Here is a 53,204-nt window from a genome sequence, read left to right as displayed (position 1 = left end):
CGCTCGCCGCCGCAAAGGCCTACGCGGTCACCCAGGGCCAGGGTCTGTCCGACCTGGGCGGCGCCAAGGCCGCATCCGGCGCCGACTTCGGCGACATGGTCAAGTCGGCCATGACCGAGGTGATGCACAACACCAAGACCGCCGAGACCCAGATCGCACGGCAGGTGCAGGGCAAGGCCGAGCTGATCGACGTGGTGACGGCGATTTCGGCGGCCGAGGCCAGCCTGGAGACGGTGATGGCGGTGCGCGACCAGGTGATCCAAGCCTATCAGGAGATCATGCGGATGCCGATCTAGGCGTCCGCGCGCCGCGTCCATTTGGCTCGCCTCCATCCGGCGGCTCGCGCCTGCGACTCATGCGATGGCGGACCGCTGGAATTTAAGCCCAATGTTGCGAGTAAGAGGCGCGCTCGTCGCCGCGATCCTGTCGTTGTCGCTGATCGGCCCCGCCTCCCGGGCCGGCGAAGCCGTGAGCCGCGATCCGATGACGCTCGCCCAGGCGGTGGAGACGCGCGCTGCGGCCACCAGCTTCGCTCAGCTTGAAACCTTTGGCGAAGCGGCTTCGAAGCGCAGCGACCGCGAGGGGCTGAACCGGCTCTACCACGTGGCCTGGATCCTCTTGAACCAGGGCGAGTTCGAGAAGGCGCAGGCGTGGAACGGACGCCTCGAGGCCGCCGCCCGCGCACAGGGGGACCAGCGCTACCTGGAGATCGCCCGGCTCAACGCCCTGACCATCCGCTACGACAGCGGCGATACGGCGGCCGCCAGGGAAATGGCCCGCATCGCCGACACGGCGCAGGATTGGTTCGTCAAGGCGCACGCCACCCGGCTGACCGCCTTGGCCCTGATGGACGAAGACCGCATCGGCGACGGCCTAAGGCTTCTGAGCGAGGCGGACGCCGAGGTTCCGGAGAACGCGCCGTTCGCGGCCACGGCCAGGGCCGGGCTGTGGGAGATGGTCGGCATCGGCCTGATGAAGCTGAACGATATCGACGGGGCGACCACCGCCTTCGGCCGCTTCGAGATCGACCACGCCAATCCCGACTATCCGCGGCCCGACTTTGACAGCCTCTACAACCTGACGCGGCTGTCGGTGCAGGTGGGCGACCTGGCGCTGGCCCAAAGGCTCTATGAGGCGCACCACCGGCTGGCGCAGCGAGCGAACATCGAGAGCCTGTCGGTGTACGACGCCAACCTCTGCGCCATGGTGGCTCAGGCACGCCAGGCGCCGCGGGAGGTCCTGGCGTGCCTGGCGCCCTTCGGCCCGGACCTCGGCCCCGCCGAGTTCCTGGCGCCGCTGCTCCTGCCGGTGCGCGCGATCGCCTACGCCCAGACCGGCCAGGTCGCCGCCGCGCGCCGCGACATGGCCGAAATCCGCCGAAGGGTGGCGGCGGGCGCGTTCCGCGAGGAGGGCTACACCGAGTTGCCGCACGTCGAGGCCGAACTGCTGTTCGCCGAGGGCCGGTCGGCGGAGGCCTACGAGAAGCTGAAGGCCTATTTCCTGGCCGATCGGGTGCAGTCGGCGCGGCGCTTCAGCGCCGGCATCCGCCAGGTCACCGGCGACATGCAGGAGCAACTGGCCGAGCGGCGGCTGCAACTGGAGACGGCGCGGGCCAATACGGCGCTGCAGGCCGACGTGATCGCCGCCCAGCGCTGGGTGCTCGCGATCGCCCTGGTCTTCGCCCTGACCGCCGCGGGCCTGCTGCTGTGGCAATGGCGGCTGGCCGGCGAACTGCGGGCGGCGCGGCGCCGGGCCGAGGACGCCACCCGCTCAAAGAGCGAGTTCCTGGCCAACATGAGCCACGAGATCCGCACGCCGCTAAACGGCGTCGTGGCCATGGCCGACGCGCTGTCGCGGCGCAGCCTGGCCGCGCGCGACAAGGAGATGGTCGAGATCATCCGCTCCTCGGGCGTAACGCTGGAGCGGCTGCTGTCGGACATCCTGGATAGCGCCAAGATCGAGGCCGGCCAGGTCGCTATAGAGACCGTCCCATTCCAGCTCGGCCGCCTGGTCCGTGAGATCGAGGCGCTGTGGCGGATGAAGGCCGAGGCCAAGGGCGTGCGGCTGGAGGCGCGCCTCGCACCGGAACTGGACGGGTTCGTCTGCGGCGACGTGGTGCGCATCCGCCAGGTGGTGACCAACCTCGTCAGCAACGCCCTGAAGTTCACCGAGGCCGGGTCGGTGCGGCTGAGCGTGGAGCCGGCGGGGGCGGGGCGTGTGCGCTTCGTGGTCGAGGACACGGGCGTGGGCTTCGAGCCGGCCCAGAAGGATCGGATCTTCGGCCGCTTCCACCAGGCGGACGGCTCCATCACCCGGCGGTTCGGCGGCACGGGCCTGGGGCTGTCGATCTCCCGCGACCTGGCCGAGCTGATGGGGGGCGAGCTCGACTGCGATAGCGTCCCGGGGCGCGGCTCGCGGTTCTGGCTGGACATCCCGCTGCCGGCTGCGCAGGGGGAGGCGTCCACCCCTGCCGCGTCGGCCGCCGAGCCCCAGGCCTTGCGAATCCTGCTGGCCGACGACCACCCGGCGAACCGGCTGATCATCGAGGCGCTGCTGGCGGAGACCGACATCGAGCTGGTGAGCGTCGCCGACGGGCGCGAGGCGGTGGAGGCGTTCGCAAAAGGCGGCTTCGACCTGGTGCTGATGGACATGCAGATGCCGGTCATGGACGGTCTGAGCGCCACGGCGGCGATCCGGGCGATGGAAGCCGAGCGCGACCTTGGCCGCACGCCCATCGTCATGCTCACCGCCAACGCCATGGCCGAGCATGTGCAGGCCAGCCTCGAGGCCGGGGCGGACGGTCACCTGGCCAAGCCGATCACCACCGCCAGCCTGTTCGACGGGATCGCCCGGGCGCTCGACTCGCAGGCGGACGCGAAGGCCTCCTGACAGCATCGTGTAGTCGCGCGCCGCGAGCGGGGCCCCACGCCGGCCGGTTCGTGCTACCGCTCAAGCATGAGCACGCCCATGATCGAACTGTCCGGCGTCGAGAAGCGCTATGACGGACACACGGCCCTGGCGGGCGTCGACCTGTCGGTGGCGCGCGGCGCCTTCGTGGCCCTGGTCGGCGCTTCGGGCTCCGGCAAGACCACCCTGCTCAAGATCATCAACCGCCTGGTCGCGCCCGACGCGGGGCAGGTGAGGATCGCCGGCGAGGCCGCCGACGCCGGCCCGCCCCACCTGCTCCGCCGACGGATCGGCTATGTGTTCCAGGAAGTGGGGCTGTTCCCGCACTTCACCGTCGCCGAGAACATCGCCGTCACGCCACGCCTTCTCGGCTGGAGCGCCGAACGGATCGACACGCGGGTGCGGGACCTGCTGGACCTGGTGGCCCTGCCGCAGGAAATGGCGGGGCGCGCCCCCGACGCCCTCTCCGGCGGTCAGCGGCAGCGGGTGGGCGTGGCCCGGGCGCTGGCGGCCGAGCCGGCGATCATGCTGCTGGACGAGCCGTTCGGGGCTCTCGATCCCCTCACCCGCGACGCCCTGGGCGACGACTACCGCGCCCTGCATGAGCGGCTGTCGCTGACGACGGTCATGGTCACCCACGACATGGCCGAGGCGGTGCTGCTGGCCGACCGCATTGTGGTGATGCGGGCCGGGGCGGTCGTCGCCGACGGGGCGCCGGGCGAGCTGATGGCCGGGGCCGCCGATCCGGACGTGCGGGCCTTGCTGGAGACCCCGCGCCGACAGGCCGAGCGCCTGCGGGAGCGTCTGGCGGAGGCCCGCGCATGAGCGGCCAGGTGGAGGCCGCGCTCGCCCGGCTGCCGGAATACCTGGCCTGGCACGTGCTGCTGAGCGCCTCGGCGCTGGGCCTGGGCCTCGTGATCAGCCTGCCGCTGGCGGTCGCGGCCAGCCGCAGCGCCAGGGTGCGTTGGCCCGCGCTGGCGTTGGCCAGCCTGGTGCAGACGATCCCCTCGATCGCCCTCCTGGCCCTGTTCTTCCCTGTGCTGCTGGCGGTCTCGGCCCTCAGCCTAGCCCTGACCGGGCGCGGGTTCTCGGCGCTTGGCTTCCTGCCCTCGCTGCTGGCGCTGACCCTGTATTCGATGCTGCCCATCCTGCGGAACGGAACGGCGGGGATCCTAGGCGTCGATCCGGCCGTGCTGCAGGCGGCGGACGGGGTCGGCATGACCCCCCGCCAGCGCCTCGTGAAGGTGGAGCTTCCGCTGGCCGCGCCGGTGATTATGGCCGGGGTGCGAACCGCCGCGGTCTGGACCATCGGGGCGGCGACGCTCTCCACGCCGGTGGGCCAGACGAGTCTCGGCAACTACATCTTCGCCGGCCTACAGACCGAGAACTGGGTGTTCGTGCTGTTCGGCTGTGCGGCCTCCGCGGCCCTGGCGCTCAGCGCCGACCAGCTTCTGGGCCTGATCGAGGCGGCGGCCGCCCGGCGCGACCCGCGCCGCGCGGTGATCGGCGCGGCCGGCCTCGTCGCAGGGGTGGCCCTGGCGCTTCTGCCGCTGCTGCCGACCGGCCAGGGCGCAAGCTATGTCGTCGGCGCCAAGAACTTCTCGGAACAGTACATCCTGGCCGAGATGATCGCACACCGCCTGGAGCGGACCGGCGCGAGCGTGACGCGCAAGGAGGACCTTGGCTCGGCCGTGGCCTACCGCGCCCTGGCCTCGGGCGAACTCGACGTCTACGTGGACTACTCCGGCACGCTCTGGACGAACGTGCTGAACCGCACCGACAATCCCGGCCGCCAGCAGGTGCTGGAGCGCCTGGCCGAGGAGCTGAAGCGCCGCGACGGCGTGGTGGTGCTGGGCTCCCTGGGCTTCGAGAACGCCTACGCCCTGGCCATGCGCGCTGATCGGGCCCGGGCCCTGGGAATCAGGAGCCTGGCCGACCTCGCCCGCGCCGCGCCGGGCCTGACCATGGGATCGGACCTGGAGTTCCTGTCCCGCCCGGAGTGGCGGGCGGTGGACGCCGCCTATGGCTTCACCTTCAAGGCCGAGCGGTCCTACCAGCCGACCTTCATGTACCGCGCTCTCCAGGCCGGCGACGTGGACGTGATCTCGGCCTTCTCCAGTGACGGACGGATCGCCGCCGACGACCTGCTGGTGCTCGCCGATCCCAAGGGCGCGATCCCGCCCTATGACGCCGTGGTGCTGGTTTCGCCGAAGCGGGCGGACGACGCCCGGCTGCGGCGCGCGCTCGAACCCCTGATCGGCGGCGTGCCGGTGGAGGCGATGCGCGCGGCCAACCTCAGCGTGGACCGCGATCAGGACAAGCTGTCCCCGGCCGAGGCAGCCCGGCGGCTCGAGCGGGACCTGGGTCTTTAGTCGTTCAGCCGGCGTCGATCCGCGCAGCCCAGCGCGCGATGAAGCGTTCCGGGCTCAGGAGCGCCGCGTGGGCGGCGGCCCGCGCCAGGATCGCCTCGCGCGCGGCCGGATCCATGTCGGCCACGCTGCGCATGGCGTCGGCGATCGCCTCAACGTCCTCGGGATCGACCAGCAGCCCGGCGCCGCCGATCGCCTCTTCAAGGGCGCCGCCCCGGGAGACGATAGGCACCAGTCCCTGCTGGGCCGCCTCCAGGGCGGGCATGCCGAAGCCCTCGGCCAGGCTCGGCAGCACGAAGCCGGATGCGTTGCGGTAGAGCCAGCGCAGCTCCGCATCATCGACATATCCGAGGCCGACGACCCCGCCGGTTCCCTTCGGTGCGGAGTCGGTCAGCGGGCCGCACAGCACATAGGACCAGCCGCGCTCATGCAGGCCGCTGGCGGCGAAGGCGCGGATCGAGCGCTCCTGGTTCTTGCGGCCGTCGTAGGCGCCGACGGTCAGGAGGAAGGGGGGCCGTACGCCGCTCGGCGCGCGGGCGTCGCCCTCGCGCGACTGCACGCGCACATAGAGGGGGATGACCTCGAGAAACCGGAAGTCCTCGCCGAACAGCTCGACGAAGGCGTCCTTCGAGGCCTGGCTGACGAACACCATGCCCGGCCGGGCGGCGGCGATCCTGGCGTAGGCCGCCTCGTAGGAGACCACGGCGCCTGCGGCGTAGAACTGCGGATGGGTGAGGGGGCAGACGTCGTGGCACAGCACGATGTCCTCGCCGCGCAGTTCGGTGTGCATGACGTAGAGGGGGTCGAGGAACAGCATCGGCCCGTCGGACCGGTCAGGCCGTCGCGGCCAGGGCGGCAGGTTCAACCGCGGACGGCCGAGCTCCCAGAGGGCGGCGCGCGCCAGCACCTTGCGCGGCAACCCCTCCGGCGGCGCCTTCAGGAACAGGCGCCAGTAGCGCACGCCCGCGAAGCGGTCGCCGAGTTCGCGCACGATGTCTCGCGCAAGGTAGTAGGCGCCGGTCCGGTTGATCAGTCCGAGGGTGAAGTCGACCGTGAAGCGACGATCGCTCAAGCGGATGCTCCTGAAGCCTCTGCCGCCGGCGGCGCGGGCAGGACTTCGACCTCCCCGAATCCGCGGACGCGTTAACGAAGGTAGCCGTTCGTTAACCATGTTTGGGCACTGTCGGCGCGACACGCCCTGCCGAGTAACCTGTAACCGCGAGGCCCTTAATGAACGGCGCCGAAGTCCTGGACATCGGGCGGGACGCGATCTGGCTGACCGTGCAGTTGTCCGCGCCCGTGCTGATCGTGGGCCTGGTCGTCGGGGTGGTGATCGGCCTGCTTCAGGCGCTGACCCAGATTCAGGAAGCCACCTTGGTCTATGCGCCGAAGATCGTGGCGATCTTCATCTCGCTGCTGCTGTTCCTGCCGCTGATGGGCGCCCTGATGAGCGGGTTCATGACCCGCATCGCCGCCCGCATCGCGGCGATGTAGCGGCCCCGCCGGCCTTCGATGGAATCCTACGCCACCGCCGCCCAGGTCTACGCCGCCGGCCTGATCTTCGCCCGCATCGGGCCGATGATCATGCTGATCCCCGGCCTGGGTGAGAACCCGGTGCCGCCCCGGATCCGGCTGGCCTTCGCCCTGCTGATGGCCCTGACGCTCTATCCGGTGGTCGCCGCCGGCCTGCCGGGGGTGCCCGAGACGGTAGGGGGGCTGGCCGGCCAGATCCTGAAGGAGACGCTCATCGGCCTGATGATCGGCTCGATCCTGCGCCTCTTCGTCGGCTCGCTGGCGGTGAGCGGTGAAATCATCTCGCAGCAGACGACGCTGTCCTTTGCCCAGACCGCCAATCCCTCCCAGGCCCAGCCGTCCACCTCGATCGGCACGTTCCTGGGCATGCTGGGGATGGTGCTGATCTTCAGCACCGATCTGCACCACCTGTTCCTCTCGGCGATGGTGCGCTCCTACACCCTGTTTCCGGTGTCCAAGCCGCTGATGGTGGACGACGCCGGGCAGCTGGCCATCCAGACGGTGTCCCGTTCCTTCGCCCTGGGCCTTCAGCTGTCGGCGCCGGTGGTGGTGTTCGCCATCGTCTTCCACATCGCCACCGGCCTGGTCGGCCGGGTGATGCCGCAGTTCCAGGTCTTCTTCGTCGCCTCGCCGATGATGGTCCTGCTCGGCCTGTCGATCCTGGCTCTCAGCCTGGGGGTGATCGGCATGGTCTGGGTGAACCGCTACCGCGAGCTTCTCGGGGTGTTCGCCTGAGATGGCCGAAGAAAACGACGCCGCATCGAAAACAGAAGACCCGACACCGCGAAAACTAGAGCAGGCGCGGGAAAAGGGCGAGGTCGCCAAGACGCCGGACCTGGCGCCGCTGGCGGCCATGGCGGCGGCCGCCGCGGTCCTGGCCCTGGGCGGCGGCTACCTGCTGCGCAACCTGGCCATGGCGCTCCTGCCGTTCATCGCCCATCCCGAGGCGATTCCCCTGGGCGGCGCAGGCGGCCTGGGCGTGGCGCGGATGGCGATGCTGGCCGCTGCGCCGATCCTGGCCGCCGTGCTGCTGACCGCCGCGGCGGCCGGCGCGGCCGGCAACCTGATGCAGCACGGGCTGATGTTCACGCCCTCGAAGCTGGCGCCGTCGCTGAACAAGCTGTCGCCGCTGGCCGGCTTCAAGCGCCTGTTCGGCCTGGACGGCCTGATGCAGTTCGTGAAGTCGATCGTGAAGATCCTGATGGTCGGCGCCGTGGCCTGGCTGGTGATGCGGCCGCACTGGCGCGAGCTTCGCGAACTGGCCGCGCTGGACCCGGCGGCGATCCTGCCCCTTTCGGCGGCGATCCTGCGCAAGCTGGTGTTCGCGGTCGTCGCCCTGCTGCTGGTGATCGCCGGCTCCGACTACCTTTGGCAGCGCTACCGCTTCATGGAGCGGATGCGCATGTCCAAGGAGGAAGTCAAAGAGGAGTTCAAGCAGACCGACGGCGACCCCCACGTGAAGGCGCGCCTGCGCCAGATCCGGCACGAGCGGGCGCGCCGGCGGATGATGCAGGCGGTGCCCGGGGCGACCGTGGTCGTGATGAACCCGACGCACTACGCCGTGGCCCTCAAGTACGACGCCCAGGAGACGCCAGCGCCGATGTGCGTGGCCAAGGGGCTGGACGCCGTCGCCCTGCGCATCCGCCAGATCGCCGAGGAGGCCGGCGTGCCGGTGATCGAGGATCCGCCCCTGGCCCGCGCCCTCTACGCCGCCGTCGACATCGACGACGTCATCCCCCCCGCCCACTACGAGGCGGTCGCCAAGATCATCGGGTTCATCCTCAGCCGACGGAATTCGGCCGCGAAACCCTTGTGAGAGTATGCTTATGAGTGATTCGGCGGGGCGCGCCGCCCCGATGCTCCAGGAAGGCCGCAGGTCCGCCATGGCCGAGCCGCAAATCGCCCGTGGCGCTCCGCGCCGCTTCGACCCGCTCACCGCCGCGGCGGTGGTGTTCTTCCTGCTGGCCGTGGGCTTCGCCGCGGCGCCCGCGTTCAGCGCGGGTCCCGAGACCCTGGCCGGCACCATGCTGCTGATCGGCCTGGCCGGCGTGGCCTGCCTGGGCCTGTTCGTCCTGCGCAGCTCCGCCGAGCCGGCGACCGAGGTCGAGCCCGTCGCCGAGCGGATCGCGGACGCCCTGGAGGAGCCGGCGGCCGTGGCGGCCGCCGACGGACGCATCCATGCGGCGAACCTGGCCTGGCGCGACGCCCTGGGCGCCGCGCCGCGCCTGCCTAAGGGCGGGCCCTCTGCCGCCAGCCTGTTCGCCGCTCTGGCCGCCGCGCGACGGGGCCAGATCGGCCGCGCCGTGATCCGCGCCGGCGGGGTCGAGCGCGAGGTGCGCGTCTCCCCGATCGGTCCCCGGCGCTTCCTCGTCCGCCTCGTCGAGACGCCTGCGACGGCGGCGCCCGCGCCCGCCGCGGCCCTGGAGCTGCTGGACGCGGTCGCCACCGCCGGCGCTCCTCCGCCCAAGGTGCTGGACGCCTTCGCCGCAGCCTCGCCGTTCGGCGCGGCCATGCTGCAGGGCGCCGACCCCTTCGCCGCCACCATCGTCGAGGCCAATCCGGCGCTGAGCGCCATCGCCCCGGGCGGACGGCCGGGGGCCGTGTTCGGCGAACTCATCGAGCCGGCCTCGCGGACCGACGCGGCCCAGCGCCTGGCGTCGGGAACGGCCACGGCGCTCGAGGTGCGCCTGGCGCATGATCCGGCCAAGATCGCGCACCTCTACCTGTCCCGCGGCGACGGCGGCTGGGTGGCCTATCTGGTCGACGTCTCCGAGCAGAAGCAGATCGAGCTGCAGCTCGCGCAGAGCCAGAAGATGCAGGCCATCGGCCAGCTCGCCGGCGGCGTGGCGCACGACTTCAACAACCTGCTCACCGCCATCTTCATGCAGCTCGACGTGCTGGCCGCGCGCCACCCGGTGGGCGATCCCTCCTACGAGGGGCTGAACGAGATCCGCCAGACATCGGCGCGCGCCGCCGACCTTGTGCGCAAGCTGCTGGCCTTTTCGCGCAAGCAGACCGTCCAGCGCGAGACCCTGGACCTGGGCGAACTGATCAGCGAGTTCGAGGTGCTGCTGCGCCGGGTGCTCTACGAGGACGTCAAGCTGGAGACGGAGTATGGCCGCGCCCTGCCGCAGGTGCGCGCCGACCGGGGCCAGCTGGAGACGGCGGTGATGAACCTGGCCGTCAACGCCCGTGACGCCGTGCGCGCCCACGGCGGCGGGACGGTGCGCATCCGCACCGCGCGGGTGAGCCAGGAAGAGGCGGCGGCGCTCGGATATCCGGGCGCCCAGGGCGACCAGGCCCTGATCGAGGTGTCGGACGACGGACCCGGCATTCCGCCGCAGGTGATGGACAAGATCTTCGACCCGTTCTTCACCACCAAGCCGGTGGGCGAGGGCACGGGGCTGGGCCTGGCCACGGTCTACGGCATCGTCAAGCAGTCGGACGGCTGGATCGCGGTCGACTCCAGGCCTGACGAGGGCGCGGCCTTCCGCATCTTCCTGCCGGTCCATGTCCCCGCGGCGGGCGCGGCGGAGACGCCGGCTCCGGCCAAGGTGCGGCCCGCGCCGCGTGACCTCTCCGGCGCCGGGCGCATCCTGTTCGTCGAGGACGAGGACGCGGTGCGCGGCGTGGCCGCCAAGCTCCTGCGCGCGCGGGGCTACGAGGTGATCGAGGCCGGATCGGGCGAGGAGGCGCTGGAACTGGCCGAGCAGCACGCCGGCGAGATCGACCTGATGATCTCCGACGTGGTGATGCCGGGGATGCAGGGACCGGATCTGCTGAAGCACGCGCGCGTGTACCTGAACGGCGCCCCGGTGATGTTCATCTCGGGCTACGCCGAGAGCGAATTCTCCGACCTGCTGGAAGGGGAGACCAACATCTCCTTCCTGCCCAAGCCGATCGACATCAAGACCCTGGCCGAGCGGGTGAAGCAGCAGTTGCAGCAGGCGGCCTGACGGGGGCGCTGTAACACGGATGTCGCACCGGCGCGGGAAAAGCGGCAACCTGAGCGTGCGGGGGCTGGCGTTCCGGCGCCGTTGCGGCCATTAAGCCCGCCCGGGGCGCGGGAGCCCCGCTCCATGACCTATCGCAGTCTCATTCTCGCCGCCGACGCCGCGCACGCGGCCGGCGACGTGCGCGTGCTGGCGGGCGACCTGCTGAGCGTCGACGGGCGCAGGGTGCGGGTGGCCAACGCCCGCGCGCCGGCCTTGCCGCCGGACGCCCGCTGCTGGGGCGAAGCGGCGCTGGCGGTTCAGTCCGCCGCCCGCACGGAGGCCCTGATCGCCGAGGCGGGCGGGGTCAAGCTGACGCCGGAGGGCGAGGGCGCCGACGGCGTGGCGCTGGCCCGGGTCGCCCTGGGCGGCCGGCGCGACCTGGGCGAGGCGCTGATCTTCCAGGGCCTGGCCGCACGGCGCTCGCAGACCGATTGGGACTGGTGCGGCGCCCCGGATTTCGACCGCGCCGACGGCCCCGGTTTCGGGCGCGGGCCCCAGGCGAACGCCCAGTTCATGGCCTGGATCGCCGCCGAGCAGGACCGCCAGATGCGGCGCAGCCTGGCGCGGCTGATGTGGGAGTCCGGCTCCTCCCTGGAGTCCTTCGACGGCTCCTGAAGGCGCGCCGGCTATTGTTTCGACAGGACTCTGGGCCAGCTTGACAGCACCGGCCGCGGGTCAGATCGTCGCAGCAACCTCAGCAGCGGAGTCTGTCCCATGGCCTACAAGTTCGAGATCTACAAAGACAAGGCTGGCGAATTCCGCGTGCGCTTCCGCGCGGCCAACGGCGAGGTCATGTTCTCCACCGAGGGCTACAAGGCCAAATCCTCGGCCAAGAACGCCATCGAATCGATCCTGAAGAACGGCCCCGGCGCCGAGATCGACGATCAGACCGGGGCCTGACGGCTCAGCGCTCCACGCCCGCCACGGCGAGCAGCGCCAGCAGGCCGGCGGTCATGCCGCGCGTGCTTTCCGGCTGGGCCACGTCGATCCATTCGTCCAGGGCGTGGGCGCGCCCGCCGACTCCGCCGGAGCCGATGGTGACGGCGGGAATCCCCAGGCTCATCGGCAGGTTGGAGTCGGTCGAGGAGCTCTGGGTCTGCGGCTCGTAGCCCTGGGCGGAGATGGCCGCCAGGGTCGCGCGGACGATGGCCGCGTCCGCCGGCGTGGCGCCCGCGGGACGGTCGCCGATCAGGACGTACTCCGCCGAGACGGGGCCGAAGCGGGTGGAGCGGGCCGCGTTTTCGGCGGCGACGGCCTCGTCGACGGCCTGGCGGAACTGGGTCTCCAGCCGAGCCAGCGCCTCGGCGCTTTCCGAGCGCATGTCGAAATCGGTCCAGACCTCGTTCGGAATGGAGTTCACCGAGGTGCCGCCGCCGGCGACGCTGGCCGAGTAGGTGGTCCGGGGCGCGGCCGGCGCCTCGATGCGATAGAGGCCCTGCACGGCGCCGGCCATGGCCGTCATGGGGTTCACAAGCCCGAAGGCGCCGTAGCTGTGGCCTCCGGGGCCCTTGAAGGTGACGCGATAGCGCTTCGAGCCCACGCCGCCCGTCACCACGCGGGAGGCGTCCGAACCGTCCATGGAGAAGAAGGCGCCGATGCGGTCCTTGTACTTGCCCTGGGTGAAGAGGTAGCGGACGCCGCGCAGGTCTCCGGGGCCCTCCTCGCCCACGTTGCCGACGAACAGGATGTCGCTTCGGGTGCGGATCTTCGCGGCGTCCAGAGCGCGCACATAGGCGAGCAGGACGGCCAGGCTGCGGGTGTCGTCGCCCACGCCTGGCGCCATCAGCTTCGTGCCCTCGCGGCGCACGGTGACGTCCGTGCCTTCCGGGAAGACGGTGTCCAGGTGCGCGGCGATGACCACCAGCGGCCGCTTGACCGCGTCTCGCGCCGCGCCCTTGCGCAGGCCGAGCACGTTGCCCTCCGGGTCGATCTCCACATCCGAAAGGCCGTGGGCGCGGAACATCTCGGCGTAGGCCCTGGCGCGCTCGGTCTCCTTGAACGGCGGAGCGGGAATCTCGGTGAGGGTGACGATGTCGGCCACCGTGCGCTCGTGCTCGGCGGCGAGCGTCGCCGCGGCGGTCTTGAAGGCGGGGCTCGCGGCGATGGCGGCGACGGCCCGGGCCTGGGGATCGGCGGGGGCGGCGCGGGCCGGCGTGGCGGCGGACGTCAGGACGCCGGCGCTGAGGGCGGCGGCGAGGAAGAAGGTGGCGAGGCGCATCGTCGGACCCGGGCGGCGAAGGGGCTCATCACATACCAGCTTGGCCGCGCCCCGCCAGGAGGAAGGCGCCGCTGGCGGGGCATGACGGCGAGTTGATCGGACCGGGCGCCGCGGCCGCTTGCCAGGGCGGCGCCGTGGCTTAAGCAGGCGTCACAGTTGTTACACAGGGGGATCTCCATGCCGACACGCCGCCAACTGCTGCTGGGCGTCGCCGCAACGGCGCTGGCTGGGCCCGCGACGGCCCAGGCCCCGGGCGAGGAAGCGCGGCTGGAGGCCCTGCTCGACAGGATCTTCCAGGACAGCGTCGACGAGAGCCCCGAGCGGGCCACCTCGCTTGGCCTGGACAAGGGCGCCCGGGCGGCCCTGAAGGCGCGGCTGGACGACCGCAGCTCGGCCGACAAGGCCCGCCGCCTGGAGGAGACCCGCGCGCGCGTCGCGGCCCTGCGCGGCGTCGACAGGGCCCAGCTGTCGGACGCGGCCAAGGTCGACCTGGACGTGGTGCTCTATCAGCAGGAGACGGCGCTGAACGCGGGCGAGCGGTACAGCTATGGCGCCGTGGGCGGCCGCTTCTCGCCCTATGTCGTCAGCCAGCAGAACGGGGCCTACCAGGACATCCCGGACTTCCTGGACAACCAGCACCGGGTCGAGACCACGGCCGACGCCGAGGCCTGGCTGTCGCGGTTGTCAGCCTTCGCCGTCGCCATGGACCAGGACCTGGCGCGGATGGGCGAGGACATGGGCGCCGGGGTGACGCCGCCGGACTTCATCTGCGACCTCAGCCTGGGACAGATGCGGGCCCTGCGCGGCCAGCCGGCGGAGGCGACCGTGCTCGTCACCTCCCTCGCGGCGAAGGCCGACAAGGCCGGGCTCGGCGGCGACTATGGGGCCAGGGCGGCGCGGATCGTGCAGGCCGAGGTCTTCCCGGCGCTCGACCGACAGATCGCGGCGATGGAGCGGGCCCGCGGGGCGGCGACGTCTGACGCCGGGGTCTGGAAGTTCAAGGACGGGGCCGCCTACTACGCCGATGCGGTGAAAGCCCTGACCACCACCAGCTACACGCCGGACGAGGTCCACGCCCTGGGCCTGGAACAGGTCGCCGACATCACCGGCCGGCTCGACGGCATCCTCAAGAGCCAGGGCTACACCAAGGGCACGGTGGCCGAGCGGCTGACGGCCCTCGGGAACGAGCCCTCGCAGCTCTACCCCAACACCGACGAGGGCCGCGAGGCCATGCTGGCCGAGCTGAACGCGCGGATGCAGGCGCTCGACGGCCTGTTGCCCCGGGCGTTCCGCACGCTTCCCAAGGCGAGCGTGAGCGTCAAGCGCGTGCCGCCGTTCATTCAGGACGGCGCCTCCAACGGCTATTATCAGCGCGCGGCGCTGGACGGCTCGCGTCCGGCCGCCTTCTTCATCAACCTGAAGGACACCCACGACTGGCCGAAGTTCGGATTGGCGACCCTGGCCTATCACGAGGCCTCGCCGGGCCATCACCTGCAGATTTCACTGGCGCAGGAATCGACCGCGATCCCGCTGATCCGGCGCACCGGCGGGGCGCTGTCCGCCTGCACCGAAGGCTGGGCGCTCTACGCCGAGCAGCTCGCCGACGAGCTGGGGGTCTATGAGAACGACCCGCTCGGCCGGGCGGGCTATCTGCAGTCGCTGCTGTTCCGCGCCAGCCGCCTGGTGATCGACACCGGCCTGCACCACAAGCGCTGGAGCCGTGAAAAGGCCACCCAGTACATGGTCGAAGTCACCGGCTATCCGGTCGGCCGCAGCCAGCGGGAGGTGGAGCGCTACTGCGCCGCTCCCGGCCAGGCCTGCAGCTACAAGGTGGGCCACACCGTCTGGGTGCGTTCGCGGGAGGCGGCGAAGGCCAAGCTCGGCCCGCGTTTCGACCTGCGCGAGTTCCATGACGCGGCCCTGCTGTCGGGCGCCATGCCGCTGACCGTGCTGGAACGCCACATCGCCGACTGGGCGGCGGCTACGGCGGCCTAGCCCCAGCTGTCGACCGCGCCGACCCGCCGCGCCGCCGGGCGCGCGGGGGCCGCGGTGCGGGCCGCGGGCGCGGCCGGCTTCTCCTGGGGCGCGCCGTAGAGCCAGCCCTGGGCGTAGTCGACGCCGGCCCGGCGCACGGCCTCCTCGGCCTGCGAGGACTCCACCATCTCGGCCAGGGTCTTCACCCCGAGTTCGGCGCACATGGTGACGAGGTGCCGGATGAAGGTGCTTTCGCGCCCGCCGTGCTGCAGGTCGCGGATGTAGGCGCCGTCGATCTTCACGAGGTCCAGGCTGAGCTGCTGGAGGTAGGCCAGCGAGGCCGCGCCGGCGCCGAAGTCGTCCAGGCAGATCTCGCAGCCCTCGGCGCGCAGCGCCTGCAGGTGGCGCTCGGCGATGGCCAGGTCGTCGATCGACGCGCTCTCGGTCAGTTCGAACATCAGCCGCCCGCGCACAGACGGCTTGTCGCGCAGCATGGTCCGGATGCGCTGGATGAAGTCGCCGCTGGCGATGGTGCGGCCGGAGACGTTGACGGCCAGCTTCAGATCCGGCGCGACGGCCAGACGGCCGACGGCCTGCTCGGCCACGGCCAGGTCCAGCGGCTCGATCAGGTCGAGCTCCTCGGCCATGCGGATCATCGGGAACGGGCTGGCGTTGTCGCCGAACCGCACCAGCACCTCGTAGTGATGCAGGGCTCCGCCCGCCTTCAGGTCCACCACCGGCTGGTAGACCAGCTTGAAGCGGCGCTGGGCCACCGCGTCGCCCAGGGCGCCGACCTCGACCAGGGTGCGCCGCACCGACTTGGCCACGGCTTCGCCGAGCGACAGGGGAGGATGGCCCTGGAAGCCGTCGCGGATGAAGCCGTCGAGGGAATAGCGCACTGCGCGCACGAGCTGGCCGGTGGAAGCGTCGCCGGAAAGGGCGATGGCTTCGGCCGCGGCGCCCACGCCGTAGTTCGGGTCGAGCCCGATCATGTGCATGAGCCGCGAGGCCAGCACGTCCGGCGCCTCGCCGCGCTGATGGATCAGGGCGAAGCGGCCGTCGCCCAGTTCGGTGGCCGCGCCGCCATGGGCCTGGGCGCGCAGGCCGCCGGCGACCTTGCGGTCGATCTCGTGGGCCACGGCCTCGGGCGCGCTCTTGCGGACGGCGGCGAGGCCGGTCATCTCCACCATGGCCAGTTCCAGCTCCTGGCCGGTCATGCGGGCGGTCTCGTAGAGACTGGTGGCGGCGGCCTCGAAGGCGGCGCGGTCGAACAGGCCGTGGCGGCCGGCGCCCTTGCGCGGCGGGGCGGCCCTGGACAGGGCGCAGGAGATGGCGCCGCCGTTGTCCGGCAGCCGGAACACGTTCAGCGAGGCGGCGCGTTCGACCTGGTCGCGGGTCGCCGCGAGCTTGACGATCACCGGCCCCGCACGCTGGCCGTCGCCCAGGCCGGTGAGCAGGGCCTCGACCATGGTGCGGTCGTCCGCGTCGATGAAATCAGTCCAGGCGCGTCCGACGAGCTTGGTTTCCGGCGAGCCCGACAGGGCCTCGCTGGCGCCGATGGCGAAGGCGATCGCACCGGAAGGCGCGATCTCGATGAGCAGGTCGGCGCTCGCAAAGGCGAAGCCGAGAAGGCGTTGCGTGGCGAGCGTCAAGAACCGGCTCCCATGGCGGAGGCGGGCATCTTGCCGCAAGAGGGCTTAACTCCGTGTTGAAGCTGGGCTTTTCCGCGCCGGCCGCCGGGGCGTCCACGTCCCGGTGTCGCCCGGGGCGGATTCGACCTAGGCTCGCCTGTTCTTGGGAGTCGAAGATGCGAGAGCGGATCACCGCGCGGGTGCTGCTGTTTGATCCGGACGGCCGGATCCTGCTGATGAAGGGGCGCCTGCCGAGCGCGCCGAATGCGCCGGGCGTGTGGTTCACCGTAGGCGGCGGGGTCGAGCCGGGGGAGAGCGTGCTCGAGGCGGCGGCCCGCGAGATCGTGGAGGAGACCGGCTTCACCGACGCCGAACTCGGCGCGGTGGCCTGGTACAACGAGGCGGTGCTGGCCAACAGCCGCGGCGATCCCGTGCTGTTCAAGGAAAGCTACGTGCTGGCTCGCTGCGGCGGTGGAGAACCCAGCCGCGACGGCTGGCAGGAGCTCGAACTCGCCCTGTGCGACGACATCCGGTGGTGGAGCCTGGAGCAGATCCGAGCGGCCGGCGACGAGCGGTTCTATCCCGAGCGTCTGCCCGAGATGCTGGAAGCGGCGCTGACCGGCCCGCCGACCGACGCGCCGCGGGTGCTGGCGCGGATCGGCGCGCAGGATGCGCAGTAGGCCGCCGCTTCAGGCGTGGGCGGCCGCCTGCGCGTCAGGATCATCGCCATTGGCCACGGCGGCCATCATCGCAGTGACCAGGCTCGAGACGTTGACGGGCTTGGTCACGAAGCCCGCAAAGCCGAGGTCCATGTAGCCCTCGCCGCCGATGGTCATGGCGTCGGCCGTCACGGCGATGAGAGGGGTCGAGCGGTTCGGGCCGGGACGGGCGCGCAGCGCCTGGAGCACATCGATGCCGGTCATCTCGGGCATCTGGATGTCCATCAGCACGAGGTCGAAGCTCTCGTTGGTCAGGGCCTCCAACGCCTCGCGGCCGCCGCTGGCTTTGCAGACGCGCCAGCCCAGCGCGCTCAGGAGATGCTCCAGGACAAGCAGATTGGTCGGGTTGTCATCCGCCGCCAGCACCGAAAGCACCGGGCCTTCCCCGTCGAGCAGAGGCGCCGGGGCGGCGACCGCCTCCGCTGAGGCCGGCTCCAGGGGCAGGCGCACGTGGAAGATCGAGCCTTCGCCCAGGCGGCTGTCGACGTCGATGTGACCGCCCATCAGGCCGCTGAGCTGCTTGCAGATCGCCAGGCCCAGGCCCGTGCCGCCGAAGCGGCGCACATCGCTGTCGTCGGCCTGGGTGAAGCGCTCGAAGAGGTGGGGGATCACGTCGGCGGCGATGCCGCATCCGGTGTCGGCCACCTCCAGCACCAGGTGGGGCGCGCCTTCGGCCAGTTCGGCGCGCGCCAGGATCGCCACTTCCCCCGCCTTGGTGAACTTCAGGGCGTTGCCGACCAGGTTGAAGAGGATCTGGCGCACGCGCGCGCCGTCCAGGGCCGCATGCGAGGGCAGTTCGGGATCCATGCGGGCCGAAAGCAGCAGGCCGCGCTCGGCGGCCGTGGGTTCCCAGAAGGCGACGATCTCGTCGAGCAGGGCCCGAATGTCTACGGCGCCTTTGACGAGCTCCATGCGGCCCGCGTCGATCTTGGACAGGTCCAGGATGTCGCTGAGCACCGTCATCAGCAGTTCGCCGCTGCGGATGAGCGTCTCCACGTGGCTGCGCTGGGCGGGCGTCAGCTCCGAGCGCTGGAGAAGCTGGGCCATGCCGAGGACGCCGTTCATCGGCGTGCGGATCTCATGGCTCATGGTGGCCAGGAAGGTGGACTTGGCGTGCGCGGCGCGCCGGGCTTCCTCCCGCGCGGCCTCGGCGGCGATCCGCTGGGCGACGGCCTCGTCGCGGGCCGCCGTCAGCTCGGCGATCAGCCGGGTCTTCTCCGCGTCGGACAAGATCCGGGTCATCAGACGCGACAGCCGGCCGGCCGCTCCGGGCCATCGACCTTTCGACACGCGTCTTGCGCCTTCGCCAATCCCCGGCCCCCCGCCGCCGAAGTCATCCCAGGACCCGCGTTTACCACGCCAAGCATTGAGAAATTCTTGGGTTACGGTGGGTTGAGGCGGGCCGCCGCGCTCGCCGCCCCGTTGCGTTTGTCATGACGCCGCCATTCAGCGGCGCTAGAAGCCGCTCATGATCCAAGGCCTCATCCTCGCCGCCGCTCTGACCGTGTCCGCCGACTGCGACCTGGAGCGCCCGTCCGGCGCGCCGGGCTGCACCCGCGAGGCGGTGGACGCCCTGAAGATCAACGCCCTGCAGGCGGTGGGCACGCACAATTCCTACAAGCTGGCGATCGCCCCCTCGGAGATGGCGCTGCTCAAGGCCGCCGCGCCGAAGCAGGCGGCCGGCCTGGACTACGCCCACCGGCCCCTCGCCGAGCAACTGGACGACGGGGCCCGCCAACTGGAGCTGGACGTGCTCTACGATCCGGACGGCGGCCGCTACGCCGACCCGGTCCTGCACCGGATGGCGGGGGCGGGCGAGGCCTATGATTTCGCTCCCCTGAAGGGCCCCGGCCTGAAGACCATGCATGTCCAGGACGTGGACTACCGCAGCGTCTGCCCGACCTTCGTGGGCTGTCTGCAAGCCGTGCGGAGCTGGTCCAAGGCCCATCCGGAGCATGTGCCGGTGCTGATCCTGCTCAATCTGAAAGAGGGACCCCTGAAGGAGGTGCCAGGCTCGGTCGAGGCGCTGGCGTTCGACGCCGCGGCGATGGACCTGGTGGACGCCGAGATCCGCTCGGTCTTCGCGGAGGACGAGATGATCACGCCGGACCAGGTGCAGGGCGCGCACCCCAGCCTGCGCGAAGCGGCCGCGGCCGGAGCCTGGCCGACGCTGAAGCAGGCGAGGGGCAAGGTGATGTTCGCCCTCGACGCGCCGCCCGAGCAGGTCGGCCTCTATCGCGGCGCGCGCCGCTCGCTGGAGGGACGGGTGATGTTCGTCAACATCGAAGAGACCAGCCCGGCGGCCGGCTACATCACGCTGAACGAACCGATCGAGCAGAGGGAGCGCATCGCCGGGGCCCTGGCGGCGGGCCTGATCGTGCGCACCCGCGCCGACGCCGACACTGTCGAAGCGCGTTCGGGGGATACCGTGCGCCGGGAGGCCGCGTTCGCCTCCGGGGCGCAGTACGTCTCGACCGACTACATGCGGCCCGACGCCCGGTTCGGAAGCTATGTGGCGCGGCTGCCCGGCGGCGGCGTGGCCCGCGTCACGCCGGCCGCGGACCCTGGTGCTGCGGCAGGGCGTCCGTAACGTCCCACCAGTCGGCCTTGGAGCCGACGTAGAAGTGGAAGGCGGGCCGAGCCGCCACCGGCCCGTCCAGGGTTCCCGCGCGCAGGCGCACGACGCCGGGCAGTGCTTCGGTGCGACTGTGGATCGGAGAGCCGCAGGCTCCGCAGAAGGTGCGGCGCTTGCCGGGCGAGGACTCGAACTCGCGCAGCAGGTCCGCGCCGGAGGTCAGGCGGAAGGCCGCCGTCCGCACCGGGATGTTGGCGGCGAAGGCCGAGCCGTTGGACTTGCGGCAGACCGAACAGTGACAGAGCTGGATCGCCTCCAGTTCGCCGTCGATCTCGAATCGGACGCCGCCGCAGGCGCAGCCGCCGACATTCATGGGGGATTCCTTCAGCCTCAGGCGTAGGCCGGCGTTCTTTGCACGGCGGGGACGTGGCAGGGGACCGGGGCGCGCATCAGGCGTGCGATCTCCTGCCGATGCGCGGCTTCGGCCGCGTAGGCGGCCCGCAAGGCTGCGGCGCGGACGGCGATCTCCGGGGGCGTGGTCTCCTCAGGAGTTAGGAAGAGCCCGGCCTCGCGGCAGGCGCGCCCGAGGTCGCCCCGCGAGCTCAACATCGACAGCGGGATGGAGAAGACCAGGCCCAGGACGATCGGGCTCGACCAGGCGAAGAACGCCGGGTCCAGGAGCCAGGCGCCGGCGCCGGCGGCGAAGCCCAGGCCGGTGTGCACCCGGTGCCGGGCCCAGGCGGTGCGCAGGGACAGGCGTCCATCGTCCCGCTGCTGGGTCGCCCACCCGGCGTCGCGGCCACGCAGGACGTCGAAGACGGCCCGGCTGTGCATCAGCATCATCACCGGCGCGGCCAGGGCCGAGGCCAGGTTCTCGGCCAGCACGCCCAGCGCCAGGCGCGCGCCCCCGCCGCACGCACGGCGGGCGAGGGCGCCGCGCGCCACGGCCAGGGCTCCCAGGACCTTGGGCGCCAGCAGCAGGCCCATGGTTGCGCCGAAAAGCCAGGCGGCGGCGCCATGTCCGGCCGCACCGCTCGCGCGGGCTTGCTCGGCCCAGACCAATCCTCCCAGGAGCAGGAAGCCCAGCCACAGCGGGGCGGTGAGATAGGCCAGGACGCCCCGGGCCAGGTGCAGGCGGCTGACCCAGTGCAAGCCGCCGGCGCCCAGGATCGCCGAGTGCTGCAGGTTGCCCTGGCACCAGCGGCGGTCGCGCACGGCCATGTCGATGAGGGACGGCGGGCTCTCCTCGTAGCTGCCGCCCAGGCCCGCGGCCATGCGGACGGCCCAGCCGCCTCGGCGAAGCAGGGCGGCCTCCACGAAGTCATGGCTCATGATGTGGCCGGAGAACGGGCCGGCGTTCTCGACGTGGGGCAGGCCCGCGCAGGCGGCGAAGGCGCGGGTGCGGATGATCGCGTTGTGCCCCCAGTAGTTGCCCTCCGCGCCCGACCACCAGTCCTGACCCAGGGCGATGATCGGCCCGTAGAGCCGCCCGGCGAACTGCTGGACGCGGGCGAACAGGGTCTGGGCGCCGATGATCGTGGGCAGGGTCTGAATCAGGCCGGTCTGGGGTTCGCGCTCCATGGCCGCGGTCAGGCGGATGATGGTGTCCGCGCCCATCAGGCTGTCGGCGTCCAGGATGATCATCGACTCATAGGCGCCGCCGTGGGCCTTGACCCAGTCGGCGATGTTGCCGGCCTTACGGTCGAGGTTGAGGGGCCGGCGGCGGTAGAAGATGCGCTCGGCCGCATCGAGCCGCAGGCGCAGGCGCATGACGCCGGTGACCTCGGCCTCGGCGACCGCCGCATCGCGCGTGTCGGACAGGACGAAGATGTCGTAGAGCTCGGCCACGCCCTTGGCCTGGAGCTCCTCGTGGATCGCCTGGACCGCCGCCAGGATGCGTCCGGGGTCCTCGTTGTAGGTGGGCAGGAGCAGGGCCGTGCGGGTGAAGATCACCGGCTGCGGACGCCATGGTTCCAGGCCGGCGTCCCGCCACATCAGCACGAAGCCGGCCACGGCGCTGACGAAGGCGAAGGCGACCCAGGCGAAGAGCACGGCGAAAAGGCCGAGGGCGGCGGCGTCGACCGGACCGAAGCCGCCCGGCCCGAGCAGCCGGGCCATCACAGCGCAACCGACCAGGGTCAGGGCGAGGGTCGTCCCCAGCAACACAGCCCTTCGCCAGGCCACGCCCGCCATCAGGCGCGCCCCGGCCGCGCTCCGGGGCGCCTTGGCCGACAGGTCCTGCACCGGCATGGCCAGGGGGGTGCGCGGCGGCATGATCCGCATGGCCGGTCCAAGCGGGCGGGGCGAGGATGGTCTTGCGGCCGCAACGGCCGGGCGAGCTAGGCGAGCCATCGGTAAAGCCAAACCTCCGAACAGGGTGTCCCCGACCGCCGGAGCTGCGCGCGCAGCTCGGACACGGGTGCGCCGGCGGGATCGAACTCGAAGCTGAGCCTTTGACCGCCGGTCTTGGGATTGGGATGAAGCACCGCCTGGGAGACGGCGCCGGCGCTGGCCACCACGTCGGCGGCGAGGCCGCCGTCATTCAGCGGCGAAAAGTCGAGAACGAAGCGCCGCCGCGCGCCCGGATCGGGGCCGCCGGGCACGCCGCCTGCGCCGGTGCGCCAGTCGACCAGCCGAGCCAGCGCCGTCGCGGGCGCCGGATCAGGGCCCCAGTGCAGCCGATAGTCGAAGGCGGCCTCGCGGCCGGCCGCCAGGGGCCGGGCGGGGGTCCAGAAGGCGCCGATGTTGTCGTCGGCCTCCGACCGGGAGGGAAGCTCCACGAGCCGCACCTCCCCCGCGCCCCAGTTCCCGCGCGGCTCGACCCACAGGCTTGGGCGAGCCTCGTAGCGGGCCTCCAGATCCTGATAGGCCGAGAAATCTCGCTCGCGCTGCAGCAGGCCGAACCCCTGCGGGGCGCGGTCGGCGAAGGCGGAGGTCTGGACATGCGCCGGATTGGCCAGGGGGCGGATCAGGCGCTCGCCGGCGCCGTTGGCCATCAGCAGGGTGTCGGAATCGTGGACCTGGGGGCGGAAGTCGTCGAACCTGCGGGCCGGATCGACGCCGTAGAGGAACATGCTGGTCAGGGGGGCGACGCCGACGTGGTCCAGGGCCGCCCGCGGAAAGAGCCGGGCGGACACGTCGAACACGGTCGTCACGCCGGGGCGGATTACGAAACGATAGGCGCCCGCGAGGCTGGGGCTGTCCATCAGGGCGTGGACCGTCAGGGCGGTCGCGTCCGGGCCCGGCCGCTCGATCCAGAACGTGCGGAAGACCGGGAATTCCTCCCCCGGCGCCCCGGCGCCGATCGCGAGCCCGCGGGCCGACAGGCCGTAGTGCATGTCCCTGGCGACGGCGCGGAAGTAGGAAGCGCCGAGGAAGACGGCGACCTCGTCGAAATAGTCCGGCCGGTTGATCGGCGCGTGGATGCGGAAGCCGGCGAAGCCAAGGTCCGGGCGCAGGCCCTGGGGCGGGCCGGACGGGAACTCGCGGCCGAAGGTGAAGCGCTCGGGGGCGTAGGCGATGGGGACGGGCCGGCCGTCGCGCACCTCGTAGAGGTCGACCCGGTCCTTGAAGAAGCCGCCGCGATGGAAGAACTGGAGGCGGAACGGCAGGCCCTCGTCCGCCCAGAGCGCATGGTCCGGGGCGAAGCGGATGTCGCGGTAGGCGTCGTAGGAGAGCGCGGCGAGGGCGGCCGGCAGGTCGGCCGCCGGCGCCCGATAGGGCCGGCGCGCGCGGGCCCGGGCCAGGGCCGCCACGTCGTCGAGGCCGAAGCCGCCCGCCGTCGCGGCCAGCGCCGGGCCGGCGGCGAGGGCCAGCGGCACGGCGGCGAGCACCTGCCGGCGAGGCAGGCCGGAGCGCGGCGCGGGTCTGTCGGCAGGCGTCGTGGGGCGCATTCGGCGTCCGGCTGGCGTTCGTTAACGAATTGGGCCGGACCGAATTCAATGCCGGTGGGGCGAAACCAAGGCGATCCTGCGCCCATAGCGCGAATTCAGGCGCCGGGGGTTACGAACGCCCGGATTTCACGCCCGCCGGGGCTCAGGCGTGCGCCTTGGCCTTGACCGGAGGTTCGGCGTAGGAGGCGCCGGCGGTGATCGCCTCGTCGGGGGCGGCGAGCATCTTCAGATAGGCCTCCTTCGGATAGGCCATGTGCGGTTTGGCCGGATCGTAGGGGGGCTGGGGCACCGGGCTCGGTCCCGTATAGGCGGCCGGCGAGCGGAAGCGGGCGGCCTCCTCGTCGGAGATGCCGGCCTTCTCCAGCACCGCCGGGTCGATCCACAGGTCCGGGTCGATCGGGGCGCCGGGGGTGGCGACTTCGAGGGTCATCTGGTCGGGACCGGCGAAATAGATCGACTTGCACATGCCGTGATCGATCGGGCCGATGACGTTGACGCCATGGCTGCGGATGCGGTCGCGCAGGGCGATCAGATCCTGTTCGGTGTCGGCGCGGAAGGCCAGGTGCTGCAGCGTGCCCGGAGCGCTGGGCAGGGCCCCGGAGCCGGCGTGGGTGTGGCCGAGCACGATCGGGGCTTCGGCCGCGCCAGGCAACTGCACGATCGAGAAATAGGAATGCGCGTTCATCCGCAGGAAGGCGTGAAGCCCGCCGGGGACGCCGTGCATGTCGAAGAGCGCCACCAGGGGACAGCCCATCACCTCCGAGAAGAAGGCGATGTGCTTCTTGATGTCCGCGGCCATGAAGGCCAGGTGATGGACGCCGCTGGGCTGTTGCGGGCTCATGGACTTCCTCCGTATGGGGCGGTGTCGGGCCGCCCTCAGGGTTTCGGCTGGGCCAGAAGGCCGCCCAGCAGGCCGTCGATGATCATCTCCTCGTGCGCCGCACGCGCCGAGGCCTCGTCCAGGGGCCGGCCGAAGGTCAGCTCCATCATCGGGCGCAGATTTATCACGCCCACCCCCGCCGCCTGCAGGGTGATCACCAGTTGCTCGGGCGGAAAGGACCTCAGGTCGCCGGCCGCGATCGCGGCGCGGGCGAGCTCGACCAGTCGCCGGTTGCGCGGCCCGGTCAGGTGGGCCTCCAGCCATTGCATCCGCTCGCCGCCGGCCATGCCTTCCAGGGCGACGATGCGGCCCAGCGCCGGATGCTCCCAACTGATCTTCAGGAACAGGCGAAGCGCCATGCGAAGCTGGACGATGGCCGGCGCGTCCGCGGCGACGTCCAGCAGGCGCTCCTCCTCGGCGATCACCGCGCGCAGCTCCAGCATGGCGGCGCGCCAGAGCTGGGCCTTGTCCTGGAAGTGGTAGTGCAGCGCCGGCTGCGAGACCCCCGCCGCGGCGGCGATGTCGGCCAGGGTGGTGCGCTCGAACCCCAGGCGGGAGAACAGGTCCAGAGCGGCGGCGCGGATGCGCGCGGCGGTGCGCTCGCCTTTTCCGGCCGGCAGGACCGCAGCGTCGGACCTCGCCATTCTTGACTTTGCTCCCAGGTTTTCTGATTCGATAATCACAAAACGGCGCGCGGGCAAGCCGCGGGCGAGGCGGGGAGACGACGATGAACGTGGTGCGCGAGCCCTATGGCTACACCTACAAGGAAACGAGCCGCCTGAAGGAGGTCTACGGCGGGCCCACCGGGCAGGTGTTCGTCGAATGCATGCGCATCCGCCCCGAGACGGGCGAGTCCAGGACCTGCATCCTGTTCAGCCATCCGATCGGCGGCGGCTCGTTCCTGCCGCTCGTCACCGCGCTCGCCCGGGCCGGCCGTCACGTCGTCTACTGCAACACCCGCTATCGGGGAAACGACACCGCGCTGATCCTCGAAAAGTGCGTGCTGGACCTGGGGGCCTGCGTCGCCGACCTGAAGCGGCGGTTCGGCTACGAGAAGGTCGTGCTCGGCGGCTGGTCGGGCGGGGGCTCGCTGTCGCTGTTCTACCAGGACCAGGCCGAGCATCCGACCATCACCGAGACGCCCGCGGGCGATCCGGTGGACCTGGTCGGGGCGCAGCTGCAGCCGGCCGACGGCGTGATGCTGCTGGCCGCCCACATCAGCCGCTCCGTCACCCTGACCGAATGGATGGACCCCTCCATCCTCGACGAGGACAAGCCCTTCGAGCGAGCCGTGGACCTCAACATCTACGACCCGCGCTGTCCGCACCAGCCGCCGTATTCCGAAGCGTTCGTCGCCCGCTTCCGCGAGGCCCAGATCGCCCGCAACCGCCGCATCACCGCACGGGTGAAGGCCACCCTGGCCGAGCTGAAGGCGGCCGGCGACCCGGACATGGAGCGGGCCTTCGTCGTCCACGGCACCATGTGCGACGTGCGCTGGACCGATCCGACGCAGGATCCCTCCGACCGGCGGCCCCGAACCTGCTATCTCGGCGATCCGCGGATCGCCAACGAGGGGCCGGTGGGCCTGGCCCGATTCACCACCCTGCGCTCCTGGCTGTCGCAGTGGAGCTACGACGAGAGCCGCGCCCATGGCGAGAAGAACGCCGCGCGCATCTCCTGCCCGGTGCTGACGGTGAACAACACCGCCGACCTGGCCTGCACCCCCAGCCACGCCCGGCGCCTGTTCGAGGCCGTGGCGTCCAGGGACAAGAGCTATATCGACGTGCAGGGGGCCGACCACTACTACATCGAGCGGCCGGACCTCCTGCCGACGGCCGTGGCCGCCGTCGGCGCCTGGCTCGACGAGCGCGGCTTCTGACGGTCAATTTCCCTTGTACTCGTTGACCAGGCCTCGCGGCGCGGCCCCCGAGCGCCTATCTTTTCGTCGTCGCCAGCCCAAAAGCGCCGCAGAGCGCCCTGCGACCTCGAAAAGAACGACCAGGGAAAACGATCATGCTTGACATCCTCACCTCCTCGATCGCGGCGATGCTGGCCGCGGGCGCGGTCAGCGCGGCCCCCGCGGGCCACGGCTCCGAAACCGTGCAGGTCGGCGACCTCGACCTCGCCAAGCCGGCCGACGTGGCCCGTCTGGACCGTCGCCTGGAGAAGGCCGCCCTGGCCGCCTGCGGCGCCTATGACGGCAGCGTGCGGATGATGAAGATGGCGATCGTCCGCTCCGACTGCTACCGCGAGACCCTGGCCCAGGCGAAGGCCTCGGCGCCGGTCCGCGCGATGGCCGAGCGCTAGGACCGTTCGGGCTTCCTCGCCGCATAGGCGACGAGCCCGGCTGGAAGCCTCAGGTCTCCATAGGCCGCCATCGTCTCGGCGGCGAAGCCTGCCGCCTGCAACTGCGCCATCACCATCGCGGTCGGCCACAGCCGCAGGCGGTGGATTTCGTGCGCGCGCCGCCAGCGGCCGTCGTCGAGGCGGCGGAAGCTGGTGATGCGGCGGGTGAGGACGCCCTGACCGTCCTCCTCGCTGATCGCGCCGACCGCCCAGTCCGCCGCTTCGGTGAAGGCGCGGCCGCCGCCGCCCGCCCGCCCGGGGGCGGCGGCGTCGAACAGCAGGAGCCCGCCCGGGCGCAGCGCTGCGTGCAGGCGGGCGAAGAGCGCGCCCAGCCGCGCCGGATCGTCCGCGTCCGCCGTGAGGTAGTTGACGACTTCGCCCACGGCGCAGGCGGCGATGGCCTGGGGCGGCTCGACCTCGAACACCGAGCCCTGCACGAACTCGCCCTCGGGCACGCGCCGGCGTGCGATCTCCAGCATGGCCGCCGACACGTCCACGCCCCAGGGCGACAGGCCCGCGTCCGCGACCAGCCGGCTGAGGGCGCCGGCCCCGCAGCCGAGGTCGAGGACCCGGCCCTCGCGGACGGAAAGCCCGCCGAGCAGCGCCCGCCCCGCCGCCTGGGCCAGTCCCTCGAAAGCCGCGGCGTGCACGCCGGCCAGGTCGGCACCGTAGAAGTCCGCGCTCGCCACCGCCTCAGGCCTCCATGCGCCGCGCGTGCACCGGCTCGATCCGCACGGCCCTAGCGGGGGCCCTGGCCGTCGTCGATCTTCACGAAGGTCCCGGTCACGCACTCCGAGGCCGGGGAGACCAGGAACAGAAGGGTGGAGTCCATCTGCGCCGGCTGGCCCAGGCGCTTCCTCGGGAAGTGCTGGGAGATGTCGCCTACCCGCTCCAGCATGCCGTCCATCATCTCCGAGGCGAAGGCGCCCGGCGCGATGGCGTTGACGTTGATGTTGAAGCGCGCCCACTCGACCGCCAGCGCCTCGGTCATGCGGATCACCCCGGCCTTGGTGATCGAATAGAGCGCCGCGCCGTTGCCGGCGTACTCGAAGGCCGCGATCGAGGCGATGTTGACGATGCGGCCCGGAGTCTTGATCTCGATCAGGCGCCGGGCGACCTCGCAGGACAGCACGTAGGGCGCGCGCAGGTTGACGTCGATCACCCGGTTGATCAGGTCCAGCGGCATCTTGTGGGCGCGCTGGGCGTCCGGGATGCCGGCGTTGTTCACCAGGATGGTCACCGTGCCGAGGGCGGCCTCGGCCTGGGCGATGGCGGGGGCGAGGGCCTCGTCGTCGGCGACGTCCAGTTCGATCGGCTCGGCCACGCCGCCGGCGTTGCGGATCTCCGCGGCCAGGGTCTCCAGCCGGTCCATCCGCCTGGCGGCGATCGCCACCTTCGCCCCGCAGGCGGCGAGCACCTGCGCAAAGCGCCGGCCCAGCCCCGAGGAGGCCCCGGTGACGAAGGCGGTCTGGCCGGTCAGGTCGGTGGAGACGTTGGGGAGGGGAAAGTCCATGGCGCGCTTCCTCTGGCGTTCTGTCGGCCGCAGCAAACCATGTTGACGTTGGGGCGGGGTAGGGGGAGGAAAAGGCATATATGTCTTTGACACACCCACTTGCCTAAGCGTGTGATCGGAGTCACGCTCTCCCCTCAAGTTGTGGGGAGGCGAAAATGCCAAGAGTTACAGAGGCCCAGGTCGGCATAGCGGCGCTGCGCGTCATGGCGGCGCAGCCTAATGGTTCGGCGACGATCCCTAGGATCAAGAAAGAGCTTCCAACCCATCTTGCGCTTTCGGCCGAGGACCGCGCGCCCTCGCCGACCCGTCCTGGCGAAGAGATGTGGGAACAGCAGGTGCGTAACCTCGTCTCGCACAGAAAGACCGAGGGAAACATCGTCGCTGAAGGCTATGCGACCTATCAGCCGCGCCGACTGACCATCACAGACGCCGGCAGGCGCAGGATCGCCTAGTTGTAGCGAGCCTTGTAGCCGGGCTTGAACCACTTGAGTTCAGTGCCGCTGGGAGCGTCCTTGTCCCATACGAACCACGCATACGCTGTGGTGCCGCTGCCTTGCTGCACCGCGCCAGCCGGATAGAAGGTGATGCGCTCGCTGAACACCCAAACCCGGCTGGGCGGGGTTTCCGCGAAGATCGTGTTGGCTCGGTTCGCGCCCTCAAGGAAGGCTAGGCGAAGCAGCAGGGCGAACTTGCGCCGGGCCAGCTTCACGCCCGACTTCACGAAGCCCTCAGCGGCATTGTACGGCGGGTTGGTCACGATGTTGTCGGCGCACCAGTCGGCGCCGAGGAAGTCCACGCCCGCCTCCCCGAAGCCGCGATCGTACAGGTCCGAACTCGTAACCGAGCGCGCAGCGTGGTCCAGAACCGTGGACATAGCGCCGTTGCCGCAGGCGCTCTCCCAAATGGCGCCGCTGAATTTCTCGTTGTCGATCAACGCGTGAGTCGCCCATGCGGGCGTCGGGAAGAAGTCTGGACCGCTCAGATCGGCGAAGCGCTTCAGCGTCGGCTTGAAGCCTCCGTTGAGGTTGTACGTGGCGTCTGACATGGAACTCTCCCGTTTAGGGAAAGCATAATCGAATCAACCGGCTGCGATACGGTTAACGGTGAGTCAATTTGACTCAGGGTTGTCGCGCTTGGGCGGCGGCTCCTTCTTCGCCACCTTCTTCACCTGTTCCTCAAAGGCGGCCTCGTCCTCGTCCGCTTCTAGCTCGCGGGCGAGGTCTTTGAACTTGTCCACCTGACGTTGTTCAGCTTTCTTATCGTCCATGGCGAAGCTCCCGCGACCACACCTGATCGCCTTCATTGACGAGTCTGGCGACTTTGAGCTCAAAAAGATCGATCCGAAGTTCCCAGTTTGCGCTCAGTGCGCCCTTACATCGACGGTCGATCAATATCTTGCCAGCGCGGTCCCGAATTTGTTGCAAGTGAAATACAGCTTTTGGGGCACGGAGACGATTGTGTTCCATGGTCAGAAAATTCGAAAGCGTAGCCCGCCGTTTCATATTCTCGCTGATGATGACGTGCGCGCTGAGTTCATGGATGCGATTGGTTGGGCCATCGAAAATCTTGATGGGTGTCTCGTCACTGCGGCGGTTCACAAGGAGCGACTCAAAGGGCGCTATATCTACCCTGAAGACCCGTTCTTCCTGAGCCTTCAGTTCCTGTTGGAGCGGCTCCACATGCATTGGGAGGGTGAGTTGCTCAAGGGGCATCGCCTGCTGTGTGTCTTTGAAAAGCGCGGTCGCAATGAAGATCGCCGCACGCTCGATTGGTTTGAAGAAATCTGCGGCGGACGAAACTATCGAGGCAAGCGCTTTCCCTTCGATGCCGATTTTCGGACAAAGGAGGAAAACGTTTCCGGACATCAGTATGCGGACCTTGTCGCTTACGCCGCCTGCCGATTTGTGGAGACTGGCGACGAGTCGCGCCGAGACTGGCGGGCGATCAAGGGCAAGCTCCGAAGCGTTGGGGGAGAGGTCGTGGGACACGGCCTTAAAATGTTCCCCTGAAAAGCGAAAGGCCACGGTTGCCCGCAGCCCAACGCCGACCGACATACGACGGCCCATTTATTTAGATTATAATGTTCGCAACGATAAAAGTCAACAGAATCACATGCTTGCTAAGTCGTTGATTTCAGAGTCTTTCCATTGCTGCGCTTGCTTTTCCTCGTCCTCCAGCGGGAGTGAGGGCGCGGCCGCTTACGCTTGAGTGGCTTCAGCCCGCTCGTCAGTTGACCGATAGGTCAGGCGCTTGCCAACCACGCCCTTCAGCGCGCGGTTCGCCCGCTCCTGATCATCCACGCCGAGGGCGACGCGGTTCGAGTAGCGGAAATCGAATTCCGCCAAATAGCGGTGCAGGTGCTGTTCGGAGCAGTGCTGATAGACGCCCTTCATGCCGCGCTTGAAGATGCTGAAGAAGCCTTCGACCGTGTTCGTGGTGGTCAGGGCGCCAGCGTCGTAACGCACGTACTCGTCCTTGCCGTGGTCCACGGACTGGTGGTCGGCGAACTCCTTGCCGATCCGGCGATAGTGCTGGGCTTGGTCCGTGTTCAGGACGCTCGCCCGATCCGCCGTCTGCATGGCGCGGACCATTTCTTCCTTCTGGAGGCTGTCCACGTGGATGGAGCGAGCGCGACCGCCACGCTCCACCAGGGAGACGATCTTGCGCATGTCGCCCGTACCGCGACGTTGCTGCCAGCCCTTGCCGGACACGAAGATGGTCGCCTGCTTGCCGAGGAAGGTTTCATCGACCTCCAGAACGACGCCAGCGCCGCCCATCGGGGTAGAGCCGCCATCCTTCATGGCTTCGCGGATGCGGTGCGCCAGGAACCAGGCCGTCTTGTAGGTGACCTCCAGCGTGCGGTGCAGCTGGTGAGCGCTCACGCCCTTCTTGCTCGCACACATCAGGAAGATCGCCTGAAGCCACTTGTGCAGGGGCAGGTGGCTTTCCTCGAAGATCGTGCCGATGCGGACGGTGAACTGCTTACGGCAGTCGCCGCACTTCTTCAGGCCGTGGCGGACGACGCCCTCGGGGTTCTTCTTGGTCGCCTTGGAACGAACGCCTTGGAGCGCATAGGTCCGACCCGTGCAGCCGCAGTGCGGGCAAACGGGGCCTTCCGGCCACAGCATCGCCTCCACAAAACGGAACGCTTCGGCTTCATCGTGGAAATAGGGCTTGGACAGAACGGACATGGCTCAACTCCTTGTCCGCTAAGGTATCAGGCCCCGTGGGTTTGTCAAAGGTATAATCGCCGAGGAAAAAGAACATCTTGCGAACATGGAACAAACGCGGTACGCGTTTGGTCAACGACGGGCGCGCCGAGCGTCAGCCGGTCGGGTTGGCGGAATCATGGGATAAGGGGCTCTGGAAATGAGTCAGTCGGCGTTGAAGCTCGTGGCGAAAGAAGACGGTGACAAGCAGCGGGCGCTGGAAGCGGCGCTGGCGCAGATCGATCGGGCCTTTGGCAAGGGCTCGGTGATGAAGCTGGGCGACAAGGGCAAGGTCGTGGAGATCGAGTCCGTGTCCACCGGCTCCCTGGGGCTGGACCTGGCCCTCGGCATCGGGGGCCTGCCTAAGGGGCGGATCGTGGAGATCTACGGGCCGGAAAGCTCGGGCAAGACCACGCTGGCCCTGCACGTGGTGTCCGAGGTGCAGCGGGCCGGCGGCACCGCCGCCTTCGTCGACGCCGAGCACGCGCTCGACCCGGTCTACGCCCACAAGCTGGGGGTCAACCTCGACGACCTGCTGGTCTCCCAGCCGGACACCGGCGAGCAGGCGCTGGAAATCACCGACACCCTGGTGCGCTCCGGCGCCGTCGACGTGATCGTCATCGACTCGGTGGCGGCCCTGACGCCGCGGGCCGAAATCGAGGGCGAGATGGGCGACAGCCTGCCCGGCCTGCAGGCCCGCCTGATGAGCCAGGCGCTGCGCAAGCTGACCGCCTCCATCTCCAAGGCCAAGACCCTGGTCATCTTCATCAACCAGATCCGTATGAAGATCGGGGTGATGTACGGCAGCCCCGAGACCACCACGGGCGGCAACGCGCTCAAGTTCTACGCCTCGGTGCGCCTGGACATCCGCCGCACCGGCTCGGTCAAGCAGCGCGACGAGATCGTCGGCAACAATGTCCGGGTCAAGGTGGTGAAGAACAAGGTCGCCCCGCCGTTCCGCGAGGTCGAGTTCGACATCATGTACGGCGAGGGGATCTCCAAGCTGGGCGAGATCATCGACCTGGGCGTCAAGGCCGGGGTGATCGAGAAGTCTGGCTCCTGGTTCTCCTACAACAGCCAGCGCATCGGCCAGGGCCGCGACAACGTCCGCGAGTTCCTCAAGGCCAACAAGGACCTCGCCGACGAGATCGAGCGGGCGGTGCGCGGCAACGCCCCCAAGATCGAGGAGGAGCTCCTGGTCGGCGGACCGGAGGACGGCGAGGAGGGCTGACCTCCCGCCGGTGGGTGCGCCCTACGCGGGCGCACGCCGCCAGAAACCCTCTCGTCTCGAGGCGCCGTCTCTCCAGGGCGAGGCGGCCCGCCAACCCGTCGCCTGCCCGAACGCGCCCCCACGCGGGCGCCTCGAGACCGGGAAAGGACGTCCGGATCCCCGTCCGGACGTCCTTTTTCTTTGCGACCGGCGCCAAGTCCCGTAAACGGTCGCCCGCCCGGCGCTGCTTGCGCAGCGACGGGGCGCACACCAAGTCGCTTAGACGAAGTCCCTGATCGCCATGCCGAGCCTCAACGACATCCGTTCCACCTTCCTGGGCTATTTCGAGAGGAACGATCACCTGATCGTGCCCTCGGCCCCGCTCGTGCCGCAGAACGATCCCACGCTGTTGTTCGTCAACGCCGGCATGGTGCCCTTCAAGAACTATTTCACCGGCGCCGAGAGCCCGCCGGCCCCGCGCGCGGCCTCCTCGCAGAAGTGCGTCCGCGCCGGCGGCAAGCACAACGACCTGGACAACGTCGGCTACACCGCCCGCCACCACACCTTCTTCGAGATGCTGGGGAACTTCTCCTTCGGCGACTACTTCAAGGAGCGTGCGATCGAACTGGCCTGGACGCTCCTGACCAAGGAGTTCCAGATCAACCCGGATCGGCTGACGGTCACGGTCTACCACACCGACGACGAGGCCGCGGGCCTGTGGCGCAGGATCGCCGGCCTGCCGGACCAGCGGATCATCCGCATCGCCACCAGCGACAACTTCTGGTCCATGGGCGACACCGGCCCCTGCGGCCCGTGTTCGGAAATCTTCTTCGACCATGGCGAGCATATCGCCGGCGGCCCCCCGGGCAGCCCGGACGAGGACGGCGACCGGTTCGTGGAGATCTGGAACCTGGTCTTCATGCAGTACGAGCAGTTCGCGGACGGCCGCCGCGTCGACCTGCCCAAGCCCTCGATCGACACGGGCATGGGCCTGGAGCGTATCGCCGCGGTGCTGCAGGGCGTGCACGACAACTATGACGTGGACCTGTTCCGCACCCTGATCGAGGCGTCGCGGGCCCTGACGGGCTCCGGCTCGAACGGCCCGTCGCATCGGGTGATCGCCGACCACCTGCGCTCGTCCAGCTTCCTGATCGCCGACGGCGTCAGCCCCTCGAACGAGGGCCGCGGCTACGTGCTGCGCCGGATCATGCGCCGCGCCATGCGCCACGCCCACCTCCTGGGCGCCGAGGAGCCGCTGATGCACCGCCTGGCGCCGGTGCTGGTGCAGGCGATGGGCGAGGCCTATCCGGAACTGCGCCGGGCCGAGCCGGTGATCGTCGAGACCCTGCGCCAGGAGGAAGAGCGCTTCCGCCGCACCCTTGGCCGCGGCATGGCCCTGCTGGACGAGGCGACCGCGAGCCTGCCGCCCGGCGGCGTGCTGCCCGGCGACACCGCCTTCAAGCTCTACGACACCTACGGCTTCCCCCTCGACCTGACCCAGGACGCGGTCCGCGCCAAGGGCTTGACCGTGGACCTCCAGGGCTTCGACGCGGCCATGGCCCGCCAGCGCGAGCAGGCGCGCGAAGCCTGGACCGGCTCGGGCCAGCAGGCCCAGGCCGCCGAATGGTTTGCGATCCGCGATCGCCTGGGGCCGACCGAATTCGTCGGCTATGAGGCCGTCGAGGCCACCGGCGAACTCCTGGCCCTGGTGGTCGAGGGCGCCGAGGTCGACAAGGCGGGCAAGGGCCAGGCGGTTCAGGCCGTGTTTGACCGCACCCCCTTCTACGCCGAGAGCGGCGGCCAGGCCGGCGACACCGGCGAGGTCGAATGGCCGGGCGGCCGCGGGCGGGTGGCCGACACCCAGAAGCAGGCCGGCGACCTCTTCGTCCACCACCTGGAGATCCTGGAGGGAGAACTGGCCAGCGGCGACCGCGTCCACCTGATGGTCGACGCCGAGCGGCGCATGTCCACCCGGGCCAACCACTCGGCCACCCACCTGCTGCACGCGGCCCTGCGCCACGTTCTGGGGCCGCACGTCTCGCAGAAGGGCCAGATGGTCGACGGCGAGCGGATCCGCTTCGACTTCAGCCACGGCCAGCCGCTGACCGGCGAGGAGATCGCCCGGATCGAGGCCGAGGTGAATGCAGTGATCCGTCAGAACATGCCCGCGCGGACCGAGGAGATGGCGCCCCAGGCGGCCATCGAGGCGGGGGCCATGGCCCTGTTCGGCGAGAAGTACGGCGACAGCGTGCGGGTGCTCACCCTCGGCCAGGCGCTGGAGGGAGAAGGCGCCTATTCGGTGGAGCTGTGCGGCGGCACCCACGTGGCCCGCACCGGCGACATCGCCCTCTTCAAGATCGTCTCCGAAGGCGGCGTGGCCGCCGGGGTGCGGCGCATTGAGGCCCTCACCGGCGAGGCCGCGCGGCTGTGGCTGCAGGAGCAGGCGTCCGTCGCCAAGTCCCTGGCCGACCAGTTCAAGGTCCCGGTGGGCGAGGTCCTCGGCCGCGTGGAGGCCCTGTCGGCCCAGGCCCGCAAGCTTGAGAAGGAACTGGCCGACGCCAAGCGCCAGCTCGCCATGGGCGGCGGGGCCGGGGGCGGCGCGCCCGAGATCGAGGAGGTCGGCGGGGTCAAGCTGCTCGCCCGGGTGATGGACGGCGTCGGCGGCAAGGACCTGCGTCCCATCGCCGAGGAGTTCAAGAAGCAGGTCGCCGATGGGGTCATCGCCCTGGTCGGGGTGGCCGAGGGCAAGGCGGCGGTCACCGTGGCGGTCACCGGCGCGGCGAAGGAGCGGCTGAACGCCGCCGAACTCGCCAAGGCCGCCGTCCTGGCCATGGGCGGGCAAGGCGCCGGCGGCCGGCCGGACTTCGCCCAGGGGGGAGCCCCCGACGGCGCCAAGGCCGCCGAGGGTCTGGCCGCGGTGAAGGCGGCGCTGGCGGGCTGAGCCGCTCGCCTAGCTCGCCGGCGTCGTGAACACGCAGAGCTTGTTGCCGGTCGGATCGCGCAGATAGGCGCCGAAGAAGCTGGTGGAGTCCGCCGGCCGCGGGCCCGGGGCGCCTTCATCGCGTCCGCCGGCGCCGAGGCCGGCGGCGTAGGCTTCGCGCACCGCCTGCTCGCTCGGGGCGCGCAGCGCGACCATGATCCCGTTGCCGGGACGGGCTGGCTCGCCGTCGAAGGGCGGGCAGACATAGATGTTCTGGGGCTTGCCCTTGGGGCCGTAGCCCGCCCAGCCGCCTTCGAAGAACGCCCGCTCGTAGCCGATCGCCCCCAGCAGGGAGTCGTAGAAGGGCAGGGCGGCTTCGACGTCGAGGGCGCCGATGGTGACATAGCCGATCATGTGAGGTCTCCCGTCTTAAGGCGGGAAGCCTAGCGCGCTAATCGAACAAAACAAGAACAAAGCCGCTTCAGCCGACCAGCAGATGAGTCAGGACCGACAGGCTCGCGGCGCTGACGACCGTGCCGGCGATCACGGCCAGGGCGGCCCCGCGGGCGTGGATGTCGAGGGCGCGGGTCTGGATGAACACGTTCACCGCCGTGGGGCAGGCGGCCAGCAGGGTGAAGGCGGCGCGCACCTCGCCCGAGGCGCCGGCGAAGCCCAGGGCGAACCACACCAGGACGGGGGCCAGGAGGAGCTTGATAGCCAGGGTGAGGCCGAGCGGACCCAGGTCCGCGGCCCCCGGCGGTTCGCGCTCACGGCCGATCAGGCCGCCCAGGGCGACCAGGGCCACGGGGCTGGCTGTGGCCGCCAGCCAGGAGAGCGGACGATCGACGAGGAGTGGGAGCCGCACATGGCCGAGGGATAGCAACAGTCCGACCAGCGCGCCGCCGACGGTGGGGTTCAGGAGCACCCGGCGAAGGGCGATCGTGACCCGCCCGTCCGGCTTGCCGGACTGCAGCACGGCGATCGACAGCGCCATCAGCAGGATGAAGTCCACGGCCACCACGGCGGCCGCCGGCGCGCGCAGGGCCTCGCCGAACAGGGAGACCGCCAGGGGCGCGCCGAGAAAGGCGGTGTTGCCGACGGCCGAGGTCATGGCCAGCCCTGCGTTGGCCTCGCGGGGGAAGCCCAGGGCGCGGCCGATCAGGGGGGCGGCGGCGAGCACCGCGCCCATGGCCGCCGCGTAGGCGACGAGGTCGCGCGCCAGCGCCGCGTCCGGCGGGGGCGCGTCGCCCAGCCAGCGGATGAGCAGGGCCGGAAAGCCGATCCAGAAGGTGTAGGCGCTGAGCCAGCCGCCGAGGCTGGCGTTCAGCAGGCCCGTCCGCCCGGCGACGGCGCCGGCGGCGATCAGGGCGAAGAAGGGCGCGATGCGCAGGAGGAGGTCCAAGGCGAAGCGCGCCCCCGCCGGGCGGCGCGGCGGCCGCCCGGATCATCTGGGAAGTCGGATCAGGCCGGCTCGGCCAGGGCCTTTTCCAGGTTGAGGGCGACCTTGTCGATGAAGCCCTCGGTGGTCAGCCAGCCCTGGGTGTCGCCGACCAGCAGCGCCAGGTCCTTGGTCATGGAGCCGCCTTCGACGGTGGCGACGCACACCTTCTCCAGCGTCTCGGCGAAGCGGGCCAGCTCGGCGTTGCCGTCGAGCTTGGCGCGGAAGGCCAGGCCCCGGGTCCAGGCGAAGATCGAGGCGATCGAATTGGTCGAGGTCGATTCGCCGCGCTGGTGCTGGCGGTAGTGGCGGGTGACGGTGCCGTGGGCGGCCTCGGCCTCCATGGTCTTGCCGTCGGGGGTGATCAGCACCGAGGTCATCAGGCCGAGCGAGCCGAAGCCCTGGGCCACCTCGTCGGACTGCACGTCGCCGTCGTAGTTCTTGGCCGCCCAGATGAAGCCGCCGGACCACTTGAGCGCCGCGGCGACCATGTCGTCGATCAGGCGGTGCTCGTAGGTGATGCCCGCTTCCTTGAAGCGCGCGGCGTACTCGGCCTCGAAGATCTCCGCAAACAGGTCCTTGAAGCGGCCGTCGTAGGCCTTGAGGATCGTGTTCTTGGTGGACAGGTACAGCGGATACTTGCGGTCCAGGGCGTAGGCGAAGCAGGCGTGGGCGAACTCGCGGATCGACTCGTCGAGGTTGTACATGGCCATGGCCACGCCGGAGCCGGGATAGTCGAACACCTCGTGCTCGATCGTCTGGCCGTCCTTGCCTTCCCACTTGATGGTCATCTTGCCCGGACCCGGCACGCGGAAGTCGGTGGCGCGGTACTGATCGCCATAGGCGTGGCGGCCGACGATGATCGGCTGGGTCCAGCCCGGGATCAGGCGCGGCACGTTGCGGCAGATGATCGGCTCACGGAAGACGACCCCGCCCAGGATGTTGCGGATCGTGCCGTTGGGCGACTTCCACATCTTCTTGAGGTTGAATTCCTCGACGCGGGCTTCGTCCGGGGTGATCGTCGCGCACTTGATGCCGACGCCGTATTTCTTGATGGCGTTCGCCGCGTCGATGGTGACCTGATCCTCGGTCGCGTCCCGATGCTCGATGCCCAGGTCGTAATAGTCGATCTGCAGGTCGAGGAACGGGAAGATGAGCTTGTCCTTGATCATCTTCCAGATGATGCGGGTCATCTCGTCCCCGTCGATGTCGACGACGGGGTTGGCGACTTTGATCTTGGCCATGAGGGCGAAGCGCTCCAGGGCGATTGCGAGGGTTGAGGCCGTATAGCGGTCCTAGCGCCCGCGGCAAAGGGCACGGAGCGTCAACATAGCCTCGCAGGGCGCGATTTCCGCAGGCGCGCGCCTGCTAGGCGAGCACCTCGGCGGCGATGCGCCCGACTTCGGCCAGGATCGCGTCGCGGCCCGGCCCGTCCAGGCCGGAGCGGGTGAGGTAGGCGGCGACGAGCGCCGGACGGCCGTAGGCGCGCCAGACGATGGCCACGTCGTTGGAGGTTCCGGTCTCCTCGGGCCCGGTGCCGGTCTTGTCCCCGACGCGCCAGCCCTTGGGCAACCCGGCCCGCAGGCGGGCGTCTCCGGTCCTGTTTCCCACCAGCCAGCCGGTGAGCCTGGCGCGGGAGGCCGGGGTGAGCGCGCGGCGCAGGATCAGGCTGCGCAGGGTCTCGACCATGGCGTCCGGCGTGGTGGTGTCGCGCGGATCCCCCGGGATCGCGGTGTTGAGCTCCGGCTCCCAGCGGTCCAGGCGGGTGGTCGGATCGCCGATCGAGCGCGGCCAGGCGGTCAGTCCGGCCGGGCCGCCGAGGGTCTTCAGGATCAGGTTGGCGGCGGTGTTGTCGCTGAGCGTGACGGCGGCTTCGCAGAGCGCGTCAAGCGTCATGCCGGCGCCCGCGTTGCGCTTGGTGGCCGGCGAATAGGCGACGAGGTCGGACTCGGCGTAGGCGATGCGGCGCCCAAGCCTGTCTCGGCCTTCGTCCACACGCGCCAGCACGGCTGCGGCGGCCAAGGCCTTGAAGGTGCTGCACATGGCGAAGCGCTCGCCGCCCCGGTGGCGCAGGCCGGCGCCGCTGGATACGTCCACGATGGCCACGCCCAGCCGACCGCCGCTGCGCGTCTCGAGCGCCTGCAACCGCTGGAGGGGCAAGGCTCCGGCGGCGCCCTTGCCCTGCGCCGCCGCTGCGCCCGCCAGGCCCGCGGCCAAGCCGCCGCTGGTCAGCCCCAGGATCAGTTCGCGCCGCCCGATCATGTTCCCGCCCTCCGTTGCGGAAGGGAAACTGGCGCGCGGGGCGCACCTGCGCAAACGATGATACCTTGCCGATGACCCGAGAAAAATTCGGGCTTCGCACATGTCCCGCCTGCACCTGCCGCTTAACGGGCTGCGCGCCTTCGAGGCCGCGGCGCGCCACCTAAGCTTCACCCGCGCTGGGCTGGAGCTGTCGGTCACCCAGGCGGCGGTGAGCCATCAGGTGAAGGGGCTCGAGGCGCGTCTGGGCGTGACGCTGTTCCGGCGCCTGCCTCGGGGCCTCGCCCTGACCGACGAAGGTCAGGCGCTGCTGCCGGCCCTGCGCGAGGCCTTCGACCGGCTGGGGCAGGCGGTGGAGCGGTTCGAGGGCGGGCGCATGCGAGAAGTGCTGGCGGTGGGGGCGGTGGGCACCTTCGCGGTCGGCTGGCTGATGCCGCGCCTGGAGCGGTTCGCCGCGGAACACCCGTTCGTCGACCTGCGCCTGTCGACCAACAACAACCGGGTGGACTTGGCGGGGGAGGGGCTGGATTGCGCCATACGCTTCGGCGACGGCGCCTGGCACGGCACCGAAGCCCTCCGCCTGATGGCCGCGCCGCTGACGGTGCTCTGCGCCCCGGCCGTGGCCGAGCGCCTGGCCCGGCCGGCGGACCTGAAGGGCGAGGTGCTGCTGCGCTCCTACCGGGCCGACGACTGGCCGGCCTGGTTCGCGGCGGCGGGGGAGGCGTGCCCCACCCTGCGCGGGCCGGTGTTCGATTCCTCCTTCGTGATGGCGGAGGCCGCCGCCCAGGGCGCCGGCGCGGCCCTGGTCCCGGCGGCCATGTTCGAGCGCGACCTAGCGAGCGGACGGCTGGTCCGGCCCTTCGCCGTCGAGTCCGGGCGCGGGGCCTACTGGCTGACCTGGCTGAAGTCCCGCCCGTCGAGCCCGGCGCTCGACGCCTTCGGCGCCTGGCTGGCGGCGGAGGCTCAGGCTTGCATTTGAGGCCGCAGCGGTCAGATAGACCCCATGTCCGCCGCACCTCCTCCCTGCGTCATCCTCAACGCCCCGCAGCTGGCCGAGAACATCGGCGCCTGCGCCAGGGTGATGGCCAACTTCGGGCTTTCCGAGCTGCGCCTCGTCAACCCGCGGGACGGCTGGCCCCAGGAGCGGGCGTGGGCCTCGGCGTCGGGGGCGAACTGGCCGCTCGACGATGCGGTGGTGAAGACGCGGGTCGAGGACGCCATCGCCGACCTGCAACTGGTGTTCGCCACCACCGCACGGCCCCGGGAACTGACTCTGCCGGTCATGACGCCGCGCGAGGCGGCGGCCGAACTTGCGAGGGCCAGCGCGGCGGGCCTGCGCACCGGCCTGCTGTTCGGCGGCGAGCGGGCGGGTCTCGAGACCGCCGACATCGCCCTGTGTCAGGCGGTGGTGACCATTCCGATCGATCCGCGCTTCCGCTCGCTCAACCTGGCTCAGGCCGTGGCGCTGAACGCCTATGAGTGGCGCATGACCCAGGCGGCGGTGCCGCCGCCGGCGTTCCGCGATGGCGCGCCGCCGGCCGACGGCGCAGCGATGCTGGGGCTCTACGAACACCTGGAGCGGGAGCTTGAGGCAGCCGGCTTCTTCCATCCCCCCGAAAAGACGCCTTCGATGGTGCAGAACCTGCGCGCCGCCCTGGCCCGCGCCAGGTTCACCGATCAGGAGGTGCGCACCCTGCGCGGCGTGGTCACCGCCCTGTCCCGCGGCCGCGGCCGCGTGCTGGAGAAGCTCGCCAGGCAGAAGGCGGCGCGGACGGAGAACCAGGGATGAGCCTGTCGGACCTGCTGGACTCCCTGCCGGTCCCGATCCTGCAGGCGCCGATGGTCGGGGCGTCGACCGAGGAGATGGCCCTGGCGGTCGGCGCGGCCGGCGGTATGGGCTCCATCGGCGCCGGCGCCCTTTCGCCCGAGGCGATCGGCGAGGCGGTGCTTCGGCTCAAGTCGCGCTCGCCGGGGCCGTTCGGCGTGAACCTCTTCGTCCTGCCGCCGGCGCGGCCCGACGGGGAGGTGGTGAGCCGGGCGCTGGAGCGGCTCGCGCCTTGGTACGCCCAGCTCGGCGCGCCGCTTCCGGAGGCGCCGAACGACTTCGCACCGGATTTCGAGGCGCAGCTCGCGGCCCTGACCGCCGCCGCCCCGCCGGTCGCCTCCTTCACCTTCGGCGTCCTCTCCCGCGAACAGGTGGACGCCCTGCATCGGGCGGGGACCTTTGTGGTGGGGACGGCGACGACGGTGGCTGAGGCGCGGGCCTGGGCCGAGGTCGGGGCCGACGGGATCTGCGCCCAGGGCTTCGAGGCCGGCGGACATCGGGGCCATTTCCTGGCCGAGACCGAAGCGAGCCTGGTGGGGACGCTGCCCCTGGTGGCCACCATCCGTGCGGCCGTGGACCTGCCGGTCGTCGCCGCAGGCGGGATCATGGACGGGCGCGGCGTGGCCGCCGTGCTGGCGCTGGGCGCGGCGGCGGCGCAGATGGGCACGGCGTTCCTCCTGTCCGACCAGACCGGCGTGAGCGCGCCGTGGCGGGCGGCCCTGGCCGGGGCCGGCGACGAGGCGACCCGGCTCACCCGCGCCTTCACCGGCCGCCACGCCCGGGGCCTGGAGAACCGCTTCATGCGGCAGATGCGGGTTGCGGAGGACGAGGTTCCGGCATACCCCGTGCAAAATCGTCTCACCCAGCCGCTGCGGGCTGCGGCGGCCAAGGCCGGCGAGGCCGACATGCTGTCGCTGTGGGCCGGCCAGGGCGCGAGCCTGGCCAGGTCAGGCGAGGCTGGGGAGATGGTGCGGCGCTGGTGGAGCGAGGCGCAGGAGGCCGCCCGCCACCTCGGCCGGCGAACGAGGCAGGACACCTAGGGGAGAGCACCATGGCGGATCTTAGAACGGCGGCGCGCGAGGCCTGGCTGTACGCCCTGCCGCTGATCGAGATCGCCACCACGCGCTCGCGGGTGATGGCCCTTGGCCAGCAGATGAACGTCTTCACCCATGTGCGCCGCCTGGCCGACCACCGGCACCGGGCGGTGACTACGCCGAACAACGACACCTTCTATTCCACGGCCCAGGTGGACCTGTCGCACGGGCCGGTCAGCATCGTCGTGCCGCCGTCCGGCGAGCGTTACCTGTCGCTGGCGCTGATGGACGCCTACACCAACAACTTCGCCATCCTGGGCACCCGCACCACCGGGCCGGACGGCGGCGTCTTCACCCTGGTGGGTCCGAACGAAGCCGCGGAGGGCGCCAACGTCGTCCGCTCGCCGACCAACCACGTCTGGGCCCTGGCCCGGGTGCTGGTGGACGGCCCGCACGACGCCGAGGCGGCCAAGGCCGTGCAGGGCGGGCTCTCCATGCAAGGGCCCGCCGCGCCGCCGCCTCCGGCCGAGGCGGCCCGCTCCGATGGGTGGGCGGCCTATTTCGCCAGCGCCGCGCGGCTGATGGCGGCCAATCCGCCGCCTGTGACGGACCGGGCGATCCTGCGGCGGATCGCCCCCCTGGGTCTGGGCGAAGGGTTCGACCCGGCCCGCTTCACCCCGCAGGAGGTCGCCGAGATCGAGGCGGGCGTGGCCGAGGCGCGCAAGGAGGCGCGCAAGTCGGGCCTCGGCGGCGATACCTTCATCGACGGCTGGTCCTATCCCGAGCCGAGCCTTGGGAACTTCGGCCAGGACTATGGATACCGCGCGGCGGTGGCCCTGTCGGGCCTGGCCGCCCTGCCGCCGGTGGAGGCGATGTACATGCGCGCCGAGGGCCACCTGCCGGGCGGGCTCTATGACGGGGAGCGCAACTGGCGCCTGCATTTCCCCGCCGACCGGCTGATCCCGGTGGACAGCTTCTGGTCCCTCTCCCTCTACGAGGCGACCGACGACGGCCAGTACTTCTTCGCCGAGAACCCGTTGGCGCGTTTCGCCATTGGCGACCGCACCCAGGGCCTAGCCTACAACGACGACGGCTCCCTCGACATCTGGATCGGACACGCCGATCCGGGGGAGGAGAAGCGCTCCAACTGGCTGCCGGCGCCGGCGGCCCCGTTCGCCCTGTTCATGCGCGCCTATCTGGCCAAGCCGGAACTGCTGACCGGACGCTATCGCCTGCCGCCGATCGTCGAGGCCTGACATGGCGGTCGACCTGAAGGCCGCGGCGAAGGAGGCCTGGCTCTACGTCCTGCCGCTGATCGAGGTGGCCAACGCCAACATCATGGGGCTGAAGGCGGACACGCCGCTCAACACCCTGAGCCACGTGCGCAACCTCGTCGACCACACCTTCCGCGACATCACCACGCCGAACAACGACACCCTCTATTCCACCGCCAGGATCGACCTGTCGCAGGGGCCGGTGAGCCTGACCCTCCCGGCTTCAGGCGAGCGCTACCTGTCGCTGGCGCTGATGGACGCCTACACCAACAACTTCGCGATCCTGGGCACGCGCACCACCGGACCCGACGGCGGGACCTTCCGCCTGATCGGCCCGAACGCGGCCGCCGTCGGCGGCGATGAGGTGCGTTCGCCCACCAATCAGGTGTGGGCCCTGGCCCGGGTGCTGATCGACGGCCCCGGCGACCTGGAGGCGGCCCGCGCCGTGCAGTCGGGCCTCTCCATCCAGGGACCGGCCGTGCCGCACGGTCCGCCGCCGGCCACCCGCCGCGATCCCTGGCCCGCCTATTTCGCCAGCGCCGCGCGGCTTCTGGCCGCCAATCCGCCGCCGCCGACCGATCGGGCCATCCTGCAGAGGATCGCGCCGCTCGGCCTGACCGAAGGCTTCGATCCCGATCGCTTCGGTCCGGACGAGCAGGCGCAGATCGAAGCCGGCGTCGCCGAGGCGATCCACGAGTCCCGCCGCGGCGGCCTGGGCGGGGCGAGCTTCGTCGACGGCTGGTCCTATCCCAATTCGGCGCTGGGCGACTTCGGCCAGTTCTACGGCTTCCGCGCGGCGGTGGCGCTGTCGGGCCTGGCGGCGCTGCCGCCGGTGGAGGCGATGTACATGCGCGCGCGCGGGCATCTGCCCCGGGCGCTCTACGACGGCCAGCGCATGTGGCGGATGCACTTCGCCGCCGACCGCCTGATCCCGGTGGACTCCTTCTGGTCGCTGACCCTCTACGAGGCGACCGACGACGGGCAGTACTTCTTCGCCGACAATCCGCTGCGCCGCTATTCGATCGGCGACCGCACCGAGGGCCTGACCTACAACGAGGACGGCTCCCTCGACATCTGGATCGGCCACGAGAGCCCGGGCGTGGGGCTTCAGGGCAACTGGCTGCCGGCCCCGGCGGGCCCCTTCGCCCTGTTCATGCGCGCCTACATGCCCAGGGCCGAGCTGCGCAGCGGCCGCTACCGCCTGCCGCCGGTGGAGGAAGCCTGAACCGGCCAAGGTTGACTTGCAGGGCCCGGGCCGTCATACACCGCCCCTTCCTCCGCCGGGCCCGCCCGCGCGGATGCGATGCATATGACGGGTGATGTGGTCGCCGCCGTTGCAATCGCGCCTTCCTCCTGAAGGCGCCGGCCCACGTCGAAACGAAAGAGATACTTATGACCAAGCGTCATAGCGCCAAGTACAAGCTCGACCGCCGGATGGGCGAAAACATCTGGGGTCGCCCGAAGTCTCCGATCAACAGCCGCGCCTACGGCCCGGGCCAGCACGGCCAGCGCCGCAAGTCCAAGGTGTCGGACTTCGGCCTGCAGCTGCGCGCCAAGCAGAAGCTGAAGGGCTACTACGGCAACCTGACCGAAAAGCAGTTCGCCCGCATCTACACCGAAGCGGCGCGCCGGAAGGGCAACACCTCCGAGCACCTGATCGCGCTGCTGGAATCGCGCCTGGACGCGGTGGTCTACCGCGCCAAGTTCGTGCCGACCCCTTTCGCCGCCCGCCAGTTCGTCAACCACGGCCACGTGACCGTGAACGGCAAGCGCGTGAACATCCCGTCCTATCGCGTGAAGCCGGGCGACGTGGTCGCCGTGCGCGAGCGCTCGCGCAACATGGCCCTGGTGCTGGAAGCCCTGGCCTCGTCCGAGCGTGAGACGCCGGAATACATCCAGGTCGACGTGAAGGGCATGGCCGCCACCTACGTGCGGATGCCGGAACTGTCGGAAGTGCCCTATCCGGTGAAGATGGAACCGAACCTCGTGGTCGAGTTCTACGCGTCCTAACCGGCGCCGAGCACGGCAGAGACAGGCGAGGGCCCCGGAGCGATCCGGGGCCCTTTCCTTTTGCGCCTGTTGCGACATCTCATATTTGAGATATCCTCTCAAATATGGAACAAGCAACGGAGCTCGACATCGAGGCGCGCCTGGCGCGGCGCCTGGGGGACCTGCGGCGCGAGCGCGGATGGGCGCTGGAGTCCCTGGCCCGGCGCACCGGCGTCAGTCGCGCGACCCTGTCCCGGATGGAGCGCGGCGAGGTGAGTCCGACCGCCGCCGTGCTGGGGCGGGTGGGTTCGGCGTTCGGCATGACGACCTCGCAGTTGCTGGCCGAGGCCGAGGGAGGCGCGGCGGCCCTGGTCCCCGCCGGCGCCCAGCCGATCTGGACAGACCCCGACACGGGCCTTCGCCGGCGCCTCGTCTCGCCGCCCACGGCGGGGCTCGCCGCGGAGCTGGTGGAGGTGAGCCTGCCCGTCGGGGTGCGGATCGACTACGCCGGGCCGCCCCGGCCCGGGCTGGAGCACCACCTCTACCTGATGGAGGGCACGCTCGAGGTCACCCTGGAGGGCGTGCGCCATCGCCTGGGGCCCGGCGACTGCCTGCGCTACCGCCTGTTCGGCGCCAGCCGCTTCGAGGCGCCGGGGCCCGAAGCGCCGCGCTACCTGATCGCCATCCTCTGAGAGACCGCAATGACCATCGCCGGCCTAAGGATCGAGGTGCTCACGGCTCCGCCGGGGCCGGCCGAGCTTGAGGCGCTGGGGGAGATCCTGCACGCCTGCGTGCATGACGGCGCCAGCGTCGGCTTCGTGCTGCCGTTCAGCCGGCAGGCGGCGCGGGAGTTCTGGACCGGCGCGGTCTGGCCGGCTCTGGAAACTGGCGAGCGGCGGCTGTTCCTGGCCCGCCTCGACGGCGAGGTTGTCGGCACAGCGCAGCTCTGCCTCGCCGCCATGCCCAACCAGACGCACCGCGCGGACGTCTCCAAGGTGCTGGTCCATCCGGCGGCCCAGCGGCGCGGGATCGGCCGGGCGCTCATGCAGACCGTGGAAGCGACGGCTCGGGCGGAGCGCCGCACGCTTCTGACGCTGGACACCCTCACCGGCGACAAGGCCGAGGGCCTCTATGCGGGCCTCGGCTTCGAGCTCGCCGGTCGTATACCGGACTACGCGCGCGACACTCGGGTGAACGAACTTCGGGCGACCAGCGTGATGTTCAAGCGCCTGGCGCCGGCCTGATCGCGCCCGGGCGGAAGCTGTGCTTCTCTAGGGGCATGCACCGCCGCTTCGTCCTGATCGCCGGCCTCGCGCTCCTGGCCGGATGCGCCGGCCAGACCCCGCCGATCCTGGCTCCCGCCGGCGCGCCCCTGGCGGAGCTGGAGCCGCTCTATTCGGCCAGCGCCGGGCGTGGCGCGATCACCATCGAGGTCGCCTCCAACGGCTGCACCGCCAAGGTCGACTTCGCCTTCTACGTCGAGCGCAAAGGCGAGGCGGTCACCGTGGCGTTCGGGCGCAAGCGGCTGGACCGCTGCCAGTCCTTCGCGCCCGGCAAGACGGCGCTCGCCTTCACCTACGAGGAGCTGGGCATCACGCCCCGCACGCCGGTGTTCCTGCTGAACCCCCTGACGCCATGGACAGGACCGGGCGGTTAGTCAGGGCCGCCCTCAGGCGAACATCTCGACCATCCACTCCGGCACGCGGCGGGGGCGGCGGCTGGTCTGTTCGATAAGGCACCAGACAGTGCGGGCCTGGGCGCACATGCCGCCGTCGGGACCGTCGATGCGCACGAAGCGGTCGAAGCGAGGACCCTCGGAGGTCTCGGCCACCCAGGTGCGCGCGGTGGCGGTCTCGCCGGGGAGCAGCGGGCGGCGGTAGTCGACTTCGTGGCGCAGCACGATCCACGCCCACCTGGCCAGTTCCTCGGGCGGGCACAGGCTGCCCCAGTGGGCGATCGCCGTCTCCTGCACCCAGCGCAGGTAGACCACGTTGTTCACGTGGCCGTTCTCGTCGATGTCGTCAGGGCCAGGGGCGAAGGTCAGGGTGAAGACCTGCCGGCCCGCAGGCGGCTCGATGCCCCTGGCGTTCATCGGATGCGAACTAGGCGAGCACGCCTTGCTCGGCCAGGAAGGGCCGCAGCTCGCCGGACTGGAACATCTCGCGCAGGATGTCGGCGCCGCCGACGAACTCGCCCTTCACATAGAGCTGCGGGATGGTCGGCCAGTCCGAGAAGGTCTTGATGCCCTGGCGCAGTTCTTCGTCCTGGAGCACGTCGACGCCGATGAAATCGACGCCCAGGTGATCGAGGATCTGGACGACCACGGCGGAGAAGCCGCAGCGGGGCTGTTCCGGCACGCCCTTCATGAACAGCACGACCGGATTTTCGGTCACGGTGGTCGAGATGAAGTCGTGGACGGGATTGGCGACAGCGGCGTCGGTCATGGTTCGCCCCTTCGGTGCGAAAACTTCGATGCCCGACAGCTAGGGAGCCTGGGCGGCGGGGTCAAGCGGGGCGGGGGGCCGCAGGGTCGATCAGGCCCGCTTCTGCTCAAGCGCATTGGCCTGGGGACTGAAGCGCGCCATCTCGATCTGGGCGGCGACGCCGGTGGGCAGGTCCCGGTCGGCCACCGCGCACATCCGCTCCAGGATCTCGGCGCGGGTGACCTCGACCTGCACGGTGGCGAACGCCGGCTCGGTCAGGGCGTAGGCCAGGCAGAGCTCCGAGGCCGCCCAGCCCGGCGTCTCGTGCAGGAAGGCGTATGTGCCCGCGCCGGCCAGCGGCTCCACGTGGCGGCGGAAGAGGCCGGTCTTCTGCGGCTGCACGGCGGCGGGCTTAAGCAGGGCCTGGGGAAAGACGTCGTAGCCGACCAGCGCCATGTTGGCGGCCACAGCTTCCTTCATCCGCCGCCGGACGTCCCAGCCCGAGGTCAGGTTGAACGGCGAGGCGGCGACCTCGAAGGTCGGGTCGGCGATGGCCGAATCGATCACGGGCCCTCCGCCGGCCACGCCGATCTGCAGCGCCAGCCCGCCCGCCCGCAGGTCGTCCAGCAGCTGATGGGCGTCGTCGGTCAGGGTGGCGAAGGCCTGTTCGTCCAGCATCAGCACGTCGAAATAGGCGCAATGCACCCGGTGCAGGCCCTCGCGCACGCTGCGCGAGATGTGGTCGGCGGTGAGCGGACGGCCGGCCTCGCCGCGCATCCGCCACGTCAGGAACAGGAGCCGGCGCTCCACCGCCTCGAGCGCCCCGCGCATGCCGGCGCACATGGCCTCCGATCCGGCGACCATCTCGAAGCAGTTCACGCCGCTTTCCATGGCCGAGAAGATGAAGGTGCGCCAGGCCAGGGGCGTGGGCAGGGCGGAGCTCTCGCGCATCAGCACGCTGATCGCCGAAACCGCCTTGCCCGAGATGCCGAACGGCCGGTAGCGCATCGCTCTCCTACCCGGGGGAGGACGTCTCTAGGGCCAGGGCGTGCAATTCCCCGCCGACCTTGCCCTTCAGCGCGGCGTAGACGAGCTGGTGCTGCTTGACCCGCGGCAGGCCCTTGAACGCTGGGGAGACGATGCGCGCGCGGTAGTGGTCGCCGTCGCCGGCGAGGTCGTCCACGCGGATCTCCGCGTCGGGAAAGGCTTCGCGCAGGGAAGCCTCAAGGTCTTCGATGGCCATGGGCATGGCGGCCGCTCCACTTGAGGGAATCTTTGTGCTCCGAAATGCTTAACGCGATCATAGCAAATTGGGGCTGGAGCGGCCGAACACGCAGCGGTGAGCGCGCCTGTTCAGGCCGGCTCGGCGATCTCGTCGTAGCCACGGTTCAGGAACTGCAGCAGGCAAAGGCCATGGCCGAACGGGTCGGCCACGACGACGATCCGGCCCCAGGCGTGCTCGCGCACGGGGCCCTGCTGGACGGCGCCGGCGGCGAGGGCGCGGCTCAAGGCGGCCTCGAGGTCCTCCACCACCACGTCCAGGTGGACCGGCGTCCAATGCCGCTCGTAGCTGCGCGGCTGGTCCGCCGCGCCGATGGAGCCGGCTTCGTGCCTGAGCAGATACGCCTTGACCGGCCAGCCGCTCAGCTCCACGCCGCCGGCCCCGAACCGGCGGGTGGGCGTCAGGCCGAACGCCTCGACGTAGAAGCGTTCGGCCTTGGCTACGTCGGGGACGTCGATGTTGACGAGCAGGTCCATCGGCGGCCCGGTGCGATCAGTCGACGATCGCCGAATAGACGATGCTCTTGAGCTGTCCGCGGAAGTTGAAGGTGCCCGACGGCATCAGCTGGGTCATGAACACCACCACCAGGTCCTCCTTGGGATCGACCCAGAAGATGGTGGAGGCCGCGCCGCCCCAGTAGTAGTCGCCGGCGCCCAGGGAGCCGGTCTCCACCTGGCCCATGGTCGAGGCGAAGCCGAGGCCGAAGCCGACGCCCTCGTTGGCCGTCTCCGAAAAGGTGCCTAGGGCGAGCTGGGTCAGGTCCTTGCCGCCGGGCAGGTGGTTCATGTGCATCATCTCGAGGGTGCGCGGCCCCAGGATGCGCTGGCCTTCCAACTCGCCGCCCCGGCGCAGCATCTCGCAGAAGCGCAGGTAGTCGGCGCTGGTGCCGGTCAGGCCGCCGCCGCCCGACTTGAAGCCCGGATCCTGGCCGAACTGGCTGGCCTGGGGGTCGTCGATCAGCTTCAGCTTCTTGTCCGGCCCGCGCTGGTAGTTGGCGCAGAAGCGCTCGAGCTTCTCCGGCGGCACGTGGAAGGCGGTGTCCTGCATGCCCAGGGGCTCGAAGATCTCGTCCTTCAGGTACTCGGCGAAGGGCTTGCCGGAGATCACCTCGACCAGGGCGCCGCAGACGTCGGTGGCCAGGGAGTACATCCAGCGCTCGCCGGGCTGGAACAGCAGCGGCACCTGGCCCAGCTTGTCCAGGAACACGTGCATCGGGTCGGCGCCGCCGACGCTGCGCACCTTCAGTTCACGGTAGATCTTGTCGACGGGGTGCTGGATGCCCACCCCGGGCAGGCCGCCGCCATAGGTCAGCCCAGAGGTGTGGCTGAGCACGTCGCGGAAGCTCACGGGCCGGCGCGGCGCCTCGGTGACCATGTCGGCGCCTTCGCCGCTGATCCAGACGCGGTGGTTCTTCCAGGACGGGACGAAGCGGCTGACCGGGTCGTTGAGCTGGAAATAGCCCTTCTCGAACAGGGTCATCAGCGCGACCGAGGTGATCGGCTTGGTCATGGAGTAGATGCGGAAGATGGCGTCGTCGGCCATCGGCTTGTTCCGCTCGATGTCCATGCGGCCGAAGGACTTGAAATAGGCGACGTGCCCGCGCCGGGCGACGGTCACCTGGCAGCCGGCGATCTTGCCCGGCTCGATGTAGTTGCGCTCCAGGTGCTCGCCGATGCGCTCCAGGCGGCCCGCGTCGAGTCCGGTCCACTGAGAATGGGCGTCCATGAAAAAATCCTCCCGTGAATGGCGGCGTCTTTAATTGGCGGGCATCATGTGCGCGCAAGGCGGGGAAATCCAAGGAAAACCTGCCGCAAGGGGAGGAGCCGCGCCGTGAGCGAACCCGAGGAGATCCTGGAGCCGGAGCTGCCGATCTGCGATCCCCATCACCACCTCTGGGACTATCCCGGCGCCAGCCGCTATTTGCTGGACGAACTGCTGGCGGACGCCGGCTCGGGTCATCGGATCGAGAGCACCGTGTTCGTCGAGTGCGGCTCGTTCTACCAGGCCGACGGACCCGAGGCCCTGAGGCCCGTCGGCGAGACCGAATTCGTCAACGGCCAGGCGGCGATGTCGGCGAGCGGCGTCTATGGGCCGGTCCGCGCCTGCGCCGGCATCGTCGGGTTCGCCGACCTGACCCTTGGATCGGAGGTGGAGGAGGTGCTTGCGGCCCACGTGGTGGCCGGCGGCGGGCGCTTTCGCGGCATCCGTCACGCGGCCGGCTGGGACGACAGCGCAGCCGTGCGCAACAGCCACACCAACCCGCCGGAGAACCTCTATGCGCGCCCCGACTTCCGCGCCGGTTTCGCCCGGCTGGCCGACTTCTCGCTGTCGTTCGAGGCTTGGCAGTACCATCCGCAACTGCCGCAGGTGACGGACCTGGCCCGCGCCTTCCCCGAACAGCCGATCGTGCTGGACCACGTGGGCGGGCCGCTGGGCATCGGGCCCTATGCGGGCAAGCGCGAGGAGATCTTCCCGGTCTGGGCGGCCAACGTACGGGAGCTTGCGAGCTGTCCGAACGTGGTGGTCAAGCTCGGCGGCCTGGGCATGGCGATCTGCGGGTTCGACTTCCACAAGCGCCCGGAAAAGCCTGGCTCGGAAGAACTGGCGCAGGCCTGGCGGCCCTACGTCGAGACCTGCATCGAGGCCTTCGGCCCCGAGCGGGCGATGTTCGAGAGCAACTATCCGGTGGATGGGGTCTCCTGCAGCTACGCGACCCTTTGGAACGCCTTGAAGCGCCTGGCGTCAGGCGCTTCGGCGCCGGAAAAGGCGCTGCTCTTCAAGGACGTGGCCCGCCGCGTCTACCGGCTCGACTGACCTGAAAGGACCCGCATGGACCAGCTTTTCGCGCTCGCCGAAGAGATCGGCGCCCAACTCAAGGCCCGCGGCGAGACCGTCTCGGTTGCCGAGTCCTCGTCGGGCGGGCTGATCTCGGCGGCCCTTCTCGGGGTCTCCGGCGCCTCGGCCTACTACCTGGGCGGGGCGGTGGTCTATACGGCCAAGGCGCGGGTCCTGCTGATGGACCTGCCGCGGGAGGCGGTGAGCGGCATGCGCTCGGCCAGCGAGCCCTATGCCCTGCTCCTGGCGCGCACGGCCCGGGAGCGCTTCGGCGCGACCTGGGGGCTGTCGGAGACCGGGGCCGCCGGGCCGAACGGCAATCCCTACGGCGATGCGGCCGGCCACTCCTGCATCGCCATCGCCGGGCCCCTCGAGATGGCGATCACCATCGAGACCGGGGAAAGCGACCGGCAGGCGAACATGCGCGCCTTCGCCGCCGCGGCCTTGGACCTGCTGAAGCGCGCGACGGGCGACTAAGGGAACACTGTCGAGCCCAGGCCGTTCGGCTCCCCGAGGAGGAACGACATGGGTCCTGACCAAGCCAAGACGCGCCGCATCGCCGAAGCGCTGTCGCGGCCGCCCTACGCGGCGGCGGCCGTCGCCGTGCTCCTGGGGATCGCCGCCTGCAACCAGGCCTACCCCGAGGGCAAGAAGACCGCCGAGGCGATGCCCGACACGAGCGTGCCGGGAGACACCGCGCCGGACGCGGCGGCCACGGGGCTGGTTCCCGAGAACGGAACCCCGCCGGTGCAGCCCAATCCCCCCGAGGCCCAGGCCCAGCCGCCGGGCTCGCCGGACGTGCCGGTCGACCTGCCCGAAGTGGACCGCAGCCTGCCAAGCCAGCCGCAGCCCTGAGGACGGCCCCTCAGTTCTCGTCCGCCTTGGCCCCGCTCATCTGCGGCACGTAGAGGCCGGTGGCGAATTTGGCCGCCCAGCCCTCGGGCCGGAAGCGT

General features: G+C 70.5%; 56 protein-coding genes (2 of these 56 cut by a window edge). 31 read left to right on the top strand and 25 right to left on the bottom strand.

The window, feature by feature from the left end; all coding sequences use genetic code 11:
- From fliE to ACK4YQ_RS13380, 4 genes are all read left to right on the top strand, one after another.
- Positions 1 to 296, top strand: the 3' portion of a protein-coding gene (gene fliE / locus ACK4YQ_RS13395) for a flagellar hook-basal body complex protein FliE (protein ID WP_409611917.1). 10 nt of this gene lie to the left of the window's left edge; only the last 296 of its 306 coding nucleotides appear in the window; the start codon falls outside the window, past its left edge; the stop codon is at positions 294 to 296.
- A 91-nt stretch (positions 297 to 387) separates the two neighbouring features.
- Positions 388 to 2,889 (top strand): ATP-binding protein, encoded by a 2,502-nt coding sequence (locus ACK4YQ_RS13390; protein ID WP_409611916.1) that lies wholly within the window; start codon positions 388 to 390, stop codon positions 2,887 to 2,889.
- A 78-nt stretch (positions 2,890 to 2,967) separates the two neighbouring features.
- The gene (locus tag ACK4YQ_RS13385) at positions 2,968 to 3,732 is read left to right on the top strand and encodes an ATP-binding cassette domain-containing protein (RefSeq protein WP_409611915.1); all 765 of its coding nucleotides are present in this window, start codon (positions 2,968 to 2,970) and stop codon (positions 3,730 to 3,732) included.
- Positions 3,729 to 5,279 (top strand): glycine betaine ABC transporter substrate-binding protein, encoded by a 1,551-nt coding sequence (locus tag ACK4YQ_RS13380; RefSeq protein WP_409611914.1) that lies wholly within the window; start codon positions 3,729 to 3,731, stop codon positions 5,277 to 5,279. The genes ACK4YQ_RS13385 and ACK4YQ_RS13380 overlap by 4 nt, the downstream gene beginning before the upstream one ends.
- A gap of 4 nt (positions 5,280 to 5,283) precedes the next feature.
- Here the strand turns inward: ACK4YQ_RS13380 and ACK4YQ_RS13375 are convergent, their stop codons facing one another.
- Positions 5,284 to 6,348, bottom strand: a complete 1,065-nt coding sequence (locus ACK4YQ_RS13375; RefSeq protein ID WP_409611913.1) for a glycosyltransferase family 4 protein — start codon at positions 6,346 to 6,348, stop codon at positions 5,284 to 5,286.
- A gap of 158 nt (positions 6,349 to 6,506) precedes the next feature.
- Here ACK4YQ_RS13375 and fliQ point away from each other — a divergent pair, with 158 nt between their 5' ends.
- From fliQ to ACK4YQ_RS13345, 6 genes are all read left to right on the top strand, one after another.
- Positions 6,507 to 6,770 (top strand): flagellar biosynthesis protein FliQ, encoded by a 264-nt coding sequence (fliQ, locus tag ACK4YQ_RS13370; RefSeq protein WP_409611912.1) that lies wholly within the window; start codon positions 6,507 to 6,509, stop codon positions 6,768 to 6,770.
- 18 nt (positions 6,771 to 6,788) lie between these two features.
- Positions 6,789 to 7,544 (top strand): flagellar biosynthetic protein FliR, encoded by a 756-nt coding sequence (gene fliR, locus ACK4YQ_RS13365; protein WP_409611911.1) that lies wholly within the window; start codon positions 6,789 to 6,791, stop codon positions 7,542 to 7,544.
- 1 nt (position 7,545) lies between these two features.
- Positions 7,546 to 8,625, top strand: coding sequence for a flagellar biosynthesis protein FlhB (gene flhB, locus ACK4YQ_RS13360; RefSeq protein ID WP_409611910.1), 1,080 nt, complete (start codon positions 7,546 to 7,548; stop codon positions 8,623 to 8,625).
- Positions 8,626 to 8,692: 67 nt separating this feature from the next.
- Positions 8,693 to 10,765: a cell cycle histidine kinase CckA gene (gene cckA, locus ACK4YQ_RS13355; protein WP_409611909.1), complete on the top strand. Its 2,073-nt coding sequence runs from the start codon at positions 8,693 to 8,695 to the stop codon at positions 10,763 to 10,765.
- 123 nt (positions 10,766 to 10,888) lie between these two features.
- The gene (locus ACK4YQ_RS13350; protein ID WP_409611908.1) at positions 10,889 to 11,419 is read left to right on the top strand and encodes a hypothetical protein; all 531 of its coding nucleotides are present in this window, start codon (positions 10,889 to 10,891) and stop codon (positions 11,417 to 11,419) included.
- A 99-nt stretch (positions 11,420 to 11,518) separates the two neighbouring features.
- On the top strand, positions 11,519 to 11,704 hold the full coding sequence (locus ACK4YQ_RS13345) for a YegP family protein (protein ID WP_409611907.1): 186 nt from the start codon (positions 11,519 to 11,521) through the stop codon (positions 11,702 to 11,704).
- A gap of 4 nt (positions 11,705 to 11,708) precedes the next feature.
- Here the strand turns inward: ACK4YQ_RS13345 and ACK4YQ_RS13340 are convergent, their stop codons facing one another.
- Complete coding sequence (locus ACK4YQ_RS13340; RefSeq protein WP_409611906.1) at positions 11,709 to 13,022, bottom strand: M20/M25/M40 family metallo-hydrolase; 1,314 nt, start codon at positions 13,020 to 13,022, stop codon at positions 11,709 to 11,711.
- 177 nt (positions 13,023 to 13,199) lie between these two features.
- Here ACK4YQ_RS13340 and ACK4YQ_RS13335 point away from each other — a divergent pair, with 177 nt between their 5' ends.
- The gene (locus ACK4YQ_RS13335) at positions 13,200 to 15,017 is read left to right on the top strand and encodes a DUF885 domain-containing protein (RefSeq protein WP_409611905.1); all 1,818 of its coding nucleotides are present in this window, start codon (positions 13,200 to 13,202) and stop codon (positions 15,015 to 15,017) included.
- Here ACK4YQ_RS13335 and ACK4YQ_RS13330 read toward each other — a convergent pair.
- Positions 15,014 to 16,648 carry an EAL domain-containing protein gene (locus ACK4YQ_RS13330; protein ID WP_409611904.1) on the bottom strand — a complete coding sequence of 545 codons (1,635 nt, stop codon included), beginning with the start codon at positions 16,646 to 16,648 and terminating at the stop codon, positions 15,014 to 15,016. The two genes, ACK4YQ_RS13335 and ACK4YQ_RS13330, sit on opposite strands and share 4 nt — an antisense overlap.
- 155 nt (positions 16,649 to 16,803) lie before the next feature.
- Here ACK4YQ_RS13330 and ACK4YQ_RS13325 point away from each other — a divergent pair, with 155 nt between their 5' ends.
- Positions 16,804 to 17,307, top strand: a complete 504-nt coding sequence (locus ACK4YQ_RS13325; RefSeq protein WP_409611903.1) for an NUDIX hydrolase — start codon at positions 16,804 to 16,806, stop codon at positions 17,305 to 17,307.
- Between the two features lie 9 nt (positions 17,308 to 17,316).
- On the opposite strand, the gene ACK4YQ_RS13320 is transcribed toward ACK4YQ_RS13325, so the two are convergent.
- Positions 17,317 to 18,588: an ATP-binding protein gene (locus ACK4YQ_RS13320; RefSeq protein WP_409611902.1), complete on the bottom strand. Its 1,272-nt coding sequence runs from the start codon at positions 18,586 to 18,588 to the stop codon at positions 17,317 to 17,319.
- A gap of 226 nt (positions 18,589 to 18,814) precedes the next feature.
- On the opposite strand from ACK4YQ_RS13320, the gene ACK4YQ_RS13315 reads away from it, so the two are divergent.
- Positions 18,815 to 19,936: a phosphatidylinositol-specific phospholipase C1-like protein gene (locus tag ACK4YQ_RS13315; RefSeq protein ID WP_409611901.1), complete on the top strand. Its 1,122-nt coding sequence runs from the start codon at positions 18,815 to 18,817 to the stop codon at positions 19,934 to 19,936.
- Here ACK4YQ_RS13315 and ACK4YQ_RS13310 read toward each other — a convergent pair.
- The 5 genes from ACK4YQ_RS13310 to ACK4YQ_RS13290 all read right to left on the bottom strand — a co-directional run bounded on the left by ACK4YQ_RS13310 (position 19,893) and on the right by ACK4YQ_RS13290 (position 25,338).
- Complete coding sequence (locus tag ACK4YQ_RS13310; RefSeq protein WP_409611900.1) at positions 19,893 to 20,294, bottom strand: GFA family protein; 402 nt, start codon at positions 20,292 to 20,294, stop codon at positions 19,893 to 19,895. The genes ACK4YQ_RS13315 and ACK4YQ_RS13310 overlap by 44 nt on opposite strands.
- A 17-nt stretch (positions 20,295 to 20,311) precedes the next feature.
- Positions 20,312 to 22,204: a glucans biosynthesis glucosyltransferase MdoH gene (mdoH, locus tag ACK4YQ_RS13305; protein ID WP_409611899.1), complete on the bottom strand. Its 1,893-nt coding sequence runs from the start codon at positions 22,202 to 22,204 to the stop codon at positions 20,312 to 20,314.
- Between the two features lie 56 nt (positions 22,205 to 22,260).
- Complete coding sequence (locus ACK4YQ_RS13300) at positions 22,261 to 23,814, bottom strand: glucan biosynthesis protein (RefSeq protein ID WP_409611898.1); 1,554 nt, start codon at positions 23,812 to 23,814, stop codon at positions 22,261 to 22,263.
- 142 nt (positions 23,815 to 23,956) lie between these two features.
- Positions 23,957 to 24,655, bottom strand: coding sequence for a VOC family protein (locus ACK4YQ_RS13295; RefSeq protein WP_409611897.1), 699 nt, complete (start codon positions 24,653 to 24,655; stop codon positions 23,957 to 23,959).
- A gap of 35 nt (positions 24,656 to 24,690) precedes the next feature.
- On the bottom strand, positions 24,691 to 25,338 hold the full coding sequence (locus tag ACK4YQ_RS13290; RefSeq protein ID WP_409611896.1) for a TetR/AcrR family transcriptional regulator: 648 nt from the start codon (positions 25,336 to 25,338) through the stop codon (positions 24,691 to 24,693).
- 83 nt (positions 25,339 to 25,421) lie between these two features.
- On the opposite strand from ACK4YQ_RS13290, the gene ACK4YQ_RS13285 reads away from it, so the two are divergent.
- Both ACK4YQ_RS13285 and ACK4YQ_RS13280 read left to right on the top strand, forming a co-directional pair.
- Entirely contained in the window at positions 25,422 to 26,573 is a 1,152-nt protein-coding gene (locus ACK4YQ_RS13285) for an alpha/beta hydrolase family protein (protein WP_409611895.1), read from the top strand.
- A gap of 134 nt (positions 26,574 to 26,707) precedes the next feature.
- Positions 26,708 to 27,001, top strand: a complete 294-nt coding sequence (locus ACK4YQ_RS13280) for a UrcA family protein (protein WP_409611894.1) — start codon at positions 26,708 to 26,710, stop codon at positions 26,999 to 27,001.
- Here ACK4YQ_RS13280 and ACK4YQ_RS13275 read toward each other — a convergent pair.
- On the bottom strand, positions 26,998 to 27,729 hold the full coding sequence (locus ACK4YQ_RS13275; RefSeq protein ID WP_409611893.1) for a class I SAM-dependent methyltransferase: 732 nt from the start codon (positions 27,727 to 27,729) through the stop codon (positions 26,998 to 27,000). The two genes, ACK4YQ_RS13280 and ACK4YQ_RS13275, sit on opposite strands and share 4 nt — an antisense overlap.
- Before the next feature lie 50 nt (positions 27,730 to 27,779).
- Positions 27,780 to 28,553, bottom strand: coding sequence for an SDR family NAD(P)-dependent oxidoreductase (locus ACK4YQ_RS13270; RefSeq protein ID WP_409611892.1), 774 nt, complete (start codon positions 28,551 to 28,553; stop codon positions 27,780 to 27,782).
- Between the two features lie 155 nt (positions 28,554 to 28,708).
- Between ACK4YQ_RS13270 and ACK4YQ_RS13265 the strand changes: the two genes are divergently transcribed.
- Positions 28,709 to 29,005 carry a hypothetical protein gene (locus tag ACK4YQ_RS13265; RefSeq protein WP_409611891.1) on the top strand — a complete coding sequence of 99 codons (297 nt, stop codon included), beginning with the start codon at positions 28,709 to 28,711 and terminating at the stop codon, positions 29,003 to 29,005.
- Here ACK4YQ_RS13265 and ACK4YQ_RS13260 read toward each other — a convergent pair.
- Positions 29,002 to 29,598, bottom strand: a complete 597-nt coding sequence (locus tag ACK4YQ_RS13260) for a hypothetical protein (protein ID WP_409611890.1) — start codon at positions 29,596 to 29,598, stop codon at positions 29,002 to 29,004. The genes ACK4YQ_RS13265 and ACK4YQ_RS13260 overlap by 4 nt on opposite strands.
- Before the next feature lie 63 nt (positions 29,599 to 29,661).
- A complete protein-coding gene (locus tag ACK4YQ_RS13255; RefSeq protein WP_409611889.1) occupies positions 29,662 to 29,820 on the bottom strand; it encodes a hypothetical protein in 159 nt (52 codons plus the stop codon).
- On the opposite strand from ACK4YQ_RS13255, the gene ACK4YQ_RS13250 reads away from it, so the two are divergent.
- Complete coding sequence (locus ACK4YQ_RS13250; RefSeq protein ID WP_409611888.1) at positions 29,819 to 30,562, top strand: DUF3800 domain-containing protein; 744 nt, start codon at positions 29,819 to 29,821, stop codon at positions 30,560 to 30,562. The two genes, ACK4YQ_RS13255 and ACK4YQ_RS13250, sit on opposite strands and share 2 nt — an antisense overlap.
- A gap of 189 nt (positions 30,563 to 30,751) precedes the next feature.
- Here ACK4YQ_RS13250 and ACK4YQ_RS13245 read toward each other — a convergent pair whose 3' ends face one another.
- Entirely contained in the window at positions 30,752 to 31,744 is a 993-nt protein-coding gene (locus ACK4YQ_RS13245; RefSeq protein WP_409611887.1) for an IS1595 family transposase, read from the bottom strand.
- Between the two features lie 178 nt (positions 31,745 to 31,922).
- Here ACK4YQ_RS13245 and recA point away from each other — a divergent pair, with 178 nt between their 5' ends.
- Both recA and alaS read left to right on the top strand, forming a co-directional pair.
- Positions 31,923 to 32,993, top strand: coding sequence for a recombinase RecA (gene recA / locus ACK4YQ_RS13240; RefSeq protein WP_409611886.1), 1,071 nt, complete (start codon positions 31,923 to 31,925; stop codon positions 32,991 to 32,993).
- A 280-nt stretch (positions 32,994 to 33,273) separates the two neighbouring features.
- Complete coding sequence (alaS, locus tag ACK4YQ_RS13235; protein ID WP_409611885.1) at positions 33,274 to 35,913, top strand: alanine--tRNA ligase; 2,640 nt, start codon at positions 33,274 to 33,276, stop codon at positions 35,911 to 35,913.
- Between the two features lie 9 nt (positions 35,914 to 35,922).
- On the opposite strand, the gene ACK4YQ_RS13230 is transcribed toward alaS, so the two are convergent.
- From ACK4YQ_RS13230 to bla, 4 genes are all read right to left on the bottom strand, one after another.
- On the bottom strand, positions 35,923 to 36,306 hold the full coding sequence (locus tag ACK4YQ_RS13230; protein WP_409611884.1) for a VOC family protein: 384 nt from the start codon (positions 36,304 to 36,306) through the stop codon (positions 35,923 to 35,925).
- A gap of 67 nt (positions 36,307 to 36,373) precedes the next feature.
- Positions 36,374 to 37,294, bottom strand: a complete 921-nt coding sequence (locus ACK4YQ_RS13225; protein ID WP_409611883.1) for an AEC family transporter — start codon at positions 37,292 to 37,294, stop codon at positions 36,374 to 36,376.
- Positions 37,295 to 37,353: 59 nt separating this feature from the next.
- The gene (locus tag ACK4YQ_RS13220; RefSeq protein ID WP_409611882.1) at positions 37,354 to 38,574 is read right to left on the bottom strand and encodes an NADP-dependent isocitrate dehydrogenase; all 1,221 of its coding nucleotides are present in this window, start codon (positions 38,572 to 38,574) and stop codon (positions 37,354 to 37,356) included.
- Between the two features lie 124 nt (positions 38,575 to 38,698).
- Positions 38,699 to 39,592 carry a class A beta-lactamase gene (gene bla, locus ACK4YQ_RS13215; RefSeq protein WP_409611881.1) on the bottom strand — a complete coding sequence of 298 codons (894 nt, stop codon included), beginning with the start codon at positions 39,590 to 39,592 and terminating at the stop codon, positions 38,699 to 38,701.
- Between the two features lie 100 nt (positions 39,593 to 39,692).
- On the opposite strand from bla, the gene ACK4YQ_RS13210 reads away from it, so the two are divergent.
- From ACK4YQ_RS13210 to ACK4YQ_RS13170, 9 genes are all read left to right on the top strand, one after another.
- The gene (locus tag ACK4YQ_RS13210; protein WP_409611880.1) at positions 39,693 to 40,568 is read left to right on the top strand and encodes a LysR family transcriptional regulator; all 876 of its coding nucleotides are present in this window, start codon (positions 39,693 to 39,695) and stop codon (positions 40,566 to 40,568) included.
- A 24-nt stretch (positions 40,569 to 40,592) separates the two neighbouring features.
- A complete protein-coding gene (locus ACK4YQ_RS13205) occupies positions 40,593 to 41,378 on the top strand; it encodes an RNA methyltransferase (RefSeq protein ID WP_409611879.1) in 786 nt (261 codons plus the stop codon).
- Positions 41,375 to 42,454, top strand: a complete 1,080-nt coding sequence (locus ACK4YQ_RS13200; protein ID WP_409611878.1) for an NAD(P)H-dependent flavin oxidoreductase — start codon at positions 41,375 to 41,377, stop codon at positions 42,452 to 42,454. Before ACK4YQ_RS13205 ends, ACK4YQ_RS13200 begins: the two co-directional genes overlap by 4 nt.
- Before the next feature lie 11 nt (positions 42,455 to 42,465).
- A complete protein-coding gene (locus tag ACK4YQ_RS13195) occupies positions 42,466 to 43,704 on the top strand; it encodes a DUF1254 domain-containing protein (RefSeq protein ID WP_409611877.1) in 1,239 nt (412 codons plus the stop codon).
- A 1-nt stretch (position 43,705) separates the two neighbouring features.
- Positions 43,706 to 44,947, top strand: a complete 1,242-nt coding sequence (locus tag ACK4YQ_RS13190) for a DUF1254 domain-containing protein (RefSeq protein WP_409611876.1) — start codon at positions 43,706 to 43,708, stop codon at positions 44,945 to 44,947.
- A gap of 167 nt (positions 44,948 to 45,114) precedes the next feature.
- A complete protein-coding gene (rpsD, locus tag ACK4YQ_RS13185; protein ID WP_409611875.1) occupies positions 45,115 to 45,732 on the top strand; it encodes a 30S ribosomal protein S4 in 618 nt (205 codons plus the stop codon).
- Positions 45,733 to 45,836: 104 nt separating this feature from the next.
- Positions 45,837 to 46,403 carry a helix-turn-helix domain-containing protein gene (locus ACK4YQ_RS13180; protein ID WP_409611874.1) on the top strand — a complete coding sequence of 189 codons (567 nt, stop codon included), beginning with the start codon at positions 45,837 to 45,839 and terminating at the stop codon, positions 46,401 to 46,403.
- A gap of 9 nt (positions 46,404 to 46,412) precedes the next feature.
- Positions 46,413 to 46,955, top strand: a complete 543-nt coding sequence (locus ACK4YQ_RS13175; protein ID WP_409611873.1) for an N-acetyltransferase family protein — start codon at positions 46,413 to 46,415, stop codon at positions 46,953 to 46,955.
- Between the two features lie 35 nt (positions 46,956 to 46,990).
- The gene (locus ACK4YQ_RS13170; protein ID WP_409611872.1) at positions 46,991 to 47,368 is read left to right on the top strand and encodes a hypothetical protein; all 378 of its coding nucleotides are present in this window, start codon (positions 46,991 to 46,993) and stop codon (positions 47,366 to 47,368) included.
- Positions 47,369 to 47,380: 12 nt separating this feature from the next.
- Here ACK4YQ_RS13170 and ACK4YQ_RS13165 read toward each other — a convergent pair whose 3' ends face one another.
- The 6 genes from ACK4YQ_RS13165 to ACK4YQ_RS13140 all read right to left on the bottom strand — a co-directional run bounded on the left by ACK4YQ_RS13165 (position 47,381) and on the right by ACK4YQ_RS13140 (position 51,141).
- Positions 47,381 to 47,803 (bottom strand): acyl-CoA thioesterase, encoded by a 423-nt coding sequence (locus ACK4YQ_RS13165; RefSeq protein WP_409611871.1) that lies wholly within the window; start codon positions 47,801 to 47,803, stop codon positions 47,381 to 47,383.
- A 10-nt stretch (positions 47,804 to 47,813) separates the two neighbouring features.
- Complete coding sequence (gene grxD / locus ACK4YQ_RS13160) at positions 47,814 to 48,155, bottom strand: Grx4 family monothiol glutaredoxin (protein WP_409611870.1); 342 nt, start codon at positions 48,153 to 48,155, stop codon at positions 47,814 to 47,816.
- 90 nt (positions 48,156 to 48,245) lie between these two features.
- Positions 48,246 to 49,142: an aldo/keto reductase gene (locus ACK4YQ_RS13155; protein ID WP_409611869.1), complete on the bottom strand. Its 897-nt coding sequence runs from the start codon at positions 49,140 to 49,142 to the stop codon at positions 48,246 to 48,248.
- 7 nt (positions 49,143 to 49,149) lie between these two features.
- Positions 49,150 to 49,383 carry a BolA family protein gene (locus tag ACK4YQ_RS13150; RefSeq protein ID WP_409611868.1) on the bottom strand — a complete coding sequence of 78 codons (234 nt, stop codon included), beginning with the start codon at positions 49,381 to 49,383 and terminating at the stop codon, positions 49,150 to 49,152.
- Positions 49,384 to 49,487: 104 nt separating this feature from the next.
- Positions 49,488 to 49,892: a VOC family protein gene (locus tag ACK4YQ_RS13145; RefSeq protein WP_409611867.1), complete on the bottom strand. Its 405-nt coding sequence runs from the start codon at positions 49,890 to 49,892 to the stop codon at positions 49,488 to 49,490.
- Between the two features lie 16 nt (positions 49,893 to 49,908).
- Positions 49,909 to 51,141 (bottom strand): serine hydrolase domain-containing protein, encoded by a 1,233-nt coding sequence (locus ACK4YQ_RS13140; protein ID WP_409611866.1) that lies wholly within the window; start codon positions 51,139 to 51,141, stop codon positions 49,909 to 49,911.
- Between the two features lie 105 nt (positions 51,142 to 51,246).
- On the opposite strand from ACK4YQ_RS13140, the gene ACK4YQ_RS13135 reads away from it, so the two are divergent.
- From ACK4YQ_RS13135 to ACK4YQ_RS13125, 3 genes are read left to right on the top strand one after another with little or no spacing between them, the layout of a single operon-like run.
- Positions 51,247 to 52,230, top strand: a complete 984-nt coding sequence (locus ACK4YQ_RS13135; protein ID WP_409611865.1) for an amidohydrolase family protein — start codon at positions 51,247 to 51,249, stop codon at positions 52,228 to 52,230.
- A 15-nt stretch (positions 52,231 to 52,245) separates the two neighbouring features.
- Positions 52,246 to 52,728: a CinA family protein gene (locus ACK4YQ_RS13130; protein ID WP_409611864.1), complete on the top strand. Its 483-nt coding sequence runs from the start codon at positions 52,246 to 52,248 to the stop codon at positions 52,726 to 52,728.
- Between the two features lie 48 nt (positions 52,729 to 52,776).
- A complete protein-coding gene (locus ACK4YQ_RS13125) occupies positions 52,777 to 53,106 on the top strand; it encodes a hypothetical protein (protein WP_409611863.1) in 330 nt (109 codons plus the stop codon).
- 10 nt (positions 53,107 to 53,116) lie between these two features.
- On the opposite strand, the gene ACK4YQ_RS13120 is transcribed toward ACK4YQ_RS13125, so the two are convergent.
- Positions 53,117 to 53,204, bottom strand: the 3' portion of a protein-coding gene (locus ACK4YQ_RS13120) for a DUF3313 family protein (protein WP_409611862.1). It continues 671 nt past the right edge of the window; the window shows 88 of its 759 coding nt (coding positions 672–759); the start codon falls outside the window, past its right edge — the gene reads right to left on this strand; it ends in the stop codon at positions 53,117 to 53,119.

This window comes from Phenylobacterium sp. (assembly GCF_046291545.1).
Taxonomy (GTDB): Bacteria; Pseudomonadota; Alphaproteobacteria; order Caulobacterales; family Caulobacteraceae; genus Phenylobacterium.
Note: the sequence above shows the minus strand (reverse complement) of the source record. Positions and strands in the feature narration are given on the sequence as shown.

What these genes read in the sequence shown, in the direction of transcription:
- ACK4YQ_RS13290 (WP_409611896.1), bottom strand. Translation starts at nt 25,338, where the DNA reads ATGGCGAGGTCCGACGCTGCGGTCCTGCCGGCCGGAAAAGGCGAGCGC.
- ACK4YQ_RS13175 (WP_409611873.1), top strand. Translation starts at nt 46,413, where the DNA reads ATGACCATCGCCGGCCTAAGGATCGAGGTGCTCACGGCTCCGCCGGGG.
- ACK4YQ_RS13295 (WP_409611897.1), bottom strand. Translation starts at nt 24,655, where the DNA reads ATGAGCCCGCAACAGCCCAGCGGCGTCCATCACCTGGCCTTCATGGCC.
- ACK4YQ_RS13390 (WP_409611916.1), top strand. Translation starts at nt 388, where the DNA reads ATGTTGCGAGTAAGAGGCGCGCTCGTCGCCGCGATCCTGTCGTTGTCG.
- ACK4YQ_RS13385 (WP_409611915.1), top strand. Translation starts at nt 2,968, where the DNA reads ATGATCGAACTGTCCGGCGTCGAGAAGCGCTATGACGGACACACGGCC.
- ACK4YQ_RS13285 (WP_409611895.1), top strand. Translation starts at nt 25,422, where the DNA reads ATGAACGTGGTGCGCGAGCCCTATGGCTACACCTACAAGGAAACGAGC.
- ACK4YQ_RS13170 (WP_409611872.1), top strand. Translation starts at nt 46,991, where the DNA reads ATGCACCGCCGCTTCGTCCTGATCGCCGGCCTCGCGCTCCTGGCCGGA.
- ACK4YQ_RS13140 (WP_409611866.1), bottom strand. Translation starts at nt 51,141, where the DNA reads ATGGACGCCCATTCTCAGTGGACCGGACTCGACGCGGGCCGCCTGGAG.
- ACK4YQ_RS13190 (WP_409611876.1), top strand. Translation starts at nt 43,706, where the DNA reads ATGGCGGTCGACCTGAAGGCCGCGGCGAAGGAGGCCTGGCTCTACGTC.
- ACK4YQ_RS13265 (WP_409611891.1), top strand. Translation starts at nt 28,709, where the DNA reads ATGCCAAGAGTTACAGAGGCCCAGGTCGGCATAGCGGCGCTGCGCGTC.
- ACK4YQ_RS13210 (WP_409611880.1), top strand. Translation starts at nt 39,693, where the DNA reads ATGTCCCGCCTGCACCTGCCGCTTAACGGGCTGCGCGCCTTCGAGGCC.
- ACK4YQ_RS13230 (WP_409611884.1), bottom strand. Translation starts at nt 36,306, where the DNA reads ATGATCGGCTATGTCACCATCGGCGCCCTCGACGTCGAAGCCGCCCTG.
- ACK4YQ_RS13205 (WP_409611879.1), top strand. Translation starts at nt 40,593, where the DNA reads ATGTCCGCCGCACCTCCTCCCTGCGTCATCCTCAACGCCCCGCAGCTG.
- ACK4YQ_RS13250 (WP_409611888.1), top strand. Translation starts at nt 29,819, where the DNA reads ATGGCGAAGCTCCCGCGACCACACCTGATCGCCTTCATTGACGAGTCT.
- ACK4YQ_RS13165 (WP_409611871.1), bottom strand. Translation starts at nt 47,803, where the DNA reads ATGAACGCCAGGGGCATCGAGCCGCCTGCGGGCCGGCAGGTCTTCACC.
- ACK4YQ_RS13220 (WP_409611882.1), bottom strand. Translation starts at nt 38,574, where the DNA reads ATGGCCAAGATCAAAGTCGCCAACCCCGTCGTCGACATCGACGGGGAC.
- ACK4YQ_RS13180 (WP_409611874.1), top strand. Translation starts at nt 45,837, where the DNA reads ATGGAACAAGCAACGGAGCTCGACATCGAGGCGCGCCTGGCGCGGCGC.
- ACK4YQ_RS13125 (WP_409611863.1), top strand. Translation starts at nt 52,777, where the DNA reads ATGGGTCCTGACCAAGCCAAGACGCGCCGCATCGCCGAAGCGCTGTCG.
- mdoH (WP_409611899.1), bottom strand. Translation starts at nt 22,204, where the DNA reads ATGCGGATCATGCCGCCGCGCACCCCCCTGGCCATGCCGGTGCAGGAC.
- ACK4YQ_RS13280 (WP_409611894.1), top strand. Translation starts at nt 26,708, where the DNA reads ATGCTTGACATCCTCACCTCCTCGATCGCGGCGATGCTGGCCGCGGGC.
- ACK4YQ_RS13380 (WP_409611914.1), top strand. Translation starts at nt 3,729, where the DNA reads ATGAGCGGCCAGGTGGAGGCCGCGCTCGCCCGGCTGCCGGAATACCTG.
- ACK4YQ_RS13155 (WP_409611869.1), bottom strand. Translation starts at nt 49,142, where the DNA reads ATGCGCTACCGGCCGTTCGGCATCTCGGGCAAGGCGGTTTCGGCGATC.
- ACK4YQ_RS13345 (WP_409611907.1), top strand. Translation starts at nt 11,519, where the DNA reads ATGGCCTACAAGTTCGAGATCTACAAAGACAAGGCTGGCGAATTCCGC.
- ACK4YQ_RS13255 (WP_409611889.1), bottom strand. Translation starts at nt 29,820, where the DNA reads ATGGACGATAAGAAAGCTGAACAACGTCAGGTGGACAAGTTCAAAGAC.
- recA (WP_409611886.1), top strand. Translation starts at nt 31,923, where the DNA reads ATGAGTCAGTCGGCGTTGAAGCTCGTGGCGAAAGAAGACGGTGACAAG.
- ACK4YQ_RS13350 (WP_409611908.1), top strand. Translation starts at nt 10,889, where the DNA reads ATGACCTATCGCAGTCTCATTCTCGCCGCCGACGCCGCGCACGCGGCC.
- ACK4YQ_RS13340 (WP_409611906.1), bottom strand. Translation starts at nt 13,022, where the DNA reads ATGCGCCTCGCCACCTTCTTCCTCGCCGCCGCCCTCAGCGCCGGCGTC.
- ACK4YQ_RS13325 (WP_409611903.1), top strand. Translation starts at nt 16,804, where the DNA reads ATGCGAGAGCGGATCACCGCGCGGGTGCTGCTGTTTGATCCGGACGGC.
- fliQ (WP_409611912.1), top strand. Translation starts at nt 6,507, where the DNA reads ATGAACGGCGCCGAAGTCCTGGACATCGGGCGGGACGCGATCTGGCTG.
- ACK4YQ_RS13200 (WP_409611878.1), top strand. Translation starts at nt 41,375, where the DNA reads ATGAGCCTGTCGGACCTGCTGGACTCCCTGCCGGTCCCGATCCTGCAG.
- rpsD (WP_409611875.1), top strand. Translation starts at nt 45,115, where the DNA reads ATGACCAAGCGTCATAGCGCCAAGTACAAGCTCGACCGCCGGATGGGC.
- fliR (WP_409611911.1), top strand. Translation starts at nt 6,789, where the DNA reads ATGGAATCCTACGCCACCGCCGCCCAGGTCTACGCCGCCGGCCTGATC.
- grxD (WP_409611870.1), bottom strand. Translation starts at nt 48,155, where the DNA reads ATGACCGACGCCGCTGTCGCCAATCCCGTCCACGACTTCATCTCGACC.
- ACK4YQ_RS13260 (WP_409611890.1), bottom strand. Translation starts at nt 29,598, where the DNA reads ATGTCAGACGCCACGTACAACCTCAACGGAGGCTTCAAGCCGACGCTG.
- ACK4YQ_RS13335 (WP_409611905.1), top strand. Translation starts at nt 13,200, where the DNA reads ATGCCGACACGCCGCCAACTGCTGCTGGGCGTCGCCGCAACGGCGCTG.
- ACK4YQ_RS13145 (WP_409611867.1), bottom strand. Translation starts at nt 49,892, where the DNA reads ATGGACCTGCTCGTCAACATCGACGTCCCCGACGTAGCCAAGGCCGAA.
- ACK4YQ_RS13270 (WP_409611892.1), bottom strand. Translation starts at nt 28,553, where the DNA reads ATGGACTTTCCCCTCCCCAACGTCTCCACCGACCTGACCGGCCAGACC.
- ACK4YQ_RS13300 (WP_409611898.1), bottom strand. Translation starts at nt 23,814, where the DNA reads ATGCGCCCCACGACGCCTGCCGACAGACCCGCGCCGCGCTCCGGCCTG.
- ACK4YQ_RS13130 (WP_409611864.1), top strand. Translation starts at nt 52,246, where the DNA reads ATGGACCAGCTTTTCGCGCTCGCCGAAGAGATCGGCGCCCAACTCAAG.
- bla (WP_409611881.1), bottom strand. Translation starts at nt 39,592, where the DNA reads ATGATCGGGCGGCGCGAACTGATCCTGGGGCTGACCAGCGGCGGCTTG.
- ACK4YQ_RS13195 (WP_409611877.1), top strand. Translation starts at nt 42,466, where the DNA reads ATGGCGGATCTTAGAACGGCGGCGCGCGAGGCCTGGCTGTACGCCCTG.
- ACK4YQ_RS13245 (WP_409611887.1), bottom strand. Translation starts at nt 31,744, where the DNA reads ATGTCCGTTCTGTCCAAGCCCTATTTCCACGATGAAGCCGAAGCGTTC.
- flhB (WP_409611910.1), top strand. Translation starts at nt 7,546, where the DNA reads ATGGCCGAAGAAAACGACGCCGCATCGAAAACAGAAGACCCGACACCG.
- cckA (WP_409611909.1), top strand. Translation starts at nt 8,693, where the DNA reads ATGGCCGAGCCGCAAATCGCCCGTGGCGCTCCGCGCCGCTTCGACCCG.
- ACK4YQ_RS13315 (WP_409611901.1), top strand. Translation starts at nt 18,815, where the DNA reads ATGATCCAAGGCCTCATCCTCGCCGCCGCTCTGACCGTGTCCGCCGAC.
- ACK4YQ_RS13150 (WP_409611868.1), bottom strand. Translation starts at nt 49,383, where the DNA reads ATGCCCATGGCCATCGAAGACCTTGAGGCTTCCCTGCGCGAAGCCTTT.
- ACK4YQ_RS13310 (WP_409611900.1), bottom strand. Translation starts at nt 20,294, where the DNA reads ATGAATGTCGGCGGCTGCGCCTGCGGCGGCGTCCGATTCGAGATCGAC.
- ACK4YQ_RS13320 (WP_409611902.1), bottom strand. Translation starts at nt 18,588, where the DNA reads ATGACCCGGATCTTGTCCGACGCGGAGAAGACCCGGCTGATCGCCGAG.
- alaS (WP_409611885.1), top strand. Translation starts at nt 33,274, where the DNA reads ATGCCGAGCCTCAACGACATCCGTTCCACCTTCCTGGGCTATTTCGAG.